Source organism: Rubritalea marina DSM 17716, assembly GCF_000378105.1.
Classification (GTDB): domain Bacteria; phylum Verrucomicrobiota; class Verrucomicrobiia; order Verrucomicrobiales; family Akkermansiaceae; genus Rubritalea; species Rubritalea marina.
Genome location: NZ_KB899247.1, coordinates 230,687 through 288,357, shown reverse-complemented (window position 1 = coordinate 288,357; position 57,671 = coordinate 230,687). Strand labels below are relative to the sequence as shown.

The 57,671-nt window shown below is 50.7% G+C and carries 41 protein-coding genes, 2 tRNA genes and 1 other RNA gene (1 of these 44 cut by a window edge); 21 read left to right on the top strand and 23 right to left on the bottom strand.

Going from position 1 to position 57,671, the window contains the following annotated elements:
• Positions 1 to 111: 111 nt before the first annotated feature.
• Complete coding sequence (locus F454_RS0101215) at positions 112 to 1,779, top strand: glutamine--tRNA ligase/YqeY domain fusion protein (protein WP_205618972.1); 1,668 nt, start codon at positions 112 to 114, stop codon at positions 1,777 to 1,779.
• A 135-nt stretch (positions 1,780 to 1,914) separates the two neighbouring features.
• Positions 1,915 to 3,261 carry a MipA/OmpV family protein gene (locus F454_RS13725; protein WP_018968797.1) on the top strand — a complete coding sequence of 449 codons (1,347 nt, stop codon included), beginning with the start codon at positions 1,915 to 1,917 and terminating at the stop codon, positions 3,259 to 3,261.
• A 97-nt stretch (positions 3,262 to 3,358) separates the two neighbouring features.
• On the opposite strand, the gene msrA is transcribed toward F454_RS13725, so the two are convergent.
• From msrA to F454_RS0101195, 3 genes are all read right to left on the bottom strand, one after another.
• The gene (gene msrA / locus F454_RS0101205; protein ID WP_018968796.1) at positions 3,359 to 3,919 is read right to left on the bottom strand and encodes a peptide-methionine (S)-S-oxide reductase MsrA; all 561 of its coding nucleotides are present in this window, start codon (positions 3,917 to 3,919) and stop codon (positions 3,359 to 3,361) included.
• Positions 3,920 to 4,036: 117 nt separating this feature from the next.
• Positions 4,037 to 4,825, bottom strand: a complete 789-nt coding sequence (locus tag F454_RS0101200) for a M48 family metallopeptidase (RefSeq protein WP_018968795.1) — start codon at positions 4,823 to 4,825, stop codon at positions 4,037 to 4,039.
• Positions 4,826 to 4,965: 140 nt separating this feature from the next.
• Positions 4,966 to 5,055 (bottom strand) — tRNA-Ser (locus F454_RS0101195).
• A 127-nt stretch (positions 5,056 to 5,182) separates the two neighbouring features.
• On the opposite strand from F454_RS0101195, the gene F454_RS0101190 reads away from it, so the two are divergent.
• On the top strand, positions 5,183 to 6,301 hold the full coding sequence (locus F454_RS0101190; protein WP_018968794.1) for an LOG family protein: 1,119 nt from the start codon (positions 5,183 to 5,185) through the stop codon (positions 6,299 to 6,301).
• Positions 6,302 to 6,317: 16 nt separating this feature from the next.
• On the opposite strand, the gene F454_RS0101185 is transcribed toward F454_RS0101190, so the two are convergent.
• Both F454_RS0101185 and F454_RS0101180 read right to left on the bottom strand, forming a co-directional pair.
• Positions 6,318 to 6,611 carry a hypothetical protein gene (locus F454_RS0101185; RefSeq protein ID WP_018968793.1) on the bottom strand — a complete coding sequence of 98 codons (294 nt, stop codon included), beginning with the start codon at positions 6,609 to 6,611 and terminating at the stop codon, positions 6,318 to 6,320.
• A gap of 28 nt (positions 6,612 to 6,639) precedes the next feature.
• Positions 6,640 to 6,720: transfer RNA gene (locus tag F454_RS0101180), tRNA-Leu, on the bottom strand.
• Positions 6,721 to 6,917: 197 nt separating this feature from the next.
• Here F454_RS0101180 and cysS point away from each other — a divergent pair.
• The 3 genes from cysS (at position 6,918) to F454_RS0101165 (ending at position 12,345) form a co-directional block, all read left to right on the top strand.
• Positions 6,918 to 8,327 carry a cysteine--tRNA ligase gene (gene cysS / locus F454_RS0101175; protein ID WP_018968792.1) on the top strand — a complete coding sequence of 470 codons (1,410 nt, stop codon included), beginning with the start codon at positions 6,918 to 6,920 and terminating at the stop codon, positions 8,325 to 8,327.
• A gap of 22 nt (positions 8,328 to 8,349) precedes the next feature.
• Positions 8,350 to 9,336 (top strand): porphobilinogen synthase, encoded by a 987-nt coding sequence (hemB, locus tag F454_RS0101170; protein WP_018968791.1) that lies wholly within the window; start codon positions 8,350 to 8,352, stop codon positions 9,334 to 9,336.
• A 234-nt stretch (positions 9,337 to 9,570) separates the two neighbouring features.
• Complete coding sequence (locus tag F454_RS0101165) at positions 9,571 to 12,345, top strand: bifunctional aconitate hydratase 2/2-methylisocitrate dehydratase (RefSeq protein ID WP_018968790.1); 2,775 nt, start codon at positions 9,571 to 9,573, stop codon at positions 12,343 to 12,345.
• A gap of 144 nt (positions 12,346 to 12,489) precedes the next feature.
• On the opposite strand, the gene F454_RS16630 is transcribed toward F454_RS0101165, so the two are convergent.
• The 4 genes from F454_RS16630 to F454_RS0101145 all read right to left on the bottom strand — a co-directional run bounded on the left by F454_RS16630 (position 12,490) and on the right by F454_RS0101145 (position 15,880).
• Positions 12,490 to 13,899, bottom strand: coding sequence for an O-acetyl-ADP-ribose deacetylase (locus F454_RS16630; RefSeq protein WP_018968789.1), 1,410 nt, complete (start codon positions 13,897 to 13,899; stop codon positions 12,490 to 12,492).
• A gap of 35 nt (positions 13,900 to 13,934) precedes the next feature.
• The gene (locus F454_RS0101155) at positions 13,935 to 14,624 is read right to left on the bottom strand and encodes an NUDIX hydrolase (protein ID WP_018968788.1); all 690 of its coding nucleotides are present in this window, start codon (positions 14,622 to 14,624) and stop codon (positions 13,935 to 13,937) included.
• 152 nt (positions 14,625 to 14,776) lie between these two features.
• Positions 14,777 to 15,292, bottom strand: coding sequence for a YbjN domain-containing protein (locus F454_RS0101150; protein ID WP_018968787.1), 516 nt, complete (start codon positions 15,290 to 15,292; stop codon positions 14,777 to 14,779).
• Positions 15,293 to 15,316: 24 nt separating this feature from the next.
• Positions 15,317 to 15,880 (bottom strand): hypothetical protein, encoded by a 564-nt coding sequence (locus F454_RS0101145; protein WP_018968786.1) that lies wholly within the window; start codon positions 15,878 to 15,880, stop codon positions 15,317 to 15,319.
• A 293-nt stretch (positions 15,881 to 16,173) separates the two neighbouring features.
• Between F454_RS0101145 and F454_RS0101140 the strand changes: the two genes are divergently transcribed.
• Positions 16,174 to 17,769, top strand: coding sequence for a chloride channel protein (locus tag F454_RS0101140; RefSeq protein ID WP_018968785.1), 1,596 nt, complete (start codon positions 16,174 to 16,176; stop codon positions 17,767 to 17,769).
• Positions 17,770 to 17,780: 11 nt separating this feature from the next.
• Here the strand turns inward: F454_RS0101140 and F454_RS0101135 are convergent, their stop codons facing one another.
• Entirely contained in the window at positions 17,781 to 18,086 is a 306-nt protein-coding gene (locus tag F454_RS0101135) for a DUF1330 domain-containing protein (RefSeq protein ID WP_018968784.1), read from the bottom strand.
• 187 nt (positions 18,087 to 18,273) lie between these two features.
• On the opposite strand from F454_RS0101135, the gene F454_RS0101130 reads away from it, so the two are divergent.
• Entirely contained in the window at positions 18,274 to 18,606 is a 333-nt protein-coding gene (locus F454_RS0101130; RefSeq protein WP_018968783.1) for an Hpt domain-containing protein, read from the top strand.
• 18 nt (positions 18,607 to 18,624) lie between these two features.
• Here F454_RS0101130 and F454_RS0101125 read toward each other — a convergent pair whose 3' ends face one another.
• A complete protein-coding gene (locus F454_RS0101125) occupies positions 18,625 to 20,631 on the bottom strand; it encodes an alpha amylase C-terminal domain-containing protein (protein ID WP_018968782.1) in 2,007 nt (668 codons plus the stop codon).
• A 344-nt stretch (positions 20,632 to 20,975) separates the two neighbouring features.
• On the opposite strand from F454_RS0101125, the gene F454_RS0101120 reads away from it, so the two are divergent.
• The 3 genes from F454_RS0101120 to F454_RS0101110 all read left to right on the top strand — a co-directional run bounded on the left by F454_RS0101120 (position 20,976) and on the right by F454_RS0101110 (position 26,478).
• Positions 20,976 to 22,451 carry a sulfatase family protein gene (locus F454_RS0101120; RefSeq protein WP_018968781.1) on the top strand — a complete coding sequence of 492 codons (1,476 nt, stop codon included), beginning with the start codon at positions 20,976 to 20,978 and terminating at the stop codon, positions 22,449 to 22,451.
• Positions 22,452 to 22,659: 208 nt separating this feature from the next.
• On the top strand, positions 22,660 to 24,501 hold the full coding sequence (gene htpG, locus F454_RS0101115; RefSeq protein WP_018968780.1) for a molecular chaperone HtpG: 1,842 nt from the start codon (positions 22,660 to 22,662) through the stop codon (positions 24,499 to 24,501).
• A gap of 336 nt (positions 24,502 to 24,837) precedes the next feature.
• Complete coding sequence (locus tag F454_RS0101110; protein WP_018968779.1) at positions 24,838 to 26,478, top strand: arylsulfatase; 1,641 nt, start codon at positions 24,838 to 24,840, stop codon at positions 26,476 to 26,478.
• Between the two features lie 102 nt (positions 26,479 to 26,580).
• Here the strand turns inward: F454_RS0101110 and F454_RS0101105 are convergent, their stop codons facing one another.
• The gene (locus F454_RS0101105; protein ID WP_018968778.1) at positions 26,581 to 27,690 is read right to left on the bottom strand and encodes a type IV pilus twitching motility protein PilT; all 1,110 of its coding nucleotides are present in this window, start codon (positions 27,688 to 27,690) and stop codon (positions 26,581 to 26,583) included.
• A gap of 24 nt (positions 27,691 to 27,714) precedes the next feature.
• Positions 27,715 to 28,791: a type IV pilus twitching motility protein PilT gene (locus F454_RS0101100; protein ID WP_018968777.1), complete on the bottom strand. Its 1,077-nt coding sequence runs from the start codon at positions 28,789 to 28,791 to the stop codon at positions 27,715 to 27,717.
• 501 nt (positions 28,792 to 29,292) lie between these two features.
• Between F454_RS0101100 and F454_RS0101090 the strand changes: the two genes are divergently transcribed.
• The 3 genes from F454_RS0101090 to F454_RS0101080 all read left to right on the top strand — a co-directional run bounded on the left by F454_RS0101090 (position 29,293) and on the right by F454_RS0101080 (position 35,618).
• Positions 29,293 to 31,710 (top strand): Amuc_1098 family type IV pilus outer membrane protein, encoded by a 2,418-nt coding sequence (locus F454_RS0101090; RefSeq protein ID WP_018968775.1) that lies wholly within the window; start codon positions 29,293 to 29,295, stop codon positions 31,708 to 31,710.
• A 521-nt stretch (positions 31,711 to 32,231) separates the two neighbouring features.
• On the top strand, positions 32,232 to 33,539 hold the full coding sequence (locus tag F454_RS0101085) for a hypothetical protein (RefSeq protein ID WP_018968774.1): 1,308 nt from the start codon (positions 32,232 to 32,234) through the stop codon (positions 33,537 to 33,539).
• A 96-nt stretch (positions 33,540 to 33,635) separates the two neighbouring features.
• A complete protein-coding gene (locus F454_RS0101080; protein ID WP_018968773.1) occupies positions 33,636 to 35,618 on the top strand; it encodes a DNA gyrase/topoisomerase IV subunit A in 1,983 nt (660 codons plus the stop codon).
• 57 nt (positions 35,619 to 35,675) lie between these two features.
• Here the strand turns inward: F454_RS0101080 and nagA are convergent, their stop codons facing one another.
• From nagA to ribH, 6 genes are all read right to left on the bottom strand, one after another.
• Positions 35,676 to 36,818 (bottom strand): N-acetylglucosamine-6-phosphate deacetylase, encoded by a 1,143-nt coding sequence (nagA, locus tag F454_RS0101075; protein WP_018968772.1) that lies wholly within the window; start codon positions 36,816 to 36,818, stop codon positions 35,676 to 35,678.
• 19 nt (positions 36,819 to 36,837) lie between these two features.
• Positions 36,838 to 37,413, bottom strand: coding sequence for a CDP-diacylglycerol--glycerol-3-phosphate 3-phosphatidyltransferase (gene pgsA, locus F454_RS0101070; RefSeq protein ID WP_018968771.1), 576 nt, complete (start codon positions 37,411 to 37,413; stop codon positions 36,838 to 36,840).
• Between the two features lie 91 nt (positions 37,414 to 37,504).
• Positions 37,505 to 38,458 carry an SAM-dependent methyltransferase gene (locus F454_RS0101065; protein ID WP_156817060.1) on the bottom strand — a complete coding sequence of 318 codons (954 nt, stop codon included), beginning with the start codon at positions 38,456 to 38,458 and terminating at the stop codon, positions 37,505 to 37,507.
• A 21-nt stretch (positions 38,459 to 38,479) separates the two neighbouring features.
• Positions 38,480 to 40,627 (bottom strand): AMP-binding protein, encoded by a 2,148-nt coding sequence (locus F454_RS0101060; protein ID WP_018968769.1) that lies wholly within the window; start codon positions 40,625 to 40,627, stop codon positions 38,480 to 38,482.
• 204 nt (positions 40,628 to 40,831) lie between these two features.
• Positions 40,832 to 41,713 (bottom strand): transcription antitermination factor NusB, encoded by an 882-nt coding sequence (gene nusB, locus F454_RS15420; protein WP_018968768.1) that lies wholly within the window; start codon positions 41,711 to 41,713, stop codon positions 40,832 to 40,834.
• A complete protein-coding gene (ribH, locus tag F454_RS0101050) occupies positions 41,706 to 42,233 on the bottom strand; it encodes a 6,7-dimethyl-8-ribityllumazine synthase (RefSeq protein WP_018968767.1) in 528 nt (175 codons plus the stop codon). Before ribH ends, nusB begins: the two co-directional genes overlap by 8 nt.
• Positions 42,234 to 42,453: 220 nt before the next feature.
• Here ribH and F454_RS0101045 point away from each other — a divergent pair, with 220 nt between their 5' ends.
• Both F454_RS0101045 and argS read left to right on the top strand, forming a co-directional pair.
• Entirely contained in the window at positions 42,454 to 42,933 is a 480-nt protein-coding gene (locus F454_RS0101045; RefSeq protein ID WP_018968766.1) for a PTS sugar transporter subunit IIA, read from the top strand.
• 65 nt (positions 42,934 to 42,998) lie between these two features.
• Positions 42,999 to 44,756: an arginine--tRNA ligase gene (gene argS, locus F454_RS0101040; protein WP_018968765.1), complete on the top strand. Its 1,758-nt coding sequence runs from the start codon at positions 42,999 to 43,001 to the stop codon at positions 44,754 to 44,756.
• Positions 44,757 to 44,855: 99 nt separating this feature from the next.
• Here the strand turns inward: argS and F454_RS0101035 are convergent, their stop codons facing one another.
• The 3 genes from F454_RS0101035 to F454_RS16545 all read right to left on the bottom strand — a co-directional run bounded on the left by F454_RS0101035 (position 44,856) and on the right by F454_RS16545 (position 49,275).
• Positions 44,856 to 46,763, bottom strand: coding sequence for a hypothetical protein (locus tag F454_RS0101035; RefSeq protein ID WP_018968764.1), 1,908 nt, complete (start codon positions 46,761 to 46,763; stop codon positions 44,856 to 44,858).
• A gap of 31 nt (positions 46,764 to 46,794) precedes the next feature.
• Entirely contained in the window at positions 46,795 to 47,241 is a 447-nt protein-coding gene (locus tag F454_RS0101030; RefSeq protein ID WP_026292623.1) for a hypothetical protein, read from the bottom strand.
• An 81-nt stretch (positions 47,242 to 47,322) separates the two neighbouring features.
• Positions 47,323 to 49,275, bottom strand: a complete 1,953-nt coding sequence (locus F454_RS16545) for an ATP-binding cassette domain-containing protein (protein ID WP_018968762.1) — start codon at positions 49,273 to 49,275, stop codon at positions 47,323 to 47,325.
• Between the two features lie 182 nt (positions 49,276 to 49,457).
• Here F454_RS16545 and F454_RS0101020 point away from each other — a divergent pair, with 182 nt between their 5' ends.
• Both F454_RS0101020 and rnpB read left to right on the top strand, forming a co-directional pair.
• Entirely contained in the window at positions 49,458 to 50,912 is a 1,455-nt protein-coding gene (locus tag F454_RS0101020) for a hypothetical protein (protein WP_156817059.1), read from the top strand.
• 81 nt (positions 50,913 to 50,993) lie between these two features.
• Positions 50,994 to 51,389, top strand: an RNA gene (gene rnpB / locus F454_RS16020) — RNase P RNA component class A.
• A gap of 66 nt (positions 51,390 to 51,455) precedes the next feature.
• Here the strand turns inward: rnpB and F454_RS0101015 are convergent.
• Entirely contained in the window at positions 51,456 to 52,388 is a 933-nt protein-coding gene (locus F454_RS0101015) for an ABC transporter ATP-binding protein (protein WP_018968760.1), read from the bottom strand.
• 167 nt (positions 52,389 to 52,555) lie between these two features.
• On the opposite strand from F454_RS0101015, the gene F454_RS0101010 reads away from it, so the two are divergent.
• The 3 genes from F454_RS0101010 to F454_RS0101000 all read left to right on the top strand — a co-directional run.
• On the top strand, positions 52,556 to 55,348 hold the full coding sequence (locus F454_RS0101010; protein WP_018968759.1) for a 2-oxoglutarate dehydrogenase E1 component: 2,793 nt from the start codon (positions 52,556 to 52,558) through the stop codon (positions 55,346 to 55,348).
• A gap of 39 nt (positions 55,349 to 55,387) precedes the next feature.
• Positions 55,388 to 56,845, top strand: coding sequence for a dihydrolipoyllysine-residue succinyltransferase (gene sucB / locus F454_RS0101005; RefSeq protein ID WP_018968758.1), 1,458 nt, complete (start codon positions 55,388 to 55,390; stop codon positions 56,843 to 56,845).
• Between the two features lie 75 nt (positions 56,846 to 56,920).
• Positions 56,921 to 57,671, top strand: partial view of a DUF368 domain-containing protein gene (locus tag F454_RS0101000; protein ID WP_156817058.1) — the 5' portion only. Its footprint extends 167 nt past the window's final position; 751 of the gene's 918 nt are visible here — the first part of the coding sequence; it begins with the start codon at positions 56,921 to 56,923; its stop codon lies beyond the right edge, outside the window.

Below are 57,671 nucleotides of genomic sequence, written 5' to 3'. Positions count from 1 at the left end.
TTGCTTCAAGGATCGCTTGGCTGGCTAAAAGTAGGTGGATGAGGGCGATAGGTATTGCATGGATCAGATAATTGACGCATGAACGTTGCAGCACGTGCGATTGACAACAACATGAGCAATTCAGAAGCAAAGAACGACTTTATCAGAGAGATTATCGCTGAGGACCTGGCGAGTGGCAAACATGCTAGTATCCTTACCAGGTTTCCTCCAGAACCGAATGGCTACCTTCACATTGGCCATGCCAAGGCGATTTGTATCAATTTTGGAATTGCCCAAGAGAATCAGGCGGTTCAGGCAAAGTGCAACTTGCGCTTTGATGATACCAACCCGATCAAGGAAGACATTGAATATGTCGAAAGCATCAAGAAGGATGTGGCGTGGCTGGGCTTTGATTGGGGGCAGGAAGCTTACTACGCATCGAACTATTTCGATTACTTCTATGAGTGTGCACTGCACCTGATTCGTGAAGGTGACGCATATGTGGATCTTCAGAGTGTCGAAGAAATGCGTGAAGCTAGAGGTAATGTGAATACTCCAGGTTCAGATTCACCCTACCGTGATTCTTCCGTTGATGAGAATCTTGCCTTGTTTGAGAGAATGCGTGATGGCGATTTTGAGGCTGGAGCTGCAGTGCTTCGCGCCAAAATCGACATGGCAGCACCGAACATGAACATGCGCGATCCGGCAATTTACCGCGTGTTGAATGTCGACCACCACAACACAGGTGATCAGTGGAAAATCTACCCAATGTACGACTTTGCGCATCCATTGGAAGATGCGAAAGAGGGGGTCACCCATTCACTTTGTTCTCTAGAGTTTGAGGACCATCGCCCGCTCTACGAATGGGTTGTAGAGCATTGCCCAACACCTGCTACGCCACGTCAGATTGAGTTTTCTAGGCTCAATCTGACCAACACAGTGATGAGCAAGCGCAAGCTTCTTCAGCTCGTAGAGGAGGGGATCGTGAGTGGCTGGGACGACCCACGTTTGCCAACGTTGTCAGGCATGCGTCGCCGGGGTTACACGCCTGAATCGATTAAGCGTTTTATCCATAAAGTGGGTGTTACCAAATTCAATGCGACCACGGATGTGGCGCTATTGGAGTTTGAACTACGTTCTCATCTCAATCAAATTGCATCACGTCGCATGGGCGTGCTTGAGCCACTCAAGGTAGTCATTGATAATTGGGAGGATGGGCATGTTGAGGAGATGGAATGCCAGAACAATCCTGAGGATCCTGAAGCTGGCACGCGGAAGGTGCCACTTGCTAAGGAGGTGTTTATCGAGCGCGATGACTTCATGGAAGACCCACCCAAAAAATATTTTCGCCTCGGTCCCGGACGCGCGGTGCGATTACGCGGTGGCTATATTCTCCAATACACGAGTCATGACACCGATGCTGAAGGCAATGTGACCGCTGTGCATGTGGATTACCTTCCTGGCACAGTGGGGCAAAATCCGCCAGAAGGAGTGAAGTGCAAGGCGGCCATCCATTGGGTTAGTGCCGCGCACGCACACACGGCCGAAGTGCACCTCTACGATCGACTCTTCACCGAGGAGAATCCTGACGCTCACGAAGGTGGATTCATGAATTGTCTCAATCCAGAGAGCATGCAAGTCATCAAAGGGGCTAAGCTCGAACCCACACTTGCGGATGTGAGTCATGGCGCTGTCTTTCAGTTTGAACGTGTTGGCTATTTCTGTGCTGACACGCTTGATGGTGAGTTGCGCTTCAATCGTACGGTTGGCTTGCGTGACTCATGGGCTAAAAAGAAATAAACGCTTCCGATTGAGTTCGCACTTATTCATCCGTCACGGGCTCGATTCCATGGCGGATTTTTTATCCCAGAGCTTCGCGCTCTCTAAGCTAACAAGAGGTTGACTCGTGAGGACTTCTTGCCCATAACAAGCGCAATGAAGCACCACAACAATTTGCCGTACTTGGCGTCACTAGCAGCTGTCGTTTGTGCGCTTTCCTCAGCATCGGCTAAGGAAGCACCAGATGCTCTTGTACCACTGACCGTAGAAGATGAAGCGCTTGCTCCTGAGTGGGGCTTGGCGATGGCCGTGCGTTATGCCAATGTGCCATACAAGTCTTCATCCTCTAGTACTGATGACGTGATGCCATTGTTTTACTACGAGGGAGAGCGATTTTTCCTCCGTGGTGACTATGCTGGAGTGAAGTTGTGGGAGAACGAGTACGCTGGCTTTAATGCCATCGGCCGCTACCGCTTCCTTGATATTCCGAATGAATACAAGCAAATCGATAGTGGAGTGGAAGGTGATCTCGGTATTCAAGCCTTCTACAAGTTAGATGATAACAGCCAAGTGCAGTTTGAGGTCTTGAGTGACGTCCATGGCCGTATGCAGTCTGCAGTACGTTTCGCTGGTGACTATAGGACTGGAGGGTGGAGGTTTTTCCCTGAGGCGCAAATAGGGGTGCTGTCCTCAGATTTTAATTCTCATTACTATGGATTGGATTCGCAGAGCCTGAGCGCAGGTCTCAACAGCAGCGCCAAACTCAAGGTACGTCGTCAGCTCATCAGTAACCTTCACCTTGAAGGTCAGGTCAAAGGTTCTTGGTTAGGCAATCAAGCCGGGAAGAGTGACTTCGTGGAAGATAACTTTGCCTATGAACTTTACCTAGGACTTGGGTTTTTCGATGCCGAACCAGTGAAGAAGTCCTCACTAGAGGCAAAGCCGTTCTGGAAGATTGCCCATGGCTGGGGGACCACCTCGAATTTTGAGAGCATCCCTTCTGGTAGTTTTGACACCGAGGATGATGCCGATGTCACGATGACTTCGATTTTCTATGGCCACCCACTATCCGACACCTTATTTGGTGCTCCTATCGAGCTCTACTTAACTCCGGGCTTTGTGGTTCACCATAGCTCAGATGTTCAGGCTTCTTCTTACGAAGGTGTCTTGGCCGTGAAACTTTTTTACACCTTACCGACTCCATGGAGAATCCGACTTGGAGCTGCTGAGGGTATTTCTTATGCGAGTAACCTGAATTACTATGAGCGCACTGATCTCGCTGGAAAAGGAGAAGACGAAAGCCAATTGATGAACTATCTAAACATTAGTGCTGATATAAACCTAGCAGATGTGTTCAACTTCGACCCATTTGAAGAACTTTGGTTGGGTGTTGGCGTTCACCACCGTTCGGGTATCTATGGAAGCTCTTCAGCGTTCAATAGCATTTCTGGGGGCTCAAACTACGGCACTGTGTTTCTGCAGTGGCATGGTGGGGGTTTCTAAGCCGTTAGGATAAAAATTCTACATCTTATTCAAAAAAAAACGGGGCGTGAGAAATTCACGCCCCGTTTTTTTGAGTTACAAGATGGATAGAGAATAATTATTCAGCCACTTTGTGTTTCTTTTCTAGGCCGAGCTTTTTCATTTTGGGTTCGATGACAAAGCGACAGTAGCCATTTTTTGATTTATTCTCTAGATAATAGTTTTGGTGGTAGTCCTCAGCGGGGTAAAACGTTTCAGCCTTCACAATTTCGGTCACAATCTTATCTGAAAAGTCAGCTTGTGCATCTTTGAGAGAAGCTTCGGCCACCGTTTTTTGAGCGTCATTGTAGTAGTAGATCCCAGAGCGATATTGGGTGCCTACATCGTTACCTTGGCGGTTGAGCGTGGTGGGGTCGTGTGCTTTCCAGAACCACTTTAGAATGGTGTCGAGTGGGACGACTTTAGGATCGTAGGTGACCAGAACTACCTCTGCGTGTCCTGTCTTCCCGGTGCAGATGTCCTTGTAAGTGGGGTTTTTGAGATGACCGTTTTGGTAGCCAGATACAGCTGATTTGACTCCTTCGATGCGGTTGTAGATCGCCTCAACGCACCAGAAACAACCAGCTCCCAGTGAGATTTTTTCAAGGGCTGCGTCTGGTTTTGGTGCTTCGTTGGCCATGGTGAATGAAGTGCTTGTTAGTAAGCCTAGTGCAAGGGTTAGAAAGGTACGTTTACTCGGCATGATATGGGTATGAGTGGAGAGCAATGAATCTTATTCCTCGGTAATTGATACGTTCTAACGCTTGCGGTACTGCTGCATGGCTGTAGGCATGAAGCTTTGAAGTGCTGAGATCCTTGTCTGATCGAGTGGGTGGGTACTGAGGAATTCCGGTTGTGAACGTCCTTGTTTGACATTGTAAGCCTCAAAGCGACGCCACATTTTGACCGCATCGCGAGGGTCGTATCCGGCGCGAGCCATATAAATAGCTCCCACTTTATCAGCCTCTAGCTCATGGCTACGAGAGTAGGGTAGGGCAAGACCGAGTGTTGAAACGGCTCCGTAGCCGGCGGCCACTGCAGCGCGCTCGCCCCCACTAGCACCTTGGTTTTTCACTACTTGATCCAGTGCGATGGCCCCGATCAAGAGTCCGATCTGCTGTGTTTGACGCTTGCCTGCATGGTTTGATGTCACGTGGGCAATTTCATGACCCACCACCGCAGCGAGACCTGCATCAGTCTGGGTGATTTTAAACATCCCTGTATGGATACCCACTTTGCCACCAGGTAATGCAAATGCGTTGGGAGATTTGTCTTCAAAGACGACAAATTCCCACTTGGCCCCGGGGAGGTTGATGACAGGAGTAAGTCGACGCGCCACGCGCTGAAGTTGCGCATTGTATGTCGAATTCTTTGAAATCTTTTTGGCTTGTTTTAGCTTTAGGAACTCTTGAGCTCCTTGGGATTGAAGCGAGCTACTTGTTGGGGTAACCCGGACATTTCCCTGAGGATCAATAGCTGGCGGTGCCACACAGCCGCTGAAAAGAAAGCTGCTTGCTAACAGTAATGAGGTTAGTGCCTTGCGCATACTTCATTGTATACCACATTGGCTGGGTGATCGGAAACGATTTGTAGGGATGGCAGCACTTTTTCCTATGCATGGCAGTGATTCTCGATCTCTTGGTGGCTGAGAACCAAAAAAGCGACCCGAAGTGGGTCGCTTTATAGTGGCAGAGGGGGAGGGATTCGAACCCTCGAAGGGCGTTAACCCTTGCCGGTTTTCAAGACCGGTGCATTCAACCGCTCTGCCACCCCTCCGAGTGCAATTTGGCTGCGCCAAAGAACAGCGCATTGCTAGGAGTTTGGCAAGCACGCAGTACAACAAAGATACTATTTATGATGAGATCTCTAGCTATTCGTTCCGAATTGATATAAACTGACCGGTATGTCAAAAAAGAAGCACGTTAGAGTTCCGCAGGAAAAAGATTTTACAGGAGGAGAGATACTAGCAGCCTCATGCAATTATATCGGGAGTACCGGAGATCCCAAAGTGGATGAACAGGTGATGCAGTTGTCGCAAGCCGTGGGGACGGATCAGAACGTTTGCCTGATTGCTGAAATGATCACTACAGCCTTACGTCTCGGGCGCGAGTCGATTTCCATGGGGGACTTTAAATTAATGAACCGAGCGCTCAAGGAAATGGCGGAATCCAGTCGAGTCTACCATCCGTTCCGTTTTGAGAAGAAGGTCGGGATTTTTGGTTCGGCAAGAACTAAGCCGGACGAACCCGAATACCAAACCACGGTGCAGTTTGCGAGGCGTATCGTAGAGGAGGGGTTCATGACGATCACGGGTGCGGGTCCAGGGATCATGGCTGCAGGAAATGAGGGTGCTGGCCGAGAGAATACCTTTGGCTTGGATATTAGTTTGCCATTTGAGACCTCTGCCAATCCATTCATCAACGGTGATGAAAAGTTGATTGAATTTAATTACTTTTTCACCCGTAAGCTCGCTTTCGTGAAGGAAGCCGACGCGGCTGTTGCGATGCCAGGTGGGGTGGGCACGATGGATGAGATTTTCGAGGCTCTGACATTGATTCAGACCGGAAAGAGCACCGTTTATCCATTGGTGTTGCTTGACTGTAAAGGTGGGACATATTGGAAGTTTTGGCTGCAATTTATGGAGGAACACTTGATGCGGTTGAAGTTGATTTCAGAATCAGATTTCTCCCTTTTCAAGGTTACGGATGATGTGGAAGAGGCGGTTCAAGAAATCGTGCAGTTCTACAAGAACTTCCATTCCTACCGTTATGTAGGCGATCAATTGGTGGTGCGCATGCACCAGGCGCTCAGCAAGAAAGCTTTTGCAAAACTTTCTGAGGATTTTGCAGACATTGTGTCTGCAGGGAAGATGCGCCAGAATGGTGCACTCAAGGCTGAAATGAATGAGAAAGAGTTGCTAGACCTTCCAAGGATTGTGTTACGTCATGGGCGCAACGATTTCGGACGGCTCCGAGAGTTTATCGATGCGATCAATCTCGCTGAAGTCGAGACAGACAATTAGGCTTTCTTAGCAGCTCCTATTCGCTAGCTGAGCGATCAGGGAGTTGCTTGATTTGTTTGCGTATGCGCAATAGCACGGTGATTTGGACGATCACAGCAAGAATGCTAACAATGAAACGTTGCATCTCCACGGCTGTCTTCGAGGTCATCATCATGGTGCCGACGCTGCTCGCCAGAATAGCCATGAGCATGAGGATGCCTGATATGAGGCAGGGGAGTACCCAAAATTTGCGGCTATTGTAGCCCTTTGCCTTTGCGGATTTTCTAAAAAAGATGGCTGAGAGAACCGCAATGATAATGAGAATGGTCAAGGCTCAGGGGATTGCAGATGTAAAAAAATACCGGCGGCCGGGATCGAACCGGCACTCACAAGGAACTCGATTTTGAGTCGAGCGCGTCTACCAATTCCGCCACGCCGGCTACTCCTTAGTGCGGGACGGATACTGTCGACTTTTACGAAATTGTCAACGTGTGAGATGATCTTTTTTTCTGTTGCTTGAGACTCAGTGATCATGACATGCATCGGCGGCTTAGTTTCCCTTGTATGAGGTGCGCTTGGAGCCAAGATTTCCTGCAAATCGCCTTTTCAAGTTGGTGAATGACGTCTAAAGCGGGGCATGCGTCTGTTCAATACATTGCAACGAGAAGTCACCACAGTGAGCCCCAAATACGGAGAACGTTATGGTATTTACTGTTGTGGACCTACGGTGTACGGGCCAGCCCACATCGGAAACTTCCGTACATTCGTGCTTCAGGATGTTTTTCGTCGTGCTTTGGAGCTCAGTGGGACGCCGACGAAACACGTGCGCAACCTTACTGACGTGGATGACAAAACGATTCGTGACTCGCAGGCTGCGGAGATGACACTGAAACAGTTCACTGACATGTGGACTGAAAAATTTCATGTCGACTGTGCCGCCCTAAATTGCCTAGAGCCACACGTCGAACCAAGCGCTGTGGAGCACATGCCCCAACAAATCAAGATGATCGAGAGCTTGATCGAAAAGGGACATGCCTATGCCGCAGATGACGGTTCCGTCTACTTTAGCATCAAGTCCTACCCAGAATATGGGAAGCTCTCACATCTTGATACGCGTGACCTAGATCTAGGGAAGACTCAAAACCAACGCACCAACGACTCCGACGAGTACGAGAAAGATAGCGTGGCAGATTTTGTCCTATGGAAGTCACGACGTGATGAGGATGGTGATAATTTTTGGCAAAGCCCTTGGGGCGAAGGGCGCCCTGGGTGGCATTTGGAATGTTCAGCGATGATTCGTGAGCACCTAGGTGCTAGCTTTGACATGCACTCAGGCGGTGAAGACCTGGTATTTCCGCATCACGAGAACGAGATCGCACAGAGTAAATGTTCCTGTGGCGGTGACTTTGCCGCGCATTGGTTTCACATCACGCATTTACTCGTTGAGGGTAAGAAAATGTCGAAATCACTGGGGAATTTCTTCCGTCTAGATGACCTTTTGGAAAAGGGGTTTGCTGCAAATGCCGTTCGCTTCACCCTAGTGGGGGCACACTACAGCAAGCAGCTCAATTTCACCCTCGATAGTCTGCATGCTGCTGGTGAAGCACTCGATAAGTTGCTCAAGGCTGAGCGCGCTTTGGCGGAGCTCGCAGGTCAAGACGAAGCACCAAGCTATGAGTCCTTGATCGGACTCGAAGACAAAGGTTTATTCGAAAATGCTTGGGAGGGACTGTGCGAGGATCTCAATACCCAGCGCGCGATTGGTGCGATGTTCGGAGCTCTCCGGCGCGCGCAAAACGAACCGAACCCTCTTACTCAGTGGAAGGGGCTGCACTTCATGCTTCATGCCTTGGGCTTTGAGCTTCCAGTGGTGGAAGAAGAGGTGGTGGTTGAAGCTCCCCCTCATATCCAAGAGCTCGCTGCGGCACGTTGGCAGGCACGTTCAGATAAAGATTGGGCGAAGTCTGATGAACTACGCGATCAACTGAAAGAGCTTGGCTGGCTTGTCAAAGATGGCAATGAGGGTTACAGCTTAGAGCAACTTTAACAACCATACCTGAACTTCTACCATGCTTCAACGACCACGCCGCAACCGCAAGTCCGCCGCTATTCGTAATCTCGTGCGCGAGACAAGCCTAGATGCTGGCGATTTCATCTACCCGCTCTTCGTGCACGAATCTGATGAGGATGTGGCGATTGAGTCGATGCCAGGCTGCACTCGTTGGAGTGTTGAGGGCTTGGTGAAAGAAGCTGGTGAAGCATACGCCCTAGGCGTGCCAGCAGTTGTAATTTTTCCAGCAGTTGCGGACGCATTGAAGACCTCTCAAGCTGATGAATCCTATAATGCCAACGGCTTGGTCCCTCGTGCCATCAAGGCGCTTAAGTCTGCCTATCCTGAGCTCTGCGTGATCACTGATGTGGCACTTGATCCATACAATTCTGATGGGCACGATGGTCTCGTCAAACAACGCGAGGATGGGGAGCTAGAAATTCTCAATGACGAAACGGTGGAGGTGCTCTGCAAGCAGGCGGTGAGTCATGCTGTGGCTGGTGCGGATATCGTATCGCCAAGCGACATGATGGATGGCCGCGTCGAAGCGCTGCGTTGCGCACTCGATGCTGCTGGCTTCCCAGATGTTTCTATACTTTCCTACACGGCTAAGTACGCCTCGGCGTATTATGGACCATTCCGCGGCGCTCTTGATTCTGCGCCCAAGGCTGGCGACAAGAAAACTTACCAAATGGATTACGCCAATAGCCGCGAGGCAGTGCGTGAAGCGCTCTTGGATGAAGCTGAAGGTGCCGACATGATCATGGTGAAACCTGCCGGAGCTTACCTTGATATCATCGCTCAGCTTCGCGAAGCGACTACGCTCCCTATCTCCGCTTACCAAGTCAGTGGCGAGTACCTGATGATCAAGGCTGCTGCCGCTGGCGGTTGGGTTGATGAAAAAGCTGTCGTGCTTGAGAGCCTCACTGGTATTAAGCGTGCTGGTGCCGACTTTATTCTTTCCTACTTCGCCAAAGACGTCGCTCGTTGGCAAAAGGAAGGGTAGATTCCACAATGGTAGAGCTACCTTCGTGGCTTTCTAGCTCAGGCTTTTCGAGCTTTATTCATATCTCATCATATCGATGAGTTGAATTCATCTTTTGAGCTTTAGTCGTCTAGCAAATCACACCGTGTCATCCTTGATGCCAGTAGGCCTTACGGGCTTTGGCTTGAGCTGGCATTCTGGCGCGTAAAAATTGCTTGAATTCTTGGGGCTTCGGTGGACAATCGCGCCGAATTTATGAGCTTGTACACAGAATATTTAAACGAAATCGAGCAGCGCAAAGGCGAGGGTCTCAACCCGAAGCCGATCGACAGCGACGATTTGCTCGCAGAGATCGTAGCCCAGATCAAAGACCTCGGCAACGCCCACAGAAAAGAGTCCCTGAACTTTTTCATCTACAACACACTTCCTGGTACCACCAGTGCTGCGGGTGTGAAGGCACAATTTTTGAAAGAAATCATCCTTGGTGAAGTATCCGTGGAAGAGATTTCTGTTGAGTTTGCTTTCGAGCTTCTCTCACACATGAAGGGGGGTCCATCAGTGGCTGCACTTCTCGATCTCGCGCTTGGCGACGACCAAGGTATTGCTGAACAAGCAGGTGCAGTTCTTAAGACTCAGGTGTTCCTCTACGATGCGGATACCGAGCGTCTCGAAGCTGCATTCAAGGCTGGCAACACAGTTGCCAAAGAGATTCTCGAAAGCTACGCACAGGCTGAGTTCTTCACTAAGCTTCCAGAGGTTCCTGAGGAAATCAAAGTGGTGACTTACATCGCCGGTGAAGGTGATATCTCCACTGACTTGCTTTCACCGGGTGGTGAAGCACACTCACGCTCCGACCGTGAGCTTCATGGTAAGTGCATGATCACTCCGGCTGCACAGGCTGAGATTTCTCAACTTCAAGCAGACAACCCAGGCGCTCGCGTGATGCTCATCGCGGAGAAGGGCACCATGGGTGTGGGCTCCTCCCGTATGTCTGGTATCAACAACGTGGCTCTCTGGGCAGGTCACCAGGCGAGCCCATACGTGCCATTCGTGAACATCGCTCCAGTGGTAGCTGGCACCAATGGTATTTCTCCAATTTTCCTCACGACTGTTGGGGTGACTGGTGGTATTGGAATCGACCTGAAGAACTGGGTGAAGAAGACGGATGCTGAGGGCAATGTCGTATTTGATGCTGATGGCGAGACCATCCTTGAACAGACCTACGAGGTATCCACAGGCACCGTTCTCACGATCAATACCCAAGAGAAGAAACTCTACGACGCAGCTGGTAAGGAACTCGTAGACGTATCATCGGCATTCACACCACAGAAAGTGGAATTCATGAAGGCTGGTGGTTCATACGCCATCGTCTTTGGTAAGAAGCTTCAGACATTTGCGGCTAAGACACTGGGAGTGGATGCTCCACTTGTGTATGCTGCTTCTAAGGAAATTTCGAATGCTGAGCAAGGTCTCACAGCGGTAGAGAAAATCTTCAACCGCAATGCAGTGGGCGTTGCTAGCTCCGATCCATTGTTAGCTGGCTCAGACGTTCGTGTTGAAGTAAACGTGGTAGGTTCACAGGACACAACGGGTCTCATGACTTCTCAGGAACTAGAGGCGATGGCTGCTACGGTTATTTCACCTATCGTGGATGCGGCGTACCAGTCTGGTTGTCACACTGCTTCCGTATGGGACAAGAAGGCTCAAGCAAACATTCCGAAGCTCATGAGCTTCATGCAGAAGTTTGGGCTCATCACAGCACGTGACCCAGAAGACAAATATCACGCCATGACTGACGTGATTCACAAAGTGCTCAACGACCTCACCGTGGACGACTGGGACATCATCATTGGTGGTGACTCTCACACGCGTATGTCCAAGGGCGTGGCCTTCGGTGCTGACTCCGGCACGGTAGCGCTGGCGCTCGCTACTGGCGAGGCTACGATGCCGATCCCTAAGTCTGTAAAAGTCACCTTCAAGGGTGAGATGAAGGATCACATGGACTTCCGTGATGTGGTGCATGCGACTCAGCTTCAGATGCTTGAAAAATTCTCTGGTGACAATGTTTTCCAGGGCCGCATCATCGAGGTGCACATCGGCACACTACTCGCTGACCAAGCATTCACCTTCACTGACTGGACTGCGGAAATGAAGGCGAAGGCTGCTATCTGTATCTCACAGGACGAGACACTCATCGAGTCTCTCGAAATCGCGAAGAGCCGTATCAAGATCATGATCGACAAGGGCATGGACAACGGGAATAAGGTGCTCCAGGGCCTCATCGATAAAGCAGACAAGCGTATCGAAGAAATCCGCTCCGGTGCTAAGCCACCACTCGCACCTGACGCGAATGCGAACTACTACGCTGAGCTCGTGGTCGATCTCGACAAGATTGTTCAGCCAATGATCGCTGACCCAGACGTGAAAAACGAAGATGTTTCCAAGCGCTACACCCACGACACGATTCGTGACCTCGACTTCTACGGCGGCGAAAAGCACGTGGACCTCGGTTTCGTTGGTTCCTGCATGGTGCATAAAGGCGACATCAAGATCGTTGCTAAGATGCTCAAGAATCTCGAAGAGCAACAAGGTGACGTGCAGTTCCAGGCTCCACTCGTGGTGACAGCGCCAACCTACAACATCATCGATGAGCTCAAGGCTGAAGGCGACTGGGATATTCTTCAGAAGTACTCGGGTTTCGAATTCGACGACAACAATCCTAAGAACACTGCGCGTACTGAGTACGAGAACATCCTCTACCTCGAGCGCCCAGGTTGTAACCTCTGCATGGGTAACCAGGAAAAAGCGGAGAAGGGTGACACTGTTCTCGCAACATCCACACGTCTCTTCCAGGGCCGCGTGGTAGCTGACTCCGACCGTAAGAAGGGTGAATCCCTCCTCGGTTCCACGCCACTCGTGGTTCTTTCTGCGATCCTCGGACGTATCCCAACCATCGAAGAGTACAAGGCGGCTGTAGTTGGTATCGACCTCACGAGCTTCGCTCCAGCAGTAGAGGAAATGACTGCTTAAGCAATCATTCATCAAAGCAATATTTCAAAGTGCGATCCTTCATTGGGTCGCACTTTTTTCATTTAAGGGGTAGACGTAAAAAAACACCCAAGCCATTGATGACTTGGGTGCTGTCGGCATTCAAATTTCATGAGTGACCTTAGGCTACCTTTTCTTTTCATAGAGCTGGTCAGCGAGTTTGACTATCCGCTTACGCCAAGCGATTTTCTTAAGCCAATGTGAAGGGATGCCGTCAGCTCCATAGTAAGCTCCTGCAATTTGACCGTAGATTGCTCCAGTGGTGTCAGCGTCATCGCCAAGATTGACTGCCAGAAGTGCGCCGTGTTCAAAACTTCGACTGTGATAGAATGCCCATAGCGCGGCTTCGAGGCTCTGAACCACGTAACCAGTTCCATGAATCCCGTCTGTTGTTTTGCCTTTGTACTCGCCGTGGGCAATTGCAGCGATTTTGGGTGAGAGATTCTTCAAGCTTGGGTTTGAAGCAAGATGATAAGTTGAGAGAATCTCTTCTTTTGATTTCCCATAGAGAGCTTGGATAATGAGGTGGGCAAAGAGTCGGCAGGCATCGACGGCTTCCGCAGCGCCGTGCGTACTACGTGATGATTCAGCCGCTGCTTCACTGGCGGAGTATGGGTCTTTGGCATAGAATAATGGTACGGGAGCGAGGCGCATGATGGATCCATTTCCTGCGGTGTCAGGTCGGGTGGAACCTGAGTGTGGGTCGTCAGTGTTAAGATAGGAAGTGAGTGCTGCGCGGACAGTGCCTCCAATGTCAAAGCAGGATCCAGTGGGACTATTGTGTCCATTCTTCCACCAGTCGACATAACGATCGAGTTGGTCGTGTAGGTTGATGTCCTCACAGGCTACAATGCTTTGGCCGAGGCAGAGGGCCATGGAGGTATCATCTGTCCATTGCCCGGGTTTGAGTTGGAAGGGGCCACCGCCGACGATGTCGGTGAGTGGGGGAAAGGCTCCGCGAGGTGCGAATTCGACGGTGGTTCCTAAGGCGTCGCCAGCAGCCATGCCTAACATTGCCCCACGGTAGCGATCTATCTCCAGTTTAATAGGAGTGAGTAGGTCGGTGTAGATATCTGCGTCACCTTTACTGAAGCAGCAAAAGGTGATGTTAATGTGGGTATGGGTGAGGAAGTCTCGACATGCTTGTACGGCAATTTGAGCTGCGCGTTCCAAGGGAAACCCGTAGATACCTGTTGAAATACCTGGAAAAGCGACTGAGGTGATTTTGTGCTCAGCGCACAGCTGTAGGCTGCTCGCGTAGCAGGAGTATAGTTTGGCCTCTTCATCCATGTCACCACCATTCCAGACTGGGCCAACGGTGTGGATAATGTATTTGGCTTTGAGTTGGCAGCCTTTGGTGATTTTCGCCATCCCAGTCTTGCATCCACCAAGGAGGCGACACTCGTGGACGAGTTCGGGACCTGCAGCATTATGAATGGCTCCATCGACTCCGCCTCCGCCGAGAAGGCTCGAGTTGGCGGCATTGACGATGGCTTCGCAGTTAAGGGTGGTGATGTCTGCTTGGATGACTTTCATGTGAGTGCTTTTCACTTGATTAACGCTAGAGGGTTCTAAATTTCGAAGTTGATGCCTTGTTTGCGGAGTTTTTTATAGTGTTTATTGTCGAAACAGTATAGGCGAGCGGCACGGTGGGCGACGTCTTGTTCAACTTCATCGGTCTCTATCAAGACGCCAAGTTTAAGTACTTTTTTGCGGAAATTTCGTTTATCGATTTCTGTTTTGAGAATGATTTCATAGAGCTTTTGGAGTTGGGTGAGCGTGAATTTCTCAGGAAGGAGCTCGAAGCCGATTGGTTGGTATCGGACCTTTCCTTTAAGTCGCTTGAGGGCGGTATTTAGAATTGTCTCATGGTCGAAGGCTAGCGAGGGGAGATCATCTAATGCAAACCAGGCAGCGTTGCGAGCATCTGTGGCTGCTTTTGGCGCGTGTTCAATGAGGTTCACAAGAGCGTAGTAGGCGACGGTGATTACATGTTCTCGGGGGTCGCGGTTAGGTGCGCCATAGCTATAGAGCTGTTCGAGGAAAATGTTCTTTAAGCCAGTTTCTTCTTCGAGCTCACGCTTTGCGCAGTCGTCGATGGATTCACCCACACGGATGAAACCCCCAGGGAGGGCCCACTTACCCTCAAAAGGTTCAATGTCGCGCTGAATTAGAAGCACTTTGAGATCCTTTTCGTCTAAGCCGAAAACCACACAGTCTGTGGTGAGAGCGGGACGTGCATAGTCGTAGTAAAAAGACATAATTTATTTTATAGTGTTACAGTTACACGATGTAAATGTAAAAGTGTCAATTTAACACTTAGTGTCCCATGTAGTCTCGTGGTTCTATAAAAAAACACCCAAGCCATTGCTAGCTTGGGTGCTGGGTAAAAGTAAGTTTTCTAAAGGGCGCTTTAAATGTCCATTTCTTCATCGCCTGGGACCGGTGGTAGCAGGTCTTGGCGCATGAGAAGGCGCTCGATGCTCAGGTCGTCGAGGAGATCCTCAGCGGTTTGTTGAACAATGGTACAGAAGGGGGTGATGCGGTCGACTTCGGCAATCGTGCAGTGTACCATCGTGGAGACGATATCCTTATCGAACTTTTCGCGCTCGAAGATGTTCGTGATACGGAATACGAGTCGTTGGCGGTCGAGATCGTACTCAAGGCCACCGAGGTTCATTTGCTTGTTCGCCCGGTGGAGGAGTTCTAGCAGGAGTGGTTGACGGAGCTCATCGATTGGCATCGCGGTTTCACCTACAATGGTGAGCGAGTTGAGCTGGTTGAAGACTTGGGCGAAGAGTTGCACACGAGTGTGATGTGCTTCGAAGGCTGTGCTGAGCACTTCTTGTCCTTCGATGATTTCGTGGGCCCAGCCCTGTTCATTGAAGGCCGTGACGACGGAGTTGAGTTGGATCGATGGTGGTCGCATGGTGGAATTGGGAAAGTGGATCGCTTAGCTGACTGAATGTGCCTGCTCTGCGCCATTGGTTCTGGATTGGATCGCTTTGCGAAGCAAGGAGATTTGTGTCTTGTTGAATGGGGCTAAGCTGAGGACCACACCGGCGCTTTCATCCTGATTGAAGTGCAGGGTGAGGTGGCGTGATGTGATGGTGGCGTGATCGATTTGAGCCCAGTATAGAAGTTGGTGGTGTTGGCTTGGCTTCCACAAGGGCAGAACCTCCACGCCCAATGGGGTGAGGATCAGGTAGGCGTGCCTGAGGCAATAGATGGCAATACGCAGGCATAGGAGGGTGGGAAGCAAGGGCGCTAGCGCCCACCAAATATAGCGTTGGAAGTCGATGTCGAAAGGCCCCCAGTGGGTGAACATGGTACTCGCAAGAGCCACAGCTAAGGCGCCAAAGATGGATGCGAGGAGAAAGAATTGGCTACCTTGTTTGCTGCGAGTGAAGCGGATCTCTTTGTGAGATGCGCTTACCGGGATCGGCTTGCTGCCAATGAAGAGGCGTCTGAGTTTCTGAACGAATGGTTTCGGTTCTGAGCTAGAAAGGTTGGTCATTTTAGGGCGCTGGAATGGAAGATATGACAGATATTCATGTTGGGTCAACCGGCTAAGTCTTGTTCTTTGTGACTGTGATGTTATGTGCATCGAGACTTATGCAGAATCGTGGTGCAATTTCAGAGTGGATACACAAGCGGCTAGACGATAGTCAGCGCTTTCTTCTGCTGTGCATCTTGATTGGTCTTTGCTGTGGTATTGCAGCGGTGCTATTCCACTGGAGTATTCACACGATTTTCCACGCGTTGTGGGATTGGGCAACGAGCTGTGGTGGTTGGAAGTTCTATGCAATTATGATTGGCGCTCCAACGGTGGGCGGGCTGACTGTCGGGCTAGCAGTGAAGTATTTCACTCCTTCATCGGCGGGATCTGGAATCCCTCAGACGAAGACAGCGTATTACAATCACAGTGGCCATATCCCGATTGGTGCAGGGTTCTGGCGTTTTGTGCTTGGTTCAATCTTCTGCGGCTTGGGCAACAGCCTAGGTCGAGAGGGGCCAACCGTCCATTTGTCCTCTGCCATTTCCTCCAGATTAGGGCGTTTCATTTTTAAAGATCAACGCCGCGTGCAGGCTTCATTGCCAGTGGGGATGGCGGCTGGTATCGCGGCTGCATTCAATGCACCACTTTCAGCTATAACCTTTGTGTTTGAGGAGCTTTTGGATAATTTTTCCATGAAGGCATTAGGCGGGATTGTCGTGGCTGTTGTCATTGCTGCTGCGGTGTCTCGTAGTTTGTTGGGAGAGGATCCGATCCTCGCTAGTGAGATCATCGATGTCGACTTCATCACTTCGCCTTGGATGATCGTGGGTATCCCTCTAGGAGTCATCGCTGGATTCCTCGGACACTTTTTTGTGCGTTGCGTGATCCAGGTGCGTGGCTATTGCAAGACTGGGCCTTTTAAGAATATTGCCTGGGCGACCCCCGCAGTTGGCGGCCTATGCTGTGGCCTTATTGGTATTTTGGCCTACCAGATTACTGGAGCTTTCGGTGATCCTCAGAATTCTGTGTTCTCGATTGGTTACGATAGCTTGCAGGCGGCCTTTGAGGATAAGTTGGTGTGGCAGGTTCTTTTGGCACTTCTGGTGTTCAAGTTCGCTGCAGTGGTACTCAACTACGCGAGTGGTGGCTCAGGGGGGATTTTTTCACCGACATTATTCCTCGGCGGGATGCTGGGTGGTTTGATGGGGATGGCTCTGGTAGGGCTGGAGCAGTATTGCAATTTCCCAAATTGGCCAGGCAGTTCCCAGGTAGTGGGTGGGTGTGTTCTCCTCGGGATGGGGGCGATGTTCTCCTCAGTGATCCGTTGCCCATTCACCTCGTTGATCATTATATTTGAGATGACGGGGAACTATTCGCTGATCCTACCCCTGATGGCTGGTAATATGCTTTCTTGGTCGATCGCAAAGCATTTCAATCCAGTGGCGCTCTACGATGCCTTATTGCTTCAGGATGGTGTGAATCTGAAAAAGTTCTCAGCCTACCGAGGGAGCCAAGATTACCGCAAGCTTCCAGTGTCAGCGATTATGACCCACGAGGTGAGGACGATGCGTGGCAACGATTCTGTGGCAGAAAATATCAAAGCGCTAGGTGCTAAGGGGTTGATGTACCACGCCTATCCCATAGTCGATGCAACCGATGCACTCATTGGGATCGTCACTCGCCACGAGCTTGAGGAGGCAGATCAGGAACTAACACTTCAGCATTTGATTGAAAACCAACAATTGTTGGTGGTGCAGCCCGACACCTCGATCCGCGACGCGGCTAACATGATGATTGGTAAAAATTTTCAGCAAGTCCCAGTGGTCTTGGCAACTAGCCCTGAAAAGCTGCTAGGTTTGCTGACCTTGAATGATATTGCCCGCCAGCAAAATGCTAGCGAGCTCTAGTTTGATCGTCCTTAGTCTAGGAGGTCATCCTTGGCTTCGATCAAAGCGTGGTGGCTGATAGATCCTTCGGTACGCGCATCAAAGTGCTCTTTGTACTCTGGGTCAGCGAGGAATGCTTCAGCGTCTTCCTTGCTATCCCACTCGATGATCACGCGTAGACCTGGTGCCTCGCGATCACCTTCTTTAGTCTCGTGAGAGGCGGTGCGTGCGAGGTAGCGGCCATGGTGTTTTTTCACGAGATTGGTGGTGGGCTCGATGTAGGCAGGGATCCATGCATCGGTGGTGGGAGTGACTTCTAAAACGGAGTAATGCTTCATTTGGTTTTTCTATTTTAGCACCGACGATTTGCGATGCTGGATTATGGATACGCTAAATTTTGATTGTGCGCCATCACACGTATTGACGACCGTTCAGGGTATTGCGCGAATGGGAGAGGATCAGAATTGCTGCACTGCGGCATTGACCGATCTCAATTCACTAGCCTATATTGTTAGTAATCTACTTATGGCCGACATTCTTGATCACTCCCAATTCGACAGCTTAGTCTGTGGCGACGCTGAGACATTCACCCTCATTGTCGACGACTATGAGCTCAATGCCACTACCTTGATTAAAGCGGTTGCGGATGCGACTGCTGACTCAGGCACCCAAGTCAAAGATGCACTGCATCAACTCAAAGGATCTTCAGGGATGTTGGGTATGAGCGCGCTCTATGAACGCTGTGCTGAATTGGAGTCGATTGGCGCAGTCACCTTAAGTGACGAGCAAGTGAAGGCACTTGAGCAATTGTTCGTGCAATCAGTCGCGGCAGCAAGGGACGCCTTAAGTAAAATTTAAGACGTCGCTGCTGAGCAGTTACCCAACCTGTATCAAACTGTAACCACTACGACAGGGAAGATAGAGCGATAATGCTGGGCCAAAGGCGCCATCCACAGTGTCGAGCTCCATCCCGGATTGGATCCGGTCGTGCCCACCAAAGCTTGGGTCATCTGAGTTTAGAATGACTTTGTAGCGACCTCCGTGTGGGACGTGGATGTGGTAGTCTGTGTAGGATTGAGTCGGGTGAATATTGACGGCCGTGATGACGTTGGCGCGTTCGAATGCGAGTACGTGATCTCCTGGGTGTGCGCATAGTTGCTTAGCCTGTGGAGCGCTTAGAATTTTATGTTGCTCTAGCGAGTGGATCATCGCGGCATCAAAGGCATTGAGGAGCTTGTATTTGAGCTCTGGGTGATCGACGAGCGACCATTGACGGCGGCAGTAATGGTAGGACCAATTGTTGCCTTCACGCGGGAAGTCGAGCCACTCTGGGTGGCCGAACTCATTCCCCATAAAGGTGAGGTAGCCTTCACCGCCAATCATGGAGGTGAGTAGCCGGATAAGCTTGTGCATGGCGATGCCGCGGTCAATCACTGGGTGTGGGTCATCGAGAGCCATGTGCCAGTACATCTCCTTGTCCATCAGCCAGAAGGCGAGCGTCTTGTCGCCCACGAGTGCCTGATCGTGTGACTCAGCGTAGGCAATGTTTGCTTCCATGTGGCGGCGGTTGGTGAGAGTTTCCCAAATTTCTTCGACATTCCAGTCGTCGTCACGTTTGTGCTTGAGGAGTTTGATCCAGTAATCTGGCAATCCCATTGCTAAGCGATGGCTAAAGCCAATCCCGCCTTCATGGATAGGGCGGCAGAGACCTGGCATGCCGGACATGTCTTCTGCGATATTGAGCACCCCAGGTTTGATTGATTCAGCAAGGGTGGTGGCGAGTTGGAGGTAGAGCACACAATCGTGGTCGACACCATTGCTGAAGTACTTGTCATAGTGATCGAAGGCAATGTTGCCGTGATGATCATAGAGCATTGATGTCACACCATCAAAGCGGAAGCCGTCGAATTGAAATTCTTCTAGCCAGTAGCGCACGTTGGAGAGAAGGAATCGCTGCACCTCTTCTTTGCCATAGTCAAAGCACTTAGAATCCCACTGCGGGTGGTCGCCTTTGCTGCCGCCGTGGAAGTATTGGTGGTCGGTGCCATCAAATTCATTCAGCCCTTCAGCAAGGTTTTTAACCGCATGAGAGTGGACGATATCCATGATCACGGCGATACCGTGAGCGTGTGCTGTGTCGACCAAGAATTTGAGGTCTTCTGGCGTTCCAAAGCGCGAACACGCAGCGAAAAAGTTAGAGACGTGATAACCAAATGATCCATAGTAAGGATGCTCCTGAACCGCCATCAATTGGATGGTGTTGTAGCCTAGCTTTTTCACTCGAGGAATGATGTTTTCAGCAAATTCTCGGTAGCTATGCAGTCGAGCTTCTTCGCCAGCCATCCCAGTATGCGCTTCGTAGACAATAGGCGCCTCGATAGATTGTGGATCGAAGTGGTGTTTCCATTGGTAGTTCTCTGATGGGTTCCAGATTTGGCCACTAAAGTCGTGTGTTTTGGGGTCTTGGAGTGCACGAGTGATCGTTGCGGGGATGCGGTCGCGCAGTGAGTTGTCTGCCCCCAGAATACGAAGCTTGATTAGATCTCCATGCTTGAGTGATGCCCCCGGCACTGTGGCCGTCCAATGGCCGTTTGCGTCTTGAACCATCGGATTAGCCTCGCCGTCCCAATCATTGAATTCGCCAACAATGGCAAGGGCCTTGGCATTGGGTGCCCATTCACAAAGCTCCCAACTGTCTGCTTTAGCATCGTAGTGTACGCCTAGTCGTAGCTGCGTGTCTGCGAAGTTTCGTAAGCTGCCAAATTGGGATTCGATCTCGGCCAGCTTATGATGGAAGCGGTCGATTCGGTGTTGGATCGCGCCACTTTGATCTTTAAGCCAAATGTCGTTCTGTACCAGAATTGGAGTTTCTTGATGGTTCATCTAGGAGTAACCTAACAACATCGTCGCTGAGTGCGATACTTTTGTTCTGGGTTCTTGGAATTGTGGTGCAGTATATTGAGGCAGGTGTGTGCTTGCTCAACTAGGTAATTCAATGAAGTGCTCGAAAATTCTAACGAAACAAAAGATGATACCGCTGCGTAGTCTCTCATGTGCTCGAGTAATCACGCGACCTGATGCTAGATCGAAGGATTTGTGCCTCTCTGGTTAGTGAGCCAATAAATGACGTGGTATTCAGAACAAACCACATTAGTTTGTGAGCAAAAATAACTCGAAACCTAGGTGTTATAAATTAGATGCCTTGGGGGCCTTCCAACTTGAACAACATGAGAAATAACAAAACAATGAAACACAATCAGTATCGCCCCAAAAGTCTTCTCGGTGGGTCTCTGAAGGCGATTAAGAAACAGGGGAGGATGCTTGTTGCGTTGGCATTCGCGCAATCACCTGCACTGGCAGACTCCGAGGTGGTACCCTCGCCAGTGGATAGACCTAACATTGTACTCGTTTTTGTTGATGATATGGGCTGGGCGGACTTTTCGTGTTATGGAAACAAGGATGTTGATACTCCGTGTGTCGACAGCATTGCTGCAGAGGGGATTTCATTTGAACAATTTTATGTGAACTCGCCAGTTTGTTCACCTTCGCGAGTTGCCATCTCTACTGGAAACTACCCTGATCGTTGGCGGATAAGCTCGTTCTTAGCCTACCGTGGCAGTAATCAGGCTCGGGGTATGGCAAATTGGCTAGACCCTAAAGCACCGATGCTGGCGCGTAGTCTCCAGCAGGCTGGTTACGCCACGGGTCATTTCGGAAAGTGGCATATGGGGGGACAACGTGATGTGACGGATGCCCCTGCCATCACCGAGTACGGCTTCGATGAAGCTTTGACCAATTTTGAAGGAATGGGGCCTAAGTTACTTCCACTCACGAAAAACCCGAATGGTCAGATCGGTAAAATCTGGCAGGATGCCGAAAAGCTAGGTGGGCCAGTCACGTGGATGCAACGATCTGAAATTACGGGCGGTTTCGTTGACGCCTCGATCGAGTTTATGAAGAAAGCCCAGCAAGAGAACAAACCATTCTACATAAACGTCTGGCCTGACGATGTGCATTCTCCATTCTGGCCACTGGTCGAACATTGGGGAGATGGTAGCAAGCGCGCCAAGTATCTAGGGGTGCTGCAAGGTATGGATGCTCAGCTTGGTAAATTGTTTGCAACAATTAAAAATGATAAGGCTCTGCGTGATAATACGCTCATTTTGATTTGTTCGGACAACGGCCCAGAGCCCAATGCTGGACGAGCTGGCGTGCTTCGTGGCTACAAGTGGCAGCTGTATGAGGCAGGGGTTCGATCCCCGTTGATAGTCTGGGGCCCGGGGTTAATAAACCAGAAGGAGGCTGGGAAGCGTAATGCTGAGTCTGTCTTTTCAGCGATCGATCTTGTGCCGTCACTAGTGCGCCTGGGGCGCGCGTCTAAACCGGCGGGTGTAAGCTATGATGGGGAGGATGTTTTGGGCACACTATTAGGTAATAGTGTGAATTCCAGAAAGGAACCCATCTTCTTTGCTCGGCCTGTAGGGTTTAAAAAGATGCCATTACCTGGCTTCAAGGAACAGCTTCCCGACCTAGCCGTGCGGCAAGGCAAGTGGAAGTTGTTGTGTGATTACGATGGCAGTCATGTGCAACTTTATGATCTCTCAGCTGATCCTGCTGAATCTAAGAACCTGAGTGATTCCCATTCTGATGTGGCCGAAGACCTTATGGGTAATCTGCTGGCGTGGTACCGTTCAGTAAAGTAATGCGGCATAACCGCACGGCCACTTTTCGTAGCTCTAAATCACCAGCAATCAGCACGTGTGTTGCTGATTAGCATTGTCGCTTCCCGGGGGGGGAACCTCCCAGCTGCTAGGCTGGTTTGAATAGAAACTTGTGATTGTAAAAGAGGCATTGAATCTGGCTTGCAGTCTGGAGGGAAGTCGTTACATTGCGCCTCTCAAATAACAACATATGGCAACAGCAGAAAAACAACAACATGGCTTCCAAGCTGAGGTAAAACAGCTCTTGGATATTGTGATTCACTCGCTTTACACCGATCGCGAGATTTTCATTCGTGAGTTGGTTTCCAACGCATCGGATGCACTCGAGAAGGTGCGCTTAAAGCAGTTGACTGAAAACTCCGTCTACCAAGGTGATGCAGAACTCAAGATATCGATCACCACAGACGAGGAGAACAACACGCTCACCATCGCTGATGCAGGCATCGGCATGAACCGCGATGAGCTCACTGAGAATCTCGGAACTATCGCGCATTCTGGCACCAAAGCATTTCTCGAAAACCTCAAAGAAAAAGGCGACAGCAATGCCGACGTGATCGGTCAGTTCGGGGTTGGGTTCTACTCAGCCTTCATGGCTGCCGATGAGGTAGAAGTCTACACCCATTCTTGGGACCCATCCGCTGAGAACCTCAAGTGGACTTCAGACGGTGCCACTGGCTACACCATCGAAGAAGCTGACGAGCAAACTCGTGGCTGCAAGATGGTGATCAAGCTCAAGGAAGGCCAAGAAGAATTTGCCAAGGCGGACCGTGTGAAGGAAATCCTTGAGAAGTATTCTAACTTTGTGACCTTCCCGATCGAGCTTAATGGCGAACGTGTGAACAAGGTCGACGCCCTTTGGCTCAAGTCCAAGAGCGAAGTCAGCGATGAAGAATACAATGAGTTCTACAAGTTTGTTGCGCACGCATGGGACGAACCAAAGTTCACCATGCACTTCAGCGCCGACGCACCACTTGCGATCAACGCGCTTCTTTTCGTTCCTAACGAAAACCAAGAACAATTCGGCATGGGCCAGATGGAAGCTGGAGTATCACTCTACTGCCGCAAGGTGCTCATCGACTCGAAGCCGCAGAAGCTTCTCCCTGAGTGGTTGCGCTTCCTCCGCGGGGTGATCGATTCCGCTGACCTTCCACTCAATATTTCGCGCGAAACGATGCAGGATAGCGCGCTCATTCAGAAGCTCAACAAGCTCATTACCAAGCGATTTCTCAAGTTCCTCGATACTCAAGCGAAGAACGAGCCAGAGAAGTATGCTGAGTTCTACAGCAAGTTCAGCCGCTTCCTCAAAGAGGGGGTCGCGACGAGCTTTGAGCACCAAGAGCCACTGGCGAAGTTACTGCGTTTTGAGTCTACCATGACCGATGCTGGTTCCCAAACAAGCTTTGCTGAGTACATCGATCGTGCCAAAGACGGACAAGAAGAGATTTACTTCCTCACTGGTGCATCACGCGACATCCTTGAAAAAGGCCCATACCTCGAAGCGTTCAAAGCGCGTGGTCTTGAAGTGGCGCTCTTCACCGACCAGGTCGACCAATACGTGCTCGATTCCTTGCCTGAATACAATGGCAAGAAGCTCGTGCCAGCTGACCGTGCGGACCTTGAGCTCGACGATGTCGATGCAGAAGGTGAAGCTCTCGATAGCGATGCTGTTGAGTCGCTTTCCAAGTTCATGAGCGAAACCCTTGGTGAGCGTGTTGAGAAGGTAGAAGCAGGCAAGCGCCTCGTGGATAGCCCAATCGCAGCACTCGCACCGAAGGATGCGCCAAACGCACAGATGATGGCGATGATGAAGGCGATGGGTCAAGATGCTCCTACGCCGAAGGTCACCCTTGAAATTAATCCTCGTTCTGAGGTGATTAAGAATCTTGCAGGCCTGCAACAACGTGATGAAGAACTAGCAGCTATTGTCACCGAGCAACTCACCGACAACGCACTCCTCGCAGCAGGTCTTCTCGAGAACCCACAAGAAATGGTTTCTCGTCTCAACGACCTCCTCGCCCGCGTGGCGAAGTAGCGTGTAGAATGCGTTCGTAATTTTAAAACCTAGGGTTCTTCGTTGGACCCTAGGTTTTTTTTGTCAAGGTGTCATGGTTTGAGAAGCGTGGGTGGCATAAATTGATGAGATGGCCTATCACAGGGTGATTGGGGTGAATGATCGTGCTGTTTATCGCATCATTTTGAAACAAGGCCGCTCAAGAGATAGTTATTTAAACGTCCTCTAGATAGCTGCGTGTGAGGTGTTGAATACGATGCTGCGGCACAGGCAACGGAGGGATGCCCGTTTCGTATGAATGGGATGTTTCATTCTCCAAGCAACTCGTCCAGATAATCCCAAGCCTCAACCGAACTCATGAAAGCATTCCTCATCTCATTCTTGCTCGTCCTTCCCATTTGTCTGCACGCAGCGGAGAGACCTAATGTCATTGTGATCATGGTGGACGATATGGGGTTCTCTGATCTGGGCTACCATGGAGGGGAGATCGATACACCGTATCTTGATGCTCTAGCACATGGTGGTGTGCGGTTCTCCCAATTTCATAATAGTGGTCGCTGCTGCCCAACACGAGCCACATTGATCACCGGGCTCCACCCTCACCAAACAGGTGTCGGCCACATGACCAACCCGCCAAACCATCCTGCGCATGACAACGGAGTGGCTGGTTACCGTGGTTTTTTAAATCGACAATGTGTGACCATTGCTGAGGCTCTGAAGGATTCAGGCTACGCCACCTTCATGACAGGGAAGTGGCATCTAGGATACAACGATAGAAGCCGTTGGCCGATGCAGCGTGGGTTTGATAAATTCTACGGATGTGTCTCTGGAGCAACGCGTTTTTTCCACCCTGTAGCGCCACGTGATATGGTCTTTGGGAATGACCCCGTCATGCCGCTCGAGAGTACGACGGATGAAGCCTTTTACACCACTGATGCTTTCACTGACTTTGCTATCCAATTCATTGATGAACACCAAAAAGAGGGTGGCGAGCGACCTTTTTTTCTCTATCTGGCATACACTGCACCTCATTGGCCATTGCAGGCATTTGAGGACGATATAGCCAAGTACCGTGGTAAATACACAATCGGCTGGGACAAATTGCGCGAGCAGCGCTTCCAACGACAGAAGGAACTAGGTCTCATTGCGCCGCACATCAAGCTTTCGCCAAAGACAGCCAATATTCCTGACTGGGATTCCCTTGATGCAAAGAAACAGGATGAAATGGACCTTAAGATGGCGGTCTATGCAGCGATGGTCGATCGTGTGGATCAGAATATTGGCAAGCTGGTGAACTCGCTCAAGGACCTAGCACTGTCGGAAAATACGATGATTCTCTTTTTATCGGATAATGGTGGGTGCCAAGAGGGTGGGATGCTCGGGCAAGGGGAATTCTATGATGTCGAGAAAAGGAACCTTCAGCTAGGAAATAGTTACGGTGAAGCTTGGGCCAATGCCAGCAACACACCTTTCAGGTTCTACAAGCACCACACCCACGAAGGGGGGACTTCCACACCATTTTTCATTCACTGGCCGGCGGGTATTCAAGCACAGCATGATTGGTTTGAATCTCCAGCGCAGCTGATTGATGTCGTCCCCACCATCCTTGATGTTGCTGGGGCTGACTATCCGCAGAGCTATCACGGAAATGCTATCCCAGAGCTTGAAGGTGTCTCACTCAGGCCTGCGTTCCAGGGCGAAGCACTGCAGCGCCAACAACCAATCTTCATTGAGCATGAGAACAATGCCTCAGCGCGAGAGGGGGATTGGAAAATTGTTGGGAAGAGCGTCTCTCCGCCAAGTGGGGTTCAGTATCAACGTTGGGAACTCTACAATATTGCCCAAGATCGTACCGAAACCAACAACCTAGCAACCAAGTATCCTGAAAAGTTAAAGACACTCAGCGCCAAATGGGATAGCTGGGCGAAGCGTGCGATGGTCTATCCCAAAACGCATCCATCGAAAGGAAAGGCACCTAAAAAGACCTTGAAGCATTGAGCTAAGGTGGCGGATTGTCTTAAAATTCAGCATTTGAAGCTGACACAAAAAAAGCCCGGGTCTCATAGTGTGACCCAGGCTTAGTTTATGAATCGTGTGTGTTTAGTGCTCGTTTGGGTTTTCGCCTGAGGCGATGGCGAGCGATTGGCTCTCTGGTGGGAGAAAGTTTTTAAAGCGCGTTTTATCGATAGCTTTCATGTAGGCTTCTTCGGGTGTGACCAGTCCTTCGCGGAGTTTGTCCCAGATTGCCTCGTCCATGAACTGCATGCCGTCAGCCTTACCTTGGGTGATGACATCAGTAAGCTTTTGGGTTTTTCCTTCGCGGATGATGGAGGACACTGCGGTGTTGGCGAACATGATTTCATTGACGGCAACCCTGCCTTTGCCATCGGCTTTCTTCATGAGTAACTGGGCGAGTACGCCACGGAGAGAGGCTGCAAGCATGGTACGAACCTGTGATTGCTGCTCGGAGGGGAATACGTCGATAATACGATCGACAGTCTTACGGGCGTTGTTGGTGTGGAGCGTGCCGAAAACAAGCATGCCAGTCTCGGCCGCAGTGAGGGCGAGAGATATGGTTTCGAGGTCACGCATTTCGCCAACAAGTACGATCTCCGCATCTTCACGGAGTGAGGCGCGGAGCCCATCAGAGAATGTGGGGCAGTGGTGCGGGACTTCGCGCTGGGTGAAGATGCACTTTTTATTGGAGTGCACAAACTCGATAGGTTCTTCCACGGTGATGATGTGCTTGCGCTGCGTGCGATTGATATAATCAAGTAGCGCGGCGAGGGTGGTGGATTTACCTGAACCGGTGGGTCCGGTGACAAGGATGAGGCCAGAACGAATGTCGGCGAAGTTCTTGACCACTTCGGGGATGCCGAGGTCTTCGAGGCTAGCAATTTCGGTGGGGATGAGGCGGAATACCGCGCCGAGCCCGTGACGTTGCTGAAGGTAGTTGCAGCGGAAGCGAGACTTCTCGTCCATCTCGTAGGCGAAGTCGAGGTCACCTTCCTTGAGGTAGTTTGCGAATGCTTTGTCGTCGCAAATCTCGCTGAGCATGGTCTTCAGTTCGTCGCCGCTGAGCGGTGACTCACCTTCAATTTCACTGACGCCGCCGTGGACGCGGATTTTAGGAACTTCTCCTTGAGCGAGGTGGAGGTCTGAGCCTCCAGACTCGACGAGGATTTGGAAATATTTATCGATGATTGCCATAGTGGATGGTCTTGAAGCTTGGGTTTAAAAGAAAGATTCGATGAACTTTTTGTCTTCGGCACGGAAGTATGCTTCTTCCTTGGTGATGAGGCCTTTCTGGAAGAGGTTCTTGATTGACTCATCCATGGTGATCATGCCGACATTTTTGCCGGTTTGCATGATGCCTGGTAGCATGAAGGTCTTGCCGTCGCGGATCGTTGCGGCTACTGGTGCGGTGTTGACGAGTAGTTCGAGCGCAAGCTCTCGGCCCGCGCCATCGGCACGAGGAATGAGCTGCTGTGAGATGATGCCGCGCAAAGATTCGGATACCATGATGCGGATTTGATCACGCTGGTCGGTGGGGAATACATCGAGGATTCGGTCGAGGGTACGTGGTCCATTCCCAGTGTGCAAGGTGGCGATCACTAAGTGACCTGTTTCAGCGGCGGTGAGTGCCAGTTGGATGGTCTCGAGGTTGCGCATCTCACCGACGACGATTACGTCTGGGTCTTCACGTAGGGCGCCGCGCAATGCACGTGGAAATGACTCGGTGTGTGTGTGGACCTCGCGCTGGGTGACATGGCAGCCTTTTGAATCAAAGGTGTATTCGATGGGATCCTCTAGGGTGAGGATGTGGTCGTTGCGGTCTTTGTTGATAAAGTCAACTAGTGCGGCAAGTGTGGTGGATTTGCCTGAGCCGACTGACCCTGTCACTAGAATGAGACCATTGTGGTAACGGGTGAGGGGGACAATGTGTTCTTTGGGGAGCTTGAGGTCATCGATTGTGCGGATTTCGGTGCTGATGATACGGAATACAATGTCGTAGCCTAGGCGCTGCCGCACCACTGAGGCTCGGTAGCGGCCATCTGCATTCTGGTAGGCAAAGTCAACGTCACCACGGTCGTGGAGGATCGCTAATTGATCTTCACCGAGAAAGGAGTGCACTAACTTGTGGGTGTCGTCTGCACTAAGTACTTCAGCACCTTCCCAGATGGGTTGCAAGTTGCCAAAGCGACGCCAGTTGGGCGGGCTGTTTGTGGCCAGATGAATGTCGGAACAATCGTACTCTATACCTACCTTGAGGTAGGTGTCTACGTGATCGTATGTAGGAATTTGAGACATTAGGTTTTCTTTAGTTTGTGGCCAATAGGCAAGTTAAATACAGGATGTCTAGCAGCTTAAGTGAGGCGGAATATACGCAAAATCGATTTCAATGCAACAATCAGATCTTGACCAATGGCGATTAAATGATTTACATGTGTTCATATGAACAAATTAATTAAAGTTGGTCAGTCACTGTGTCACGAATTGTTTCAGCAGGTTGCCACTGTGATCCATAGGACGCCAGCAGTAAAACACTACGAACAGTTAGAATTTGGTCTCGACCTCGGTGAGGAGTGAAGTGGTTAGGTGCGTGGCGATTCGGGTAGCTGAGCACCTATCATGTCGTGTTAGATATGCACATTCGACCAATCTATCTGATAGTTGTCTTGAGATTTGTTGACCGGATCCTGTGGGGCTGGGGCATAGGTGGTATGGTATTAATTATGTAAGAAACCTGAAACTTTCTCATTTTTGAGCTTACGGAATGGTTAACTTATGTATATAAGCACTTTCAATCCTATGCACAGAATCAAACTCAACCACCCATCGCCCGTGTCGAGAGCGAGTGCGAAGTTCGCGCAACAGCTCTTGGTAGGTATGGCAGTCTGCGCCAGCTCGTCTTCATTGATAGCGGGAGATCGCAGTGCGATTGGTGCGAGCGTTCAGATGGCTGGTGTGAATGAAGTTTCTGTGTTGGCTACCGAGCTATTAGCTACTGGTGATGCTGCATACCAGGCAGCTGCCTACGACAAAGCGGTGAAGGATTATCGAGAGGCTCATGCACTTGTGAGTCAGAGCACGCAGCCTCAACAGGTGAAAGACGCTGTCGCATTGCGCTATGCGCAAGCTGCAGTAGAGCAAGCCAAAGTTCTAGTGCGCGTGGGCTCTTATGATGCTGCGCGTGAACAAGTGGCTGCGATAATAGCGCCTGGTGTGATGCCATCATACGGTCCCGGTAAGCAATTGCTTGCGGAGATCGACGACCCTATTCGTACCAATCCAGCACTCACATACGAGCACACACAAGCTACAGATGAAGTGCGTCGCTTACTATACAAGGCACAAGGCTACACCGATTTGGGGCGTTTTGATGATGCCTTGGTTAGCTATGAGGAAGTGTTATTGATTGATCGCCACAACTCAGCGGCGCGGCGCGGCATGGAAAAAGTAGTTTCGTTAAAAAGCGAGTACTTCAATAGTGCAAAAGATCACACTCGTGCTGAGATGTTAGCGGAGGTCGATGGATCCTGGGAAATCCCTGTCACACCCAAGGCATTCGCAGGTGGATCAGCCAAGCAGGCGCAAGTGGATCGAGTTCAAGAGGTCTATGCAAACCAGCTCCGCCAGACCGTGGTGCCAGTGGTCGATCTTTACGATGCGACCCTTGAAGAAGCCTATGATATGGTGCGTGTCTGGTCGCGCGAGTATGACACCACAGCACTGGATCCGGCAAATCGTGGGATGAATTTTGTGTTGAACCTAGGTGATTCATCAAACCCAGCATCGCAAGAAATTCGCAACAAACGTGTGACCCTTAACTTGCGCAATGTGCCCTTGATCGACGTTTTAGATTTTATTTCCAAAGCAACTAGCACGCGTTGGTATAACGATCAGCATGTGGTGCGTGTGACGCCGATCGGTGAGGCTGACTCTACAATTTTTACACGTTCATACAAAGTGCCGCCGTTGTTCATGAAAGATGCTGTGGCTGCAGTGAATGCTGCGGTGGATGATCCATTTAGCGACGGTGCGAGCAACTCAGCTGGTGCGGCCAGCGCGCAAGATCTACTCCAGCAGGTGGGAGTGCAGTTTCCCGATGGGGCATCAGCTAGGTACATCAAGCGCACCAACACGCTGATGGTTGCAAACACCCAGTCAAATCTAGGGCTGATCGAAGAGTATGTCCGAACCTTTAGTGACCAAGAACAGGCACAAGTTGTCTTGAAGGTGACAATCATGGATGTGAACCGTGATGATCTTGAGGAGCTTGGATTTGATTGGTTGGTTAATAATAATCAAGGTTCTGGCACCGTGGTTGCTGGTGGTGGGACGCAGGGCAATGGTTTTGCTGTCGCACCTCCTGGGGATGCTAGTTTTGATGGGTTCAATCCAGTCACATCAGGGTTGCGCAGTGGTGATACGATGTTTGATACATCAGTTGACGATCTTGTGGCTGCAGGGGCTACTAGTTATTCTGGGACGGATTCGTTGGTGAATAGCACAAGTCGCGCGCCTGGTATTCTCACTTTGCGTACCGAAGATGTTGCTGTGATCATGCGTGGTCTCAGTCAGAAAAAGAACACCGATAGCATGGATCGGCCTAGCGTGATCATGCGTTCTGGCGAAAAGGCATCGATATTCAGTGGCCGTGAAATGCTGTACCCAACTGAGTACGAACCACCAGAGCTTCCAACACAGGTCGACTCTCTTGCTGGTGGCGTGATCCCCGTTTCACCATCTCACCCTACAGCGTTTGAAACTCGCTTCATCGGTGTGGAAATGGAGGCTGAATGTGTGATTTCAGAAGATAAGAACTATGTTGACGTGCAGTTGGTGGCTTCCACTACCGATTTTGATGGGTTTGTCGATTATGGTTCACCAATTTCAACATCAGCCACTAATGATCAAACTGGTGAACTATCCACTGGTGTCATCAATAACAATTCTATTTTGATGCCTATCTTCCGTCCCTTCCGAATCAACACAGCAGTCACGGTGCGCGATGGCTACAGCTTTGTGATTGGTGGTTTGAATCAGAGCGATGTGGAGTCGGTGCATGATAGTGTTCCGATTCTTGGTGACATCCCATTGCTTGGGCGATTCTTCAAGAGCGAAGGTGTTCGAAAGACTGATCGAGCCTTACTTTTCTTTGTGCATGTAGAGCTCAAAGACCCTACTGGGAAGAACTGGAATGAGCAGGTTTCCACTGACTTTTAATCCACTTTGTTGCCTCCCGTATGTTGGATCCCGAGTCACTAGATCAAGCGGAGCCAAGCGAGTCTGCACCTGATAGTGTGCCTCCAGAACGCCGTAGGCACCGTAAGAAACGTCGAGTGCCCAATTCAGGAGGTCTCGACCCCCAGCGCTTTCGAGTCAATGAAAGCAAGCGGGGAGTTAGTGGGCGCTCCATTGCATCCTCTAAAGCGACATCGTCGTCGGGGGAGAATAATGAGGGGGGGAGTAAGCGTAAGAGACGTCGCCGTTCTTCTTCATCCCAGACCGCTGACCCGAATGCGGCTGGGTCTCACTCCGTCTCTCCGGTGTCGGCACGCATAGATCATCCACCCAAGCGTCGCAGGCGCTCGAGTCGACCTAGCGAGGGTCGACAGGATTCATCGCGATCCGCTCGGCATTCTACTAGGGTGCGCAAATCACGCAGATTGCCGAAAATTCCTGCACATGTGATTCTTTTTCTATGTATTATCGTTCCTCTGTTTACTGCAATTGCGGGCACTTTCATGATTGGTCTACACAATGGCAACACCTTTCGCAATGAGGTGAATACTGAGCTGGCAGCCCGTTCCGGCGCCCTTACTGAAATTAAATATCTTAGCATGAGCCCGATTCAGGGGGCTGCTCAGAGTGTGGCTTTCGACTGGTCAAGTCAGGGGATGCTTGCTGAGTCATTGAGCGTTGAGGGTTTGGTGTTCAATCAAAGTCCGCTCGATTTTTTTACTGGGTGGAGCGGCATACAGGTTAAGTCGCGCAGAGGTAAGTTGAAGCTAAACTCCCAGATCTCCAAGGCGCAGTTTTTCGGGCAATCAAGTCCAGGCTATGAATCTGAATTTGAGGCCGAGTCCTTGAGTAGCGATGGGATGGATTTGTTTCTCGACGGCTTTATGCTGGTAGACGATGCAATGGCGTATTGGCGATGGGCTGGATACAGCACGCGCTTCTTCTGCAATGGTGGCAGCTTGATCGGGGCGGTGCTGCCTGGGTACGCGCTGGAACAATTCATGATCGAAAAGCAGGACGGGGTCGAACACCTCAGCGCCTTGGTTCGGAAGGATGGATCACGTAGTGAGATTTCTATTGAGGGAGCATTGTTCGACGAAGCAGGTGACCTGAATAGCTGGGCCACACATGCTCAAGATTTACCGAGTAGTGACTTATTCGATGAGCGTCTTGAAGCATGGGTGAAGGTGAGTATTCACCAAGCGGAGGGGTCCTTCACGCTTTTATCCGCAAGAGAAGATGCTGCGGGGAAGCGTATCCCCTTGGCTCGCCGCATCGATTTAGACCTCGAGCTTAAGGCGCACCGGGTCGAGCTGGCGGCCTTTGATTGCCTTGATACGCTGGCGAGCTTGTTACGCAAGAATTCCTACCGGCGCCCTCTATTTATCGAGCCACCTTCGATGCAGTTCTCGCGCGTTGGGCCGGTGCAATCACTCTCTGATATTCGCCTTTCCACAGTCGAAGGTTTACAAGTTCGCGGCGCATTGCAGGTGGGGCAGCAAGGCCTAAGTGGTGAACTCGAGCTTGGGATCCCAACTCGCTACATGCGAGAGGTTGAAGAACATTTTATCGCTTCGGCTTTTACTAAAAAAAGTGGTGAGCATCTCTGGCAAACAGTCAAGGTTTGGACAGAGAAGGGGGAGGTTCGCGATGATCTCGAGCATTATTTAATTAGTGAGCAGAATCGCCTAAGTGGCTATGTTACCCCTGAGGTTGAATCAGACGAGGCTGAGGAGGCTGAGCGTGTGATGGATGCGCCGCAAAGCCAAGAAGATATGGAGCGCGCCTTTGATGAACTGATTTCGAATTGAGGCCATGAGATGTCATTGTGTGCTGCAGCCTTGAGGCTGAATCGCCTTGACCTGAACGGTGGATTGTTGAAATTAAGATAGATTAACTAGTTGTTTATGAGCGAAGAAGAATTGCAAGAGGTAAGCCTCCGAGGCATGTATGCCGACTATTTCCTAGATTATGCGAGTTACGTGATTCTTGAGCGTGCTGTGCCATATGTGGAAGATGGCCTCAAACCCGTGCAGCGCCGCATCCTGCACTCGCTCAATGAGCTAGATGACGGCCGCTACAATAAGGTGGCGAATGTGGTGGGGAACACGATGAAGTACCACCCGCATGGCGACGCCTCGATAGGGGATGCAATGGTTGGGCTTGGTCAGAAGGATTTGCTAATCGATACTCAGGGTAACTGGGGCAATGTGTTAACTGGTGATCGCGCTGCGGCTCCTCGATATATTGAAGCGCGACTCACGCCGTTCGCAAAGGATATCACCTTCAACCCAAAAACCACCAAGTGGACGCCTAGTTACGATGGGCGCAATCAAGAGCCTGTCTGCCTCCCTGTGAAGTTTCCGTTGCTGCTTGCTCAAGGGGTAGAGGGAATTGCTGTTGGCTTGGCCTGTAAGATTCTCCCGCACAATTTCAATGAACTCATCGAGGCTAGCATTGCTGTATTGCGCAAGCAAGAGGTGGATATACTGCCTGACTTCCTCACCGGCGGTATTATGGACGCCAGTGATTATCGCGATGGCTTGCGCGGTGGTAAAGTGCGCGTGCGTGCGCGCATTGAGGTGGATAGTAAAAAGTTATTGCGCATTACAGAGGTGCCTTATGGTACGACGACGGGCGGGTTGATGGATAACATCGTAGCAGCCAATGAAAAGGGGAAGATCAAGATTTCCAAAGTGGTGGACAATACTGCCGCGCATGCCGAGATATTGGTCTTGCTTCCTGCAGGTTCTGAGCCGGAAGTGGTGCGCGATGCGCTCTACGCTTTCACTGACTGTGAAGTTAGCATTTCTCCCAATTCATGTGTGATCATTGATGGTAAACCGCAATTCATGGGGGTGAATGACATCTTGCGTTTCAGCGCTGAGCACACAAAGGATCTGCTGCAGCAGGAGCTTGAGATTCGTCTTGGAGAGCTCAATGATAAATGGCACTTCAGTTCGCTAGAGAAGATCTTCATCGAAAATGAGATCTACCTGAAGATGAAGGACTGTAGCAGCATGGAGGAGGTGATTCAGGTGATTGATCAAGGGCTCGAGCCATTCAAGAACTTGCTTCAGCGCGAGGTGGTGGAAGAGGATATTACCAAACTCTCAAAATTGCCATTCTTACGCATGACTCGCTTTGATTCAGCGAAGGCCGATGAGGCGCTGCGCGCTCTGGAGGAAGCGATTGAGGAGGTCGAGCGCCACTTGCGCAACCTAACCCGCTACACGATTAGCTACTACAAAAATCTACAGAAGAAGTACGGCAAAGGTCGTGAGCGAATGACTGAGATTTCGAGCTTTGAGAAAGTGGACCGCACTCAAGTGGTGGTGGCTAACGAGACGCTCTTCGTTGATCGTAAGAACGGTTTTGCTGGTTATGGGTTGAAAAAGGAGGAAGCGCTTGAGAAGTGCTCCGAGCTCGACGATATCATTGTGATCGCAAATGACGGCACGATGAAAGTGATGAAAGTGGCTGAGAAGCTTTTTGTAGGGAAGCGGCCTCAGCATATTGCTGTGTTCCGTAAAGATGAAGACAAGATCTACTCGATCATCTACCGTGAGGGGCGGGAGGGCCCGCTTCGGGCGAAACGTTTCCGCATTGGAGGGGTGACTCGTGATAAGGAGTACCCGCTGTGTACGGAGACCAAGGGGACGCGCATTATGTATTTCGCCATCCACGAAGATGAAAAGGTGTCTTCTGATAATGAGGTGCTAGTGCACCTCAAGGCTCAATTGCGCCTGCGCAACCTAGCGAGGACCTTCAAGTTTGAAGATATTGCGATTAAAGGTCGAGCTGTTCGCGGGAATATTGTCACCAAGCACGCAGTGGATCGCATCGTTCGTGCACCGAAGAATCCTGAGCTCGATCTAGGCGAGGCATAGGTAATGGCGGGTTTGTCGGGTTTGTCGGGTTTGTCGGGAGTCAACTCGGTACTTGGTTTAGAAGCGTTGTTCGCCGTCAACAAAGGTGGCTCGAACTGCGAAATCACTGTCTAAAATGGCGATGTCGCCAGTGAAGCCTACTTCAATTTTACCAAGCCCATCAAGCCCGAGGGATTTGGCTTGGTTCCAAGAGCTTGCTTTCACTAGTTGGTGTAATGGAAGCTCTGAAATCTCAGCAGCCAGCTTGAGCCCATTGTTGAAGACTAGAGTTGAGCCGGCTAGTGCGCCACTGTCTTTCAAGCGGGCTACGTTGTCATTCACGATGACTTCTAGCCCACCTAGAGAGCATTCTCCATTCTCGATCATAGAGCCAGCCATCGAGTCCGTGATTAGGAGGATGTGCTCGATCGGCTTGAGCTTGAACACGAGCTTGAGGAATTCGGGTGCAAGGTGGATGCCGTCGCAGATGAGTTCCAGCTTGAGCTCGTCATCGATCAAGCCTGCACCTACCATGCCAATTTCGCGGTGGTGGAGGCCAGTCATGGCATTGCCAAAGTGGGTAAGGTGGGTGAGGCCTGCATGCTTGGCATCACGGATTTGTTGGTAGCTCGCCTCGCTATGGGCGGCGGAGGAGGTGATGCCTAGTTGCTTAGCTTTGCGAATGATATCACTTGCGCCATCTTGGCAGGGTGCGAGAGAGATCATGAGTGCGGGAGTGATCGCGTGGAGCTCGGCCAGTTCCTCAATATCTGGCTGGCGGACAAATTCTGGATTCTGAGCGCCAGCTTTACTGGCATTAATGAATGGGCCCTCTAGGTGAATTCCTGGGGTTTTTGTAAATGATTGGTTTTTAGTGTAATGAGAGCATTTTTCCGCAATTGACTTAAGGTATGATTGCGCTTGGGTGAGTGTGGTGGGGAGCCAGGTGGTGACACCTTCGGCTAGTTTTGCTTTGGCGATTTCACGAATGGAGACGAGCGAGTTGTCGCAGACGTCGTACCCATTGGCACCGTGGGCGTGGATGTCGATAAAACCAGGAAAAGCATACATGCCCACCGCATCATAGACGTGGTCAGCCACAGGGAGTACATCACCATTCTGGTAGACACAGGTGATTGTGCCATCGTGAATAGAAATGGCGCCATCAAGAATTTCGAGGTCAGGACTCACGATGTGAGCATTCTTGATTAGCGTGTGCATCTGGTAGCTTGGGTGGCGGCTATTGCTGAAGCAAGTCCCTGTTCTTGGCGATGTAGTTGTAGCCAGAGACGATAGTGAGTCCAGCAGCAAGCCATAGGCAGGTTTGGATGAAGATTCCGCTTGGCTCTGCAATCGCGATAAGTGGCTTCATCGCATCGCATGGGCATTCTGCCACGGTGAGGTGGGTGAGGCATCCTATAACAAAGGTTAGCTGGAAGGTGGTTTTCCATTTTCCTAGTTTATCCGCAGCAATGACCTTGCCTTGCTCGACGGCAATTTGGCGTAGTCCAGTCACCATGAACTCTCGGCCAATGATAGTGCAGGTAAGCCACACCGGGCAAAGCCCTTGGACGGAGAGGTAGATGAAGCCAGCAGCAACTAGGATCTTATCGGCTAGGGGGTCGAGTAGTTTGCCAAGTGAGGTGACAAGGTTGAGTTTGCGCGCGAGATAGCCATCAACCCAATCAGAGATAGCAGCGATGACAAAGGTGAGGAGCGCGACGACGGGAGCCCATGATGCCTCAATCGAGACGACACCAATAAAAATTGCGGTCAAAACGAGGCGAAAGACTGTGATGGAATTGGGGATGTTCAAAGCGTTGTGCTGGTGTGGATTGAGTGATTGCCTTGTGGCGACGGAGAGTAGGTGTTCATCGTTTTATTTCTTTGGGGTACACAAGGTGTCATTAAAATCTGGGCTGCTGGATGAGCACCTTGAAGGCGCTCCCGGGGCCATCTGGGTGGAGCAAGTATAGATCTTGAGTGGTGCCGCGTGCATGGGGTTTTAGGAAGTCGTGTTGCGTGCAGAATAAGCAGGTTTCGAGCCCAATGGCATCCCCCCAATCGATGAGATCAGAAAAGTTGACATCGGCGGTGAGGTCTTGGTGTCCTACATTTTGGTAAACCTCTGGTCCTGTGAGGTTTTCGTGGAGACGGAAGGCGCGGATCGTTCCATGGGGTCTGCGGTGGTAAAGCTCTGGGTAGCGATCTCCGTAGTCGATGGTGATCATTTCACCTTCACGCCAGCCCGAGATCCATTGTTCGAGCCACTCACGGTAGCTTTGGTGGATCTCCACGCGGTGTTTTTCTGGGTGCTTGAGGTTGAGAGCTGATGAATCTGGGAGTGAGGTGCTGCATTCAAATAGTTCACAATTGCCGTCCCAGTGGAGTTCTTCGAAGGAATGACCATGGCGCTGGAAGATGCGTACCGGGAAGGCGTCGACGAGTTCATTGGAGAAAATGATGGCGCGCCCGTTGCAGGCTTTGAGTGCTTCGCTTGGGTGTTTGTGCCAAGTCACACGGTGGCGTTTGAGTTTAATCTCTTGCTGCGTGGTAAGCGGCTCCGAGGTCTCGACGATGTGGTAGTGTAGCTTGAGACGTTGAATGAGTGGGCAGTGCTCAATCACGGCTTTAGCTAGCGAGCCATCACCAGCTCCAATCTCGATTAAATGAAAGGAACCTGGATTGTGCTTGAGCCACTCAGATGCACGGGCGGCAATGGCCTTGCCTAGCGTGGGGCTGAGGGTGGCGGTGGTTGAGAAATCCCCTTGATGGCCTACTGTGCGGATCTTGCGAGCGTAGTATCCATGATCCGGATCATGGAGTGCAAACTGCATGAACTCGTCGAAGCGTTGTTTCAAGGCGGTCAATCGATGGTGTGGTTAGTCCGCCGCCGCAAGGGCAAGATCGGCACAGGCTTTGATGTCCAGTTTGCCCGATGCTAGAATCGGAATTTGATCCACTGGGATGATTTGTTTCGGGCACCATAGGGAGGGGATTCCCTTATCAAGAAGGCGGTAACGTAAGTCGAGGCATTCCTGCTCAAGCGCTTCGCCAGCAATGATCGAGAGTAGGGCAATGGATTCACCTTTCTTCTCGTCTGGAAGCCCTACGATCGCGACCTTACGTTCGGTTTCTTCATCGAGCCCCAGAGCTTGATTGACTGCTGCTTCGACAGCTTCATGAGGAACCATTTCTCCTCCGATCTTGGAGAATCGCGAGATCCGCCCCTCAATGGTGAGGAAGCCATCGTTACAAATGTAGCCAACGTCGCCGGTCTTGAACCATTTACCATCGAATACCTCATCGCTCTTAGTTTGATTGTTGAGATATCCAGAAAAGACGTTGGGTCCGCGCATCCAGATAATACCAGCCTTGTTGATTGGTAATTCCTCATTGGTGCTCGGGTCTGTCATGCGCACCGCGATCCCCGGAAGGAAATTACCAACGGTGCCGAGGCGTGTGGAGTTGATCACTGGAGCCTTGCTGCCTTGGCTGCTCAGGTCTGGCAGGTTGACATTGGTAGCTGGAGCAGTCTCGGTGAGTCCGTAGCCTTCCTGGGGTGGGATGTTGAATTTCTTTTCGAAGGCGAGAGCCAACGATTGAGGGAGCTTCTCGGCTCCGGTGACGACGAGCTGCAGAGGCTGCAATTGCTCAGGAGCGATGCGACGCATGTAGCCGCGCAGGAAGGTTGGTGTTGAGAGCAGCATTGCAATCTTATGTTGCTCCACAAGCTCTGCAATACGTTTGGTGTCCAGTGGGCTTGGGAACGTCACAAGACCCAAGCCTTCGATGATTGGGTAGAGCAAGGTGGCAGTCAGTCCAAAGCTGTGGAAGAGGGGAAGTGATCCCAGGATTTTTGCCTTGTCCGGAAGGTTGAGTCGGGTGCCAAACTGGCAAACATTGCCAAGGATGTTGCGATGGGTGAGTGGCACGCCTTTGGGGTCACCTGATGAACCTGAGGTGAAGAGTAATACAGCCTCTTGGTCACCTCCGACGTTCTTTACCCCAGCGAGCTTTGCAAACAGTGGGGTGGGTGTGACTCGAGAAAGTAGCACCCAACGGGTGATGCTCTTCCGTAGCGTGGGAAGAATGCGCTCGATGAGGATGAGGTCGCGGTTGGGCGGCCATGAGAAGTCGGGGAGTTTGCGAACGAATGGGTCTGCGGTGATAAACTTATCCACGTCAGCTTGTCGGATAGCCGACTCTACCGCTCCCTTACTGGCGGTGAAGTTAATATTCACTGGAGTCTTTCCAGCGAAGAGTGCCGCGATATTGGCGATGAGCCCACCTGGCCCAGGTGGTAAAATGATGCCGATTCGCTTTTTCTCAGTCATGGTCTTCAGGACTTTTGAGAAAGCGAGTGCCGCCCCAAGCATGACTTCGTATGTTTTGATTTGGTCGTTGGTGCCATCGATGATCTCTATCTTGGCGTTCCTCTTCAGTCCCGCTAATGCTGCATAGGTGAGCGAGCCATTCAGGAATGTGCGCGATGAGAATGCTTCTTCATAGCTGTTGATTAGTTCTTGGCGAATCTTCGCAGAGCTGCATTGATCAGCATTGAATGACTCAGATAGGGCGATGATGGCACTTGGGAGATTTGACTCATTTTCAATGCTGAGGCTAAGCTCTTTAGGGTGGTGTACCCCAAGCCCCTGGAAGGGTAGTTTGAGCTTGGCAAGGGCTTCCAATGTCTCACCGGAGATGTGTACTGTGGTGCCACTGTGGGCGATTGTTTCTCCTGTGACGAAGATGACGAGCCCTTGCTCGCCTGCATCTTCACGGAGTTTCTTCCCCACACCTTCAAGCTGCGTGTCCTGGTTGCTGAAGGCAATGGCTTCACGCTTTGTGAGAAAGGCTTCCACGCTAGGGCTGAGAACCACATTTTCCTCGCAGAGCCAGAGTGTTTTGCGTGCACCAGCTAGTTTCTCAATGGGAGCAAGGTCCGCTTCATTGATCCTACTCGGGATGAGGAGGGTGAAGGATGCGGATAGTCTGTCTTGGTAGAGAAATTGTGGCGCTTTACTCATGGGTGGAGAGGGTCTGGGACTGCGGTGTTTCTAGCAGTGTGAGCACAGCATAATCCAGCCTTTAATCAGGAATCCAGTAAATATGTGATACACCTAAATGAATCGTTGCTAGAATACTGCTAGAAACAAAAAAAGCCCGCCTAGCGTGATCGCGTGGCGGGCTGATTCGGATTGTGAGAGTTTGGCAGCCTAAGCTGAAACTCGCTAGGCTTTAGCAATTTTATCGAGCACGCCATTGATGAAGCGTGGTGACTCGGTTGAGCCAAAGCGACGTGAAATCTCGATGCACTCATTGATCGTGACTGGCGCTGGAATTGCTTCTACATGCATGATTTCGTATGCACCTAGGCGCAGGATGGCGCGATCCACAGGATCAATTCGTTCAGGCTTATAGTTATCCACCACGGTTTCTAACGCTTCATCGAGACTTGCCTTTTGCTTAAAGATCCCGCGAGCGATACTATCTGCTTCATCGCGGAACATCTGCATGCTTTCAGCGGTTTCCTGAATGCTTTTGATGTCTGGGTGAGTGGCGAACTTGTCTGGGTTCTTCACCATGTGGATGCGGTCGCTGACGCGTTGTAATCCATTGATGGTGGCGACGATCGGGGTGAGCCTTTTGCTGAGCGCAGGGAAGTCTTGGAGTTGGAGTTCCAATCGTTTACGTGCCTCGCTGAGTTGACTGTTCAGTGAGAATAGCTCCTCAAGTCCCTCGAGAAGTTGTGGGACTGGAGTCTCGACACCTGGGTCGTAGTTGCGTTGGATTTGATCGATCAAAGACTGCCACTTGCTCTCCAACTTTTGTAATTGCTTGAGAGTGGTTTGCACCTTTTCTGCGCCAGACTCGGCAGTGATAAAGGCGCTAGCCTCGTCTAGGCGGTTCACGAATTTGCTGTGACGCGCTTGGCGGCCTTGATTGAGGTGGAGTGCCGCTTTGGCACTCGCTTTGATGATTTTGTTGGATTCAGTCTCAAGACTTAAATCCCAGAATGAATCAGACAGGGCGGGGGCATCAGCGCCGCCTTCTAGATCTGAACAATAAAGGAATTGGATGACTGACTCTCGGATGGCGCGTCTACTATGCATTGCTGGGATAAGATCGAATTGGTTTCTTGTTTTTCTCTTGGTGAAAGCCAAGTTGGGTGAACAACTCAATCATCGCATAAGCGGAGCGTGCTGCTTCGCGGCCACGGTTGAGTTGATCGCCGATACAGCGTGCGTACGCTTGCTCGTCGTCATCTACAAGAAGAACTTCATGAATTACTGGAATTTTTGACTCACAGGCTAGTTGTTGGAGGCTGTTGGTGACAGACTCGGCTACTAGGTCGCCATGCTGTGTCTTGCCACGAATAATGAGCCCTAAGGTGATTAGCGCATCAGGTTTATTGTCACTTGCTAAAACGGCGGCGGCCGTGACCGGGATCTCAAATGCTCCTGGAACGCGTGCGATGGTGATGCTGGCGCCGGGGATTATAGTGGCAATTTCATTCTTCGCATTTTCCACCAATGCATCGGTGAATTGATTGTTATAGATCGATGCCACAATCGTGATGTTGGCCTTGGAGCTTGAGGTGTTCTGTGGACGTGGTGGAAGTGCCGTGGACATAACTACTGTATGTGATCTTGAGGATATTTTGTCAATTCAGCGATGGAAGATTTAACAAGCCGAACTATCACAAGGGATCGATGATAAATGAGTTTGCATGGAGAGCTCATGGGTGACAGGATGCAATGAAAGGTCTTGATCTGCTGGTGTTAATCATTTATGCCGCCATGCACTGCGCTGCCTAACTTGGTTAGAATGAAGTGACGCACACCGACACATTATGAAATTAGCTAGCTTACTTACAAATGATCAGGTCGTCCTCGATATGAAGGCTGACGAACATTGGCCAGCCATTGTTGAGTTGGTAGATCATTTGGAGTCACACGAGTTTCTCAAAACCTGTGACAAGGAAGGTGTGCTAGAAGCGTTGCACACGCGTGAGGACCAAATCAGCACAGGGATCGGAAGCGGTGTGGCGATTCCTCATGCATTTTCTGAGACGATCGAGAATGTGATTGCCGTCTTTGGACGTTCCAAAGAGGGAATTGACTTTGAAGCTCTCGATAACGCACCGGTGAACTTTGTCCTTCTGTTCATCGTGCCGAAGAAGGACTACCACCTACATTTGCAGACACTCGCAGCGATCGCGAAACTTTTTAACAATCGTGAAGTGCGCCAGCAACTGGCTGATGCGGTGACCCGCGATGAAGTACTAGCGATACTAGCATCCCGTCCCTCCCGAGTTTGTAGCGAGAAGTAAGACTCAGTGTGTGGCGAACGAGTTAATTCTCTGGTGTTCCCAGAATCACACGAACAATTTTGACCATGAAGACAATCTTGGAACTTTTGGAAGCTCGCCTTGTGGCGGCATTGGAGCGGGCGCAGATTGAGGTGCCTGAAGGATTCCCAATTAAGGTAGTGCCAGCACAAGATGTGCGCCATGGCGATTATCAGGCGAATGCTGCTATGGCATTGGCGAAGCGATTGAAAATGAATCCACGCGAACTGGCTCAACAGGTGCTTGAGGCGCTCGATGTGGAGGGGCTTGCGACGCTCGAGGTAGCGGGGCCTGGTTTTATTAATTTCACCATCACTGAGTCAGCTTGGTCAGATAAAGTGGCGGCACTCTTTCATGACGAGCGCATGGGGGTCTCGCTGGTGGAAGAACCGCAAAATATTGTGGTGGATTTCTCCGCGCCCAATGTGGCTAAGCCGATGCACGTGGGGCACATTCGTTCGACTATCATTGGGGACTCACTCTCACGGATTGCGGGATTCTTAGGTCATAAGGTAATTACGGACAACCACATTGGTGATTGGGGTACTCAGTTCGGCATGGTGATATACGGTTGGAAGAATATGCTGGATCAGTCAGCTATTGATGCTGACCCACTTCAGGAATTGCTACGCATCTATCGTGCTGTCAATAGCCTCTGTAAAGAGGACCCAAGCATCAAGGACACTTGCCGGGAAGAACTAGTGAAGCTGCAACAAGGTGATGCAGAGAATTTTAAGATTTGGGAGCAATGTGTCGAGGTTTCCAAGATCGGATTGAACAAAATCTATGATCGTCTCGATGTGAGCTTTGATCATTGGTTGGGCGAGAGTTATTACAACCAAGCCCTAGCACCGTTGGTTAAGGCTTTGGTGCATGAAGGGTTGGCGAGAGAGAGTGACGGAGCGCTTTGCGTTTTCTCCGGAGAGGCGATGCCGCCAAAACAAGATCCGTTCAAAGAGAAACGCGAAGGTGAGTGGGTAGATTTCCCAATGATTGTGCGCAAAAAAGATGGTGGATTCAATTATGCCACCACGGACATAGCCACAGTGGATTACCGACTCAACGAATGGAACGCGCATAAGGTTTGGTATGTGGTGGATGCACGACAGAGTCTTCACTTCCAACAGCTTTTCGACGTGTCAAAGCGCCGCGGCTGCGGTGCTGAGCTCGAGCATGTCTCGTTTGGTACTATTCTCGGAAAAGATGGCAAGCCATTGAAGACCCGTGATGGTGACTTGCCGCAGCTTGCTGACGTACTCGACGACGCCATCAAGGCCTCAGCCGCAGTGCTCGAAGAGAAGAGTGGGCATCTGCCCCAAGATGAGAAAGATGAGCTAGCCAAGCTGATCGGCATCGGCTCAGTCAAATTCACCGAGCTCAGCCACCATCGCAGTTCAGACTATATTTTTGATTTGGATAAAATGGTGGCTTTACAGGGCGATACAGCGCCGTACCTGCAGTATAGTTATGTACGCGTGCAGTCGATTTTCCGAAAGCTGGAGGAAGAGCTTGCTCTCGATCCAGCAGCGGTGAAGGTGTCAGAAGCTGGTGAAGTGAACCTTGCGCGCACTCTGGCCAAGTATGGCGAGGTGCTCCCTACGGTGCTCGATGGGTTAAAGCCTAATATCTTATCCAGTTATCTTCTCGATCTGGCTAAGGCGTTTCACAGCTTCTTTGAAGCATGCCCGGTGTTGAAAAGCGAAGGGGAGCAGCGTAATAGCCGCCTCATTCTCTGCGCCACTACGGGTAAGGTGCTTAAGCACGGACTCAGCCTGCTCGGTATTCAGGTGCCTGAGAGAATGTGATTAGATCACGGGGCTTAGCCTTGAAAATTTAAACTCCGCATGACCATGGGTGATGCGGAGTTTTTGTATGATCGGCAGGGTGGCGTTCTGCCTCTCTATTTAAAACTTTTTTCCTACGACCCGGTCGATCCCTTCTTTAGCAAAGCGCGATTGTGGGTAGATCTCGCGCGCTTTGAGGTACCATGAAAGTGCCGAGCCTGATTGGGTTGAGACTTCGTTCGTCTCGAAGGAATGCGCTTTGTTGAGCGCGGTGGTGAAATTACCCACCTTACTGATCAATTGGGCCTTTGCATTGGCGATTTTGGGGTCGTCGTAGTACTTGTTTTGAGTTTCATAGATCGCCTCCCAGGCTGCATAGGCTTGGCCTGCAGCCTCTAGACTTTTAGATTTGGCGAGAGCCGTTTCAATTTCACGCACACTATTGGCAATTTCCTCTAGAATTTTGAGTCTTTCCTGGTCGTTGAGTTGGCCCAGCACGGTGACAAACTTCGATTTACGTGGTTCCTCTACGATGGCTCGGTAATTCTTATCTGAGAGAAGGCGATCAAACTCCTTGATGGTGCTTGAACCCATATCTGATTGTTGCTGGCCGGCGTAGAGTCGCTTATCGAGTTGCTCGTTAAATTCTTGAATCGCTGGGTTGGTGGGCCAATGCTTGAGGGCGCTCTCGAGGGCAACTTTAGCGCGACGTGAATCATTCTCAAACAGTGCGAACTTGGCGTCGCGCACGTAGCCAGTGGAGGCACGCTTGTGTCCAGCGATGTAGGCGTTGGCTTTGGATCCATTGTAGTCACGCGCTTGCTTCTTGAGTAGATCATTGAGCTCAGTGGCGAGAACGAGCTCTTTGGCAGAGAGCGCCTCGATCAGATCGTTGGCATCTTGTACGTATTGTTGGATGCGTTCTTTGCTGCCGTATGACACAGTCTGGACGCTCGGCATAAACTCACCCAGAGCGTATGCCTCAACAAGTCGCTCAGAGGCAGCATGGATGCGATTGGTGTTGAGATTGTTCTGGAAGGCGTCCACCAGGTTTTCCGTTTTGTGAATAGCTTCATTGGCTGCAGCATCGAGACCTGAGACGGTAGGGTTCACTCCCATGCCTTCGCTAAAAAACTTCTCAGTGTCAGAACCTTTTTTAATCCGTAGCGCTTGGTCGCCATCCTTGAAGATAATATTATAAGCACGAGCTGCCATAACCACGTGTTCGTAGCGGCGTTGCATGAAAAGCTGCAACATCATTGCTTGGTACTGGACCTTCGATTGGGTGAGGCTGATCACACCAGACGCCTCATATTTTTTCTTGATTGCAACGATTTCAATCAAGCGTTTCTGCATGATTTTATACTCAGTTGAGTTAGGTGTTTTGGTCGTTGTGGTTGTTGCGCTATTCCCACTTCCGACTTTAATTTTGGTGCTTCCTCCGAGTTCACCTTTGGTTTCCAGTACCTTCATGTTGTGAGCTAGGCGCTTCTCTTCACGCTCGAGCTTTGCGATTGCTTCCTTCTTCGAGCCGATGCCCTTCATGGCGAGCCGACTGGAATAAATTGAATTCGCAAGCGAATCGCAGATCCCACCGTCTCCTTGGTAATCGATCGTTTCTAAGATCGTGTATGCTTGCTTCAGATCAGGTCCGCCTGGGTTAAGTGGCGATAGGAGGCCGAGGATCTTTTGGATGTTCTCACGGTATTCGACGGCATCTTTGGTCTCATATTCTGAGGAAGCTAGGTAGGCTTCGAATTGTCCGCCTAAGTTGTTATCCATGAGTGAATAGGTGCGCCCTTGGAATGTGAAGGTCTTGGAGGTTGGGTCGAGTAGTGGGACTTCTTCACCGTGAATGGAGTTTCCCGATTCCTTGTTACGATGGATCGTGGTGTTGCTGGCGTCTGCGCTGTTGGAGTTTCCTTTGAATGAGTTACTTGATGGGCTTTGAAGCGACGACGGACTGAGCACTTGAGCGTGAGCTGCTGCACTTAGGATGGATAGTATGATGGGGCTGAGGCGTTGCATGGACAGAAATTGAGTGGGTGCTTAGCTGGCGTTAGCGCGCGGAGTATTTACTGGCCACAAGGTAGCCTTCTTTGCGCACTTCTACGATGAAGCTATAGTTTTGGCGGGTTTCGATGTTTGGGCCAGTGAGGTCGCTTGGTACGAGGATCCCAACTTGCTGAGGCGTGTCACTCGGAGTGTCTCTCGGGACGTTATCGACTCTTAGGAAAATAAATTTACCGACTGAAGGATCTTGTTGTGCGTTCTCGGTGATTTCGCCAGAGATTTGGTACTGATTTCCTCGAAGTGAATTACAATCCTCCACGTAGATTGCGAGTGGGAAGTCTCTAGCCGCAGCTTCTTCAGGTGATTGGTCAGACTTGAAAAAGAAGCTGATGATTGCGAGTGCAAGTGCTGCGCCACCCATGATCATAGGGATGTTGACGGAACTGCTTTTTTTGCGGCTCTGGGGGGTTTTACGACGGGCTCTGCGTGACATAGGATTATAGAACTAGGTGGATGGTTAAGGGTAGATGAGTCTGATGGTGCGGATCAATGGTATACTGGGATGCTCGCAGGGTTAGTGGGTCCATTGATCACGTTTGATGCCAATGAAGGCGGCGATGATACCAACGATGATTTGGATGCCTAGTACCTGCATACAAAAGGCATTGTCAAAGTTGAGGCTAGTCTCGGTGACTGCTTTGGCTGCGGCTTGGTAGCGGTTGGCCAACGAGTCGATGCTGCCCGCCCATGCCCAGTAGGCCGAAATGAATGGTCGCGTGATGGCGGCAACTAGGTCTGGCAAAGCGAGCACGGCGCCTGACAGAGGAAGCTGAAAGCCCACTAAATAAATCGAGAGTAGGGATGCTTGCTCGGAGGTCTTCATCAAGGAGGAGATGCCAAGACAAATCGAGGTGATGGCGGCATTGGCCATGGTGAGCATGATCAGGTGTTGACTAAAGCCTCCACCAACTTCAGCGCCAGGGAATGGCCAGAAAAATTGCACAAAAAACGCCATCCATAGCGACTGAATCAAGACCATGCAGGTTAAGAAGACTAGCTTTGAGGCGAGGTAGGCAATCGGGCTCACGCCACCGAATTTTTCTTTTTCAAGAATTTGGCGTTCTCCAGCAATTTCTCGGGCTGCATTGTTCGAGCCCATCAATGCGAGAAGGACGACTTGGAACATAATAATACCGGAAACGGTGCTACCGATACTAAGCCGATTTTCACTGATGATAGTCAGTTTTCTAATAGTTTCTGTAGAACTTTGGTCGATAACGTCGGGATATTGCAATAGAGGTTCATTGCCCTGAGCGCTAAATAATGCCACTAAGCAGGGGAAGCACAGCAATATGGCCGCTTGGAGGATGAGTTGTCCACGGTCGCGGCTGAATATCTTGATCCGACGCTCAAGCAAGGTGAAGAACTGACTCACGAGGTTTGGTGTTTCGACTAGATCTAACTCCTCTTGCTGGTCGTCTGGTGAGGTGTCGTGTTGGTCTTCCTCGATGACGTGTGCAGCAGGAACCTTGCTGCGTTTGCGGCGTCGCTTGCCACGAGGTGGTTTCGGTTCTTCGCGAGTCTCGCTTGTGTGATCGACCTCGAGTGGCTCGGATGCTTGGCCGTGATTGATCTCGCTTGTCAATTCATGATGTGCTTCTGGGTCTTCCAGTTTGAGTAAGTGGGGCGGCACCTTGAGTTCGCCAGTATCAAGTAACTCACGACGCTTCTTTGCCATTTTTTGGTAAAAGGCTTCACGGTGTTTGAGCCAGGAAAGTCGCCACTTCTCAGCATTCTGTTTGGCGAGCTTTGGGTAGATTGAATCAGTGTCTTCTACTGAGAAGTAATGATTCAAGCGGTCGGGCGGACCGTGGTAGACCAACTTTCCTTCGTGTAGGACGATGATCGAGTCGTACAAATCAAGGTGGGCGAGCGAGTGAGTGACTGACAGAACCACACGCCCATCTTGGCGGGAGAGCTCATGCAACCTACGAACGATGTCGTGCTCTGAGCGCGGGTCTAAGCCTGATGTCACCTCATCACAGAGTAATAGCTGTGGGGATGTTACCAATTCCATGGCCAAGGAAAGGCGGCGTTTTTGGCCACCTGAGAGGACCTTCACTGGTCGGTCGGCAATCTGAGTAAGCCCAGTGTCTTCGAGCACTTTGTCAATGCGCTTATCCAGGTCCTCATGACCATAGGTCTTCACCTTAAGCTTGGTGGCGATTTCAATTGATTCGTCTACGGTTAGGGCGTCGTAGGCGATAGAGAACTGAGGGACATAGCCAATATCCGCGGGCTCGATGTCTCCATGTTCTTCTAGGTCTTGTCCGCGCCAGGCAATGGAGCCTTCGGACATGGGGTTTAAGCCTGCGATCGTGTTGAGTAACGTGGTTTTACCACAGCCAGATGGGCCGACAATGGCAGTGAAGTGGCCTGACGGAATCCGCAATGATACACGATCGACTAAGTTGATGAGTTCTTCATCCTTTTCTAGAGTGAAGCAAAAGTTTTCGAGTTCTAACACTGTGTGCTGTGTGGGTTGTGTTTGGTATATTAGACAATCTGATCGGTGGCATTTTGGCGAGAGATTTCTTGCCGACGGTGGTTCAACGATTAAGTATCATGACTATGCCATCCCGGAGGAAACGCCGAAATATAAGCAATAAACCCGCGGGGACTTCATTCGTTGCAGGTTTTTCTAAACTTTTGTTCATTGTATTAGCCATCAGCATTCTAGCTGTGGGTATAGGATATTGGAAGATTAGTGAATACATTCACAGTGCCTCGTTGAGGGATAAAGTGCAAGATGCTGCATCGGAGATGTCCGGCATGGAGGTGCGCATTGCTCCATGGCAGCTAAAGGGACTTACGGTGCAGACTGAGGCTGTGGAGGTGAAGGAGCTAGACTCTGATGTCGGCGTGGCTCTCACGGATGTTTCTGCGTGGATCAGCACGGATCTAGCATTGCGCGAGACTTGGGATGTGCGCGGGATGAGGATCGGTGATGTGGACGCTACTATTGATCTCACTCGTCCCTTTGTGGTCCCTCGCTCAAATCTTGAACCTACTGGACCTTGGTGGATGCATTTTCTACCAAAGGAAGCAAAGCTCCACGACTTGAAGATAGATAATCTAGACCTTACCGGCATTAGCTCAGTGGGTGAGGTGCGGCTTGCCCAGGTGAGGGTCGATCTAGCTGCTGCAGGGAGTGGTTATTTGGTGAATTTGGAGGGTGGGGCGTGCCATTTGCCGCTCTTTAGGTTGCCACTAGTGAGAATCAAGGACGCTGAACTTCAAAGCTTAGGTAATGAGGAGTTAGTGATTCATGGATTGAATCTTGAGGTGTTTGATCACGCTAGCGTGGCCGCTCATGGAGATATTGTGAAATCGCCACATGGTGGGTGGGAGCTCGACTTGCGTTCACAAATTGATGGGGTGATGTTAGGGGAGTTACTTGAGGAGGATTGGGCACAGCGTTTGCAGGGGGCTGTGAGGGGGACTGTTAACTTTCAATCTGATTCAGATGCTGCCTCCGCGCATGGGGTGTTCGATGTCAGGGAGGCGATGGTTACAGCATTACCCATTCTCGATACGGTGGCTAAATACACTGGGATGCCTGAGTTCCGACGACTCAAGGTGGATTCACTTACTGGCAATTACAGCTACCAAAATGGGATTTGGTCACTCACTGAACTCAGTGGTACGAGCCTTGGTGTGTTGGAGGTTGCTGGTTCACTGACGTGGAGTGATTCTGAGCTTAATGGGGTGCTTGAACTTGGCGTGCATCCGCGTGTGCTGAAGCGCATTCCCGGTGCGGAAGGTGGGGTGTTTCAGCTTGGCAAGGGTGGCTTTGCTTGGACTACAGTGAATTTATCTGGCTCACCCCAAAAGATACGCGAAGACCTCACTGAGAGGCTCAAGGCAGCCGCGATTGGTGAGGTGATTGACACAGTAGTGAATGCTCGACCGGTGCGCGATACGCTGGGGGAGGCGACCAAGGTGACGAAGCCTGCCCTAGAAGAAACTCGCAAAGTCATCCGAGACACACGCGTCCTTCCTGGTTTGCTTGAAAAGGATTCCTTGGGAGTTGGGTCACGCCTGCTGCATGACTTGCTGGGTGGTGAATCTGAGCAGGCGGCAGAGAGATCATTGGGGGAGTGAGCCCCGCTGTCAGGGTGGGACTGTGGGCGAGATGGTTGAATTTTCTTGCTTCTCAGGTCTTCACCCTTAGATTGCGACCGCATCGCTCTCCGGGTGATCGCTAGCCCCACGCTTTGGCATGAGGGTTAGAGGAAAGTCCGGACATCATAGGGTAACGCGCCTCGTGAAGAACGAGGGATGCTAGCTTCAAGGCTAGTAGACGGACAGTGCAGCAGAGAGTATACCGCCGATGGATCTTAGGATCACAGGTAAGGGTGAAAGGGTGGAGTAAGAGACCACCGCGCAGCAGGTGACTGCTGTGGCACGGTAAACCCCGCGTGGTGCAAGACATAACAGAGGAAGGCTTTCCCGGCCGACTAGGATCCTCGGGTATTAGTCGCACGACAGTTTCGGCTGCGTCTGGCAACAGGAGATAAATGATCACACAGTCCCGTCAGGCGGGATGGACAGAATCCGGCTTACAGGAGAGCGATGCAATACTCTCAATAGAACGACGATGCGGACCTTGTGCGACGGCTCTCAGCGCTGGAGTAACCGCAATGGCTAGTCTTGACGTGTTAACTCAACGAAGACCTCTTCGAGCGTTGGTTGGTGGCGGTGCAAAGAGCGGATTGTCCAGGCGCGTTGCTGCACAAGTTGAGCGACCCGTTCCCGCGAATCAGTACCGGAGTCACAGAGGATGGAATAACTCATCCAATCGGCAGTGGTGGGATTGGCGATGACCTTTTTAACGCTGGGCAGACTGATGATGTGTGCTTCAATTTCCTCTTGGTTGCCGCGAATCTCTAACTCCACACGTCCAGCTGCACGCATGTTCTTGATGAGGTTGGTCGGTGTGTCAGACGCTTTGATTTTACCTGAGTCAATGATGACAACATGATCGGCCACCATTTCAACCTCACTGAGGATGTGAGTGGAGACTAAAATGGTGTGTTTTTCACCGAGGCGCTTGATTAATTTACGGATTGAGCGAATTTGGTTCGGGTCAAGACCATTGGTTGGTTCGTCTAGGACGAGTAATGGTGGTTGGTTGATGAGCGCGTCTGCTAGACCGACACGCTGGCGGTACCCCTTGGAGAGTGTCTTAATCATCTTGCGGCGCATGTGTTGAAGGCCGCACATTTCAAGTGCTTCACCAACATGGTTGCGTGCATCTCTGCCGCGCAGGCCTTTGAGGTGGGCGCGGAAGCTTAAGTATTCCTTCACTCGGACGTCATTATAGAGTGGGACGTTCTCAGGCATGTAACCAATCGACTGGCGCGCTTTGAGTGAATCTCTAAAGACATCTTGGCCGTTGATGGTGGCTGTTCCGGATGTCGGAGGGTGGTAACCAGTTAGTACTCTGAGGGTTGAAGTTTTCCCCGCGCCGTTGGGTCCAAGGAAGCCCACGACTTGTCCACTACCAACTTCAAAACTAATGTCGTCGACGGCTGTGAAGCGGCCGTATTTCTTGGTTAGGTTCTTAACTTCTATCATGTGAGTTGGATTAATGTGAATAATGAATCATCCTTAATATAAGTGTCGAAAATGTAAGATGGGAGATTGACTCTTCAGAGTTAGACTCTAAAACAAGTGCATCTTCTGCGTTGACGATGCAGCTATAGCATAGCGTGGATAATCACACATACTAAAATTTGACGAAAATGAAATCATCTGTTTCTGCCCGACTTAATGCAGACTTACTTGACGAAAAGTACGAACAATGGTGCGACGACCCGCGTAGTGTCGAGGAAATCTGGTCGTCATTCTTCGAGGGTTTTGAACTCGGATCAGCACAGGTGAAAGGGAAGGGAGCATCAACTCAAACAGCGACTCCAGCTCAGTCAAATCCAGTCAGCCCAACAGGCTCAGATCGCGATTATAATCTTAATTTTCACGGCAAATGTGTGAGCTTGGTATACAATTACCGCACCCTCGGTCACACCCAGGCACAAATCAATCCGTTACACGATTCAGCGCCGCGCAATCCACGCCTACAGTTGGATCAATTTGGAATCTCTGAAGCAGACTTAGATCAAGAGGTCTCCACTCAGTATTTCCTTCAAGGCAAGTCCATGAAGTTACGCGATATGGTCGCGGCGCTTGAGACTTGTTATTCTAGTAAGATCGGTTTCGAATTCATGCACATCCATAATACGGAAGTGCGCAATTGGATTCGCACGCGCATTGAAAACCGCTTCACTAATCCAGCCTCACCAAAATTTGACGCCAAGAAGTCACTTCAGTGGATTCTAGAGGCCGAATTGTTTGAGTCATTCTTAGGTAAAAAATTCCTTGGTGAGAAGCGTTTCTCACTAGAGGGCGGCGAGGGCCTCATGGTGCTTTTAAATACCATCCTCGAATCATGCCCGTCCAGCACGGTGAAGGAGATTGAGCTTGGCATGGCTCACCGTGGGCGACTCAATGTTCTACGCAACTTCTTGAAGAAGTCGCTGACGACCATTCTATATGAATTCACCCCAGACTATGTGCCAGCGATCGTAGCTGGTGATGGCGATGTGAAATACCACCTTGGCTACGAAAATGTACGCCAACTAAGTGATGGTGATGTGCGTCTTAGCCTCGCAGCGAACCCATCGCACCTTGAAGCGGTGAATGCCGTTACAGAAGGTAAGGCTCGCGCTCGTCAGCGCATCATTGGTGATGACGGTGTCCAGACCGACCGCAAGCAAGTGCTTCCTATCCTCATTCACGGTGATGCCGCATTTGCTGGCCAAGGTTCAGTGGCTGAGGTGCTCAACCTTTCCCAGCTTCCTGGCTACCGTACTGGTGGTACGATCCACCTCATCGTGAATAACCAGATTGGTTTCACCACAATGCCTGAAGATGCGCGTTCATCCGCTTACGCGACGGATGTTGCTAAGATGATTGAAGCGCCAATTCTTCACGTCAATGGTGAGGATCCACAGGAACTTGTCTGGGCCGCAGCCTTTGCTCTAGAATTCCGTCAGCAATTTGGACGTGACGTGGTGATCGATATGTATTGTTACCGTCGTCAAGGTCACAACGAGACTGATCAAGCTGCATTCACCGCCCCACACATCTACGGCAAGATTGCTTCGCGTCCGACTCTCGGGAAATCCTACAAAGCGAACCTTATTGCTACTGGAAGTCTCAGCCAAGCTGATGCCGATGGTGTTCAAGATGCGATTTGGAATGGTCTAGAAGAAGGCTATGAAAGAATGCGTAGCATTGAAAAAGAAGGGGATCGCTCCAAGTTTTCAGGCTCTACTGCTGAGGCTCAGCCAGATTACAGCCACGCCCCTGTGGATACTGGGTTGAGCATGGATCGCCTCAAGCACATTGGCGGCACACTCACCAACGTGCCTTCACATTTCAACCTCCACCCAACATTGGCAAAGCGCTTCGTGCCACGTCGCGCAGAAGCCCTAGCCACAGGTAAGGGGATTGATTGGGCGTTTGCAGAGTCGCTTGCGTGGGGTGGACTTCTCATGGAAGGCAACCCAGTCCGTCTGTCTGGGCAAGATTGCCGCCGTGGCACATTCTCACAGCGTCACGCAGTGTTCTATGATAATCAGACACGTGAGCGCTACTTCCCGCTACAAAACCTCGCAGAGGATCAAGCGAAATTCTGCGTCTACAATAGCTTCCTCTCTGAGTTTGCGGTACTTGGTTTTGATTACGGTTACTCCCTTGGTTGCCCGAACATGCTTACTATGTGGGAAGCCCAGTTTGGTGACTTCTCCAACGGTGCGCAGGTGATCATTGACCAATTCATCTCCTCCGCCGAGTCCAAGTGGCAGACTCCATCATCTCTCGTGATGCTTCTGCCGCACGGCTACGAAGGTATGGGGCCTGAGCACTCAAGTGCTCGCCTAGAACGCTTCCTTCAGCTTTGTGCAGAAGATAACATGCAAGTGGGTAACTTCACCACACCTGCGCAGTACTTCCACGCGCTCCGCCGCCAGAAGAAGCGTGGCTTCCGCAAGCCGCTCATCTTGATGACGCCAAAGAGCCTACTCTCACGCGCTGAAGCAGTTTCACCAATCGAAGATTTCGTCGAAGGTACTTGTTTCCAAGAAATTCTTCCAGACGACATGGTATTCGAAAATCCAGAGCAGGTTGAGCGTATTGTACTATGTTCTGGCAAGGTGTTCTACGATCTCGCACAGCATCGCGACGAGGCAGGTATCACCAACACTGCAATCCTTCGTGTGGAGCAGCTTTATCCGTATCACGAAGAGATGGTTAAGGCACTCGCTAGCCAGTTCCCGAACGTGAAGGACTACGTATGGTGTCAGGAAGAGCCCAAAAACATGGGGGCTTGGAGCTTCATTAGCCCACTTCTTATGGACACCTTCGATGCTCGCATCAAATATGCAGGTCGCAAGGAAGCCTCCAGCCCAGCGACGGGTTCGAAAGCGAGCCATAAGCGCGAACAGAAGACGCTTCTTGAGAAGGCTTTCACACTTTAATCCCTTTAATCACACAATCTCTACCTAGAATACAGATACATGTCATTCCAAGTTATTATCCCAAATGCAGGTGAGTCAGTTACATCAGCAAACGTTGCCCAGTGGCACGTAGCCGATGGCGCTTCCGTTGCGAAAGGCGACGTTCTACTCACAATCGAAACTGACAAGGTTTCCTCTGAAATCGAAGCCGAGGAATCCGGCACCCTATCCATCCTCATTCAAGAGGGCGAAGAGGTTGCCATTGGTACCGTAGTGGCCAACATCGAGGCAGGAGCTTCCGCACCTACTCAAGCAGCGGCAATCCCAGCACCCGCAGCACCAATCGAAGCTGCCGCAGCGCCAGCTGCTGCGACCAATGCATCCGCTGAAGTGGTGGACGTCATTGTGCCAAACGCTGGTGAGTCTGTCACATCCGCAAATGTGGCAAACTGGCACGTCTCTGACGGCGCCTCTGTAGCCAAAGGTGATGTGCTCGTCACACTCGAAACTGATAAGGTATCAAGTGAGCTAGAAGCTGAGCATGCAGGCACATTGCAGATCATCACCGCTGAAGGTGAAGAAGTTGATATCGGCGCTGTGATCGCTAAGATCTCTGTCGGTGGAGCGGCTCCAGCTAGCGCACCAGCCCCAGCAAGCCCGGCTGCTCCAGTTCAGCCTGCAGCCACACCTGCGCCGGCTCCCGCTACTCCTGCTCCAACACCTGCTCCTGCTGTGGCATCGAAGCCAGCGGCACCGGCTAAGCCTAACCTCAACGTTGCTTCTGGTTCCGGCGAGAAAGCTGGCGCCCCAGTCGAAGAGGGTCGCACCACTCGTAAGAAGATGTCCATGCTTCGCCGCAAGATCGCTTCTCACCTTGTGAATGCTCAGCAATCTGCGGCCATTCTCACCACCTTCAACGAGGTGGATATGTCTGAAGTGATGAAGCTTCGTAAGGGTGTTCAGGATCAATTTGTAAAGAAACATGGCTGCAAGCTAGGTTTTATGTCCATCTTCGTGAAGGCTGTGACTCAAGCGCTTAAAGATGTGCCACAAATCAATGCACGCATCGACGGCACGGATATCATCCAAAACAATTTCTACGACATTGGTTGTGCGATCGGCACTGAGAAGGGCCTCGTAGTTCCGGTCCTTCGCGACTGCGACCAGAAAGGTTTCGCAGATATCGAGAAAGACATTCTCGGATACGCTGAGAAGGCGCGTGATGGTAAAATTGAAATGGGCGACCTACAAGGTGGTTGTTTCACGATCTCGAATGGCGGCGTTTACGGCTCATTGCTCTCAACACCAATCCTCAATCCGCCGCAGTCTGGTATCCTTGGGATGCACACCATCCAGCAGCGTCCTGTGGCGGTGAATGGTAAGGTTGAAATTCGACCAATGATGTACCTTGCGCTCAGTTATGACCATCGTCTCGTTGATGGTAAAGAGGCCGTAACCTTCTTGATTCGCATTAAGGAATGCCTTGAAAACCCAACACGCATGATGTTGGAGGTCTAGAGGGGAAAAGAAATTTCTAATTAAATCAACAGCGTACTCGACTTTTGTTGGGTGCGCTGTTTTTCTTTACTGTAGATGAATTTGTTAGGAGTTTTCTTTAAAGGTTTTGCGATGGGGGCTGCCAATGTGGTGCCAGGTGTCTCCGGTGGGACCGTAGCATTTATTACGGGCATCTATGAGCGACTGATTAATGCGCTTAAGTCATTTGATCTTAGTGCTGTGAAGTTGTTATTACGCTTCAAAATTAGAGATTTCATCGACTACGTTGACTTCTGGTTTCTTGCCACCCTAGGGCTTGGGGTTGTCACGAGTGTTTTCACTCTGGCAAAGGCACTAGACTGGGGCTTCACGCACTATCCAGAATATGTGGCATCTCTGTTTTTTGGTCTAATTATCGCCTCGATTCCATCGCTTGCGAAGATGGTCAGATCTTGGTCAGCCTCCAGAGCTGTTTTCCTCGTCTTGGGGCTTATTGCGGCAGTGCTTTTAGCGTATGCGCCTACTGCCAGCGAAAACTCTCATGTGATTTATCTGATGTTGTGTGGGGTGGTGGCGATGTGTAGCATGATCATCCCTGGTGTCTCTGGCTCTTTCGTGCTCTTGTTGATGGGGAACTACCAGCTGATTATGATTCATTCGGTAAATCAGCTAAGAGAAGGTAATTTGGAAGAATCTCTACCAGTGATTTTACCAGTTGGCGTTGGTGCTGTTCTTGGGCTCATCACGCTCTCACATCTTTTAAGTTGGTTGTTTAAGCGTCACCATGATTGCGCTGTTTCCGTGATTGCTGGCTTCGTGACAGGTTCATTGGTGATCGTCTGGCCAT

Coding starts and splice junctions, on each gene's coding strand:
- F454_RS0101035 (WP_018968764.1), bottom strand. CDS start 46,763: ATGCAACGCCTCAGCCCCATCATACTATCCATCCTAAGTGCAGCAGCT.
- F454_RS16630 (WP_018968789.1), bottom strand. CDS start 13,899: ATGAAAGTCATCCAAGCAGACATCACCACCCTTAACTGCGAAGCCATC.
- F454_RS0101080 (WP_018968773.1), top strand. CDS start 33,636: ATGAGCGAAGAAGAATTGCAAGAGGTAAGCCTCCGAGGCATGTATGCC.
- F454_RS0101130 (WP_018968783.1), top strand. CDS start 18,274: ATGGCCGACATTCTTGATCACTCCCAATTCGACAGCTTAGTCTGTGGC.
- F454_RS0101030 (WP_026292623.1), bottom strand. CDS start 47,241: ATGTCACGCAGAGCCCGTCGTAAAACCCCCCAGAGCCGCAAAAAAAGC.
- cysS (WP_018968792.1), top strand. CDS start 6,918: ATGCGTCTGTTCAATACATTGCAACGAGAAGTCACCACAGTGAGCCCC.
- F454_RS13725 (WP_018968797.1), top strand. CDS start 1,915: ATGAAGCACCACAACAATTTGCCGTACTTGGCGTCACTAGCAGCTGTC.
- F454_RS0101125 (WP_018968782.1), bottom strand. CDS start 20,631: ATGAACCATCAAGAAACTCCAATTCTGGTACAGAACGACATTTGGCTT.
- F454_RS0101190 (WP_018968794.1), top strand. CDS start 5,183: ATGTCAAAAAAGAAGCACGTTAGAGTTCCGCAGGAAAAAGATTTTACA.
- F454_RS0101165 (WP_018968790.1), top strand. CDS start 9,571: ATGAGCTTGTACACAGAATATTTAAACGAAATCGAGCAGCGCAAAGGC.
- F454_RS0101200 (WP_018968795.1), bottom strand. CDS start 4,825: ATGCGCAAGGCACTAACCTCATTACTGTTAGCAAGCAGCTTTCTTTTC.
- F454_RS0101010 (WP_018968759.1), top strand. CDS start 52,556: ATGAAATCATCTGTTTCTGCCCGACTTAATGCAGACTTACTTGACGAA.
- nusB (WP_018968768.1), bottom strand. CDS start 41,713: ATGCATAGTAGACGCGCCATCCGAGAGTCAGTCATCCAATTCCTTTAT.
- sucB (WP_018968758.1), top strand. CDS start 55,388: ATGTCATTCCAAGTTATTATCCCAAATGCAGGTGAGTCAGTTACATCA.
- F454_RS0101110 (WP_018968779.1), top strand. CDS start 24,838: ATGAAAGCATTCCTCATCTCATTCTTGCTCGTCCTTCCCATTTGTCTG.
- F454_RS0101135 (WP_018968784.1), bottom strand. CDS start 18,086: ATGAAGCATTACTCCGTTTTAGAAGTCACTCCCACCACCGATGCATGG.
- ribH (WP_018968767.1), bottom strand. CDS start 42,233: ATGTCCACGGCACTTCCACCACGTCCACAGAACACCTCAAGCTCCAAG.
- argS (WP_018968765.1), top strand. CDS start 42,999: ATGAAGACAATCTTGGAACTTTTGGAAGCTCGCCTTGTGGCGGCATTG.
- hemB (WP_018968791.1), top strand. CDS start 8,350: ATGCTTCAACGACCACGCCGCAACCGCAAGTCCGCCGCTATTCGTAAT.
- F454_RS0101090 (WP_018968775.1), top strand. CDS start 29,293: ATGCACAGAATCAAACTCAACCACCCATCGCCCGTGTCGAGAGCGAGT.
- F454_RS0101120 (WP_018968781.1), top strand. CDS start 20,976: ATGAGAAATAACAAAACAATGAAACACAATCAGTATCGCCCCAAAAGT.
- F454_RS0101140 (WP_018968785.1), top strand. CDS start 16,174: ATGATTGGCGCTCCAACGGTGGGCGGGCTGACTGTCGGGCTAGCAGTG.
- F454_RS0101150 (WP_018968787.1), bottom strand. CDS start 15,292: ATGCGACCACCATCGATCCAACTCAACTCCGTCGTCACGGCCTTCAAT.
- F454_RS0101155 (WP_018968788.1), bottom strand. CDS start 14,624: ATGTCTTTTTACTACGACTATGCACGTCCCGCTCTCACCACAGACTGT.
- F454_RS0101105 (WP_018968778.1), bottom strand. CDS start 27,690: ATGGCAATCATCGATAAATATTTCCAAATCCTCGTCGAGTCTGGAGGC.
- F454_RS0101145 (WP_018968786.1), bottom strand. CDS start 15,880: ATGACCAACCTTTCTAGCTCAGAACCGAAACCATTCGTTCAGAAACTC.
- F454_RS0101015 (WP_018968760.1), bottom strand. CDS start 52,388: ATGATAGAAGTTAAGAACCTAACCAAGAAATACGGCCGCTTCACAGCC.
- msrA (WP_018968796.1), bottom strand. CDS start 3,919: ATGGCCAACGAAGCACCAAAACCAGACGCAGCCCTTGAAAAAATCTCA.
- F454_RS0101045 (WP_018968766.1), top strand. CDS start 42,454: ATGAAATTAGCTAGCTTACTTACAAATGATCAGGTCGTCCTCGATATG.
- nagA (WP_018968772.1), bottom strand. CDS start 36,818: ATGCACACGCTAATCAAGAATGCTCACATCGTGAGTCCTGACCTCGAA.
- htpG (WP_018968780.1), top strand. CDS start 22,660: ATGGCAACAGCAGAAAAACAACAACATGGCTTCCAAGCTGAGGTAAAA.
- F454_RS0101215 (WP_205618972.1), top strand. CDS start 112: ATGAGCAATTCAGAAGCAAAGAACGACTTTATCAGAGAGATTATCGCT.
- F454_RS0101060 (WP_018968769.1), bottom strand. CDS start 40,627: ATGAGTAAAGCGCCACAATTTCTCTACCAAGACAGACTATCCGCATCC.
- F454_RS0101100 (WP_018968777.1), bottom strand. CDS start 28,791: ATGTCTCAAATTCCTACATACGATCACGTAGACACCTACCTCAAGGTA.
- F454_RS0101085 (WP_018968774.1), top strand. CDS start 32,232: ATGATTGGTCTACACAATGGCAACACCTTTCGCAATGAGGTGAATACT.